This window comes from Kitasatospora sp. NPDC088548, assembly GCF_044753005.1.
Lineage (GTDB): Bacteria > Actinomycetota > Actinomycetes > Streptomycetales > Streptomycetaceae > Kitasatospora.
Window position 1 is genome coordinate 1 of the sequence record NZ_JBIVMI010000011.1, and the last position, 55,800, is coordinate 55,800.

Annotated in this window: 57 protein-coding genes and 5 pseudogenes (1 of these 62 only partly in view); 38 read left to right on the forward strand and 24 right to left on the reverse strand. The window is 69.9% G+C overall.

Annotated elements, in window-relative coordinates; genetic code table 11:
* A pseudogene (locus ACIP82_RS15965) lies at positions 1-257 on the forward strand (MarR family transcriptional regulator); the annotation flags it as partial.
* Positions 258-332: 75 nt separating this feature from the next.
* Complete coding sequence (locus tag ACIP82_RS15970) at positions 333-875, forward strand: GNAT family N-acetyltransferase (RefSeq protein ID WP_363611907.1); 543 nt, start codon at positions 333-335, stop codon at positions 873-875.
* Positions 876-1,233: 358 nt separating this feature from the next.
* Here the strand turns inward: ACIP82_RS15970 and ACIP82_RS15975 are convergent, their stop codons facing one another.
* The 3 genes from ACIP82_RS15975 to ACIP82_RS15985 all read right to left on the reverse strand — a co-directional run bounded on the left by ACIP82_RS15975 (position 1,234) and on the right by ACIP82_RS15985 (position 2,788).
* The gene (locus ACIP82_RS15975) at positions 1,234-1,443 is read right to left on the reverse strand and encodes a DUF397 domain-containing protein (RefSeq protein WP_400653772.1); all 210 of its coding nucleotides are present in this window, start codon (positions 1,441-1,443) and stop codon (positions 1,234-1,236) included.
* 308 nt (positions 1,444-1,751) lie between these two features.
* Positions 1,752-1,964 (reverse strand): DUF397 domain-containing protein, encoded by a 213-nt coding sequence (locus tag ACIP82_RS15980; RefSeq protein WP_400653773.1) that lies wholly within the window; start codon positions 1,962-1,964, stop codon positions 1,752-1,754.
* Positions 1,961-2,788, reverse strand: a complete 828-nt coding sequence (locus ACIP82_RS15985; protein ID WP_400653774.1) for a Scr1 family TA system antitoxin-like transcriptional regulator — start codon at positions 2,786-2,788, stop codon at positions 1,961-1,963. Before ACIP82_RS15985 ends, ACIP82_RS15980 begins: the two co-directional genes overlap by 4 nt.
* A 116-nt stretch (positions 2,789-2,904) precedes the next feature.
* Between ACIP82_RS15985 and ACIP82_RS15990 the strand changes: the two genes are divergently transcribed.
* The 4 genes from ACIP82_RS15990 to ACIP82_RS16005 all read left to right on the forward strand — a co-directional run bounded on the left by ACIP82_RS15990 (position 2,905) and on the right by ACIP82_RS16005 (position 4,798).
* Positions 2,905-3,429 (forward strand): hypothetical protein, encoded by a 525-nt coding sequence (locus ACIP82_RS15990; RefSeq protein WP_400653775.1) that lies wholly within the window; start codon positions 2,905-2,907, stop codon positions 3,427-3,429.
* Positions 3,430-3,446: 17 nt separating this feature from the next.
* The gene (locus tag ACIP82_RS15995) at positions 3,447-3,698 is read left to right on the forward strand and encodes a hypothetical protein (RefSeq protein WP_363611923.1); all 252 of its coding nucleotides are present in this window, start codon (positions 3,447-3,449) and stop codon (positions 3,696-3,698) included.
* Between the two features lie 316 nt (positions 3,699-4,014).
* Entirely contained in the window at positions 4,015-4,380 is a 366-nt protein-coding gene (locus ACIP82_RS16000) for a hypothetical protein (protein ID WP_400653776.1), read from the forward strand.
* Entirely contained in the window at positions 4,367-4,798 is a 432-nt protein-coding gene (locus ACIP82_RS16005; RefSeq protein ID WP_363611925.1) for a hypothetical protein, read from the forward strand. The genes ACIP82_RS16000 and ACIP82_RS16005 overlap by 14 nt, the downstream gene beginning before the upstream one ends.
* A 94-nt stretch (positions 4,799-4,892) precedes the next feature.
* Here ACIP82_RS16005 and msrB read toward each other — a convergent pair whose 3' ends face one another.
* From msrB to ACIP82_RS16025, 4 genes are all read right to left on the reverse strand, one after another.
* Positions 4,893-5,300, reverse strand: a complete 408-nt coding sequence (gene msrB / locus ACIP82_RS16010; protein WP_363611927.1) for a peptide-methionine (R)-S-oxide reductase MsrB — start codon at positions 5,298-5,300, stop codon at positions 4,893-4,895.
* 27 nt (positions 5,301-5,327) lie between these two features.
* Positions 5,328-6,758, reverse strand: a complete 1,431-nt coding sequence (gene murC, locus ACIP82_RS16015; RefSeq protein ID WP_400653777.1) for a UDP-N-acetylmuramate--L-alanine ligase — start codon at positions 6,756-6,758, stop codon at positions 5,328-5,330.
* Positions 6,759-6,921: 163 nt separating this feature from the next.
* The gene (locus ACIP82_RS16020) at positions 6,922-7,383 is read right to left on the reverse strand and encodes an indole-3-glycerol phosphate synthase (RefSeq protein WP_400653778.1); all 462 of its coding nucleotides are present in this window, start codon (positions 7,381-7,383) and stop codon (positions 6,922-6,924) included.
* Between the two features lie 141 nt (positions 7,384-7,524).
* Positions 7,525-8,292 carry a pyrimidine reductase family protein gene (locus ACIP82_RS16025; protein WP_400653779.1) on the reverse strand — a complete coding sequence of 256 codons (768 nt, stop codon included), beginning with the start codon at positions 8,290-8,292 and terminating at the stop codon, positions 7,525-7,527.
* 138 nt (positions 8,293-8,430) lie between these two features.
* Here ACIP82_RS16025 and zapE point away from each other — a divergent pair, with 138 nt between their 5' ends.
* From zapE to ACIP82_RS16045, 4 genes are all read left to right on the forward strand, one after another.
* Entirely contained in the window at positions 8,431-9,486 is a 1,056-nt protein-coding gene (gene zapE / locus ACIP82_RS16030) for a cell division protein ZapE (RefSeq protein ID WP_363612022.1), read from the forward strand.
* Between the two features lie 36 nt (positions 9,487-9,522).
* Positions 9,523-11,616 carry an excinuclease ABC subunit UvrB gene (uvrB, locus tag ACIP82_RS16035; protein ID WP_363611935.1) on the forward strand — a complete coding sequence of 698 codons (2,094 nt, stop codon included), beginning with the start codon at positions 9,523-9,525 and terminating at the stop codon, positions 11,614-11,616.
* 270 nt (positions 11,617-11,886) lie between these two features.
* Positions 11,887-12,468: a TerD family protein gene (locus tag ACIP82_RS16040; protein ID WP_363611937.1), complete on the forward strand. Its 582-nt coding sequence runs from the start codon at positions 11,887-11,889 to the stop codon at positions 12,466-12,468.
* Between the two features lie 240 nt (positions 12,469-12,708).
* Positions 12,709-13,689 carry a TerC family protein gene (locus ACIP82_RS16045; RefSeq protein WP_363611939.1) on the forward strand — a complete coding sequence of 327 codons (981 nt, stop codon included), beginning with the start codon at positions 12,709-12,711 and terminating at the stop codon, positions 13,687-13,689.
* A gap of 99 nt (positions 13,690-13,788) precedes the next feature.
* Here the strand turns inward: ACIP82_RS16045 and ACIP82_RS16050 are convergent, their stop codons facing one another.
* Both ACIP82_RS16050 and ACIP82_RS16055 read right to left on the reverse strand, forming a co-directional pair.
* On the reverse strand, positions 13,789-14,442 hold the full coding sequence (locus ACIP82_RS16050) for an MBL fold metallo-hydrolase (protein WP_363611941.1): 654 nt from the start codon (positions 14,440-14,442) through the stop codon (positions 13,789-13,791).
* A gap of 89 nt (positions 14,443-14,531) precedes the next feature.
* On the reverse strand, positions 14,532-15,335 hold the full coding sequence (locus ACIP82_RS16055; RefSeq protein WP_400653780.1) for a maleylpyruvate isomerase family mycothiol-dependent enzyme: 804 nt from the start codon (positions 15,333-15,335) through the stop codon (positions 14,532-14,534).
* 270 nt (positions 15,336-15,605) lie between these two features.
* Here ACIP82_RS16055 and uvrA point away from each other — a divergent pair, with 270 nt between their 5' ends.
* From uvrA to ACIP82_RS16110, 11 genes are all read left to right on the forward strand, one after another.
* Positions 15,606-18,515 carry an excinuclease ABC subunit UvrA gene (gene uvrA, locus ACIP82_RS16060; protein WP_400653781.1) on the forward strand — a complete coding sequence of 970 codons (2,910 nt, stop codon included), beginning with the start codon at positions 15,606-15,608 and terminating at the stop codon, positions 18,513-18,515.
* Positions 18,516-18,620: 105 nt separating this feature from the next.
* Positions 18,621-19,058, forward strand: a complete 438-nt coding sequence (locus ACIP82_RS16065; RefSeq protein ID WP_400653782.1) for a Rieske (2Fe-2S) protein — start codon at positions 18,621-18,623, stop codon at positions 19,056-19,058.
* Between the two features lie 51 nt (positions 19,059-19,109).
* Positions 19,110-21,212, forward strand: a complete 2,103-nt coding sequence (uvrC, locus tag ACIP82_RS16070) for an excinuclease ABC subunit UvrC (RefSeq protein ID WP_400653783.1) — start codon at positions 19,110-19,112, stop codon at positions 21,210-21,212.
* Between the two features lie 124 nt (positions 21,213-21,336).
* Positions 21,337-22,242, forward strand: coding sequence for an RNase adapter RapZ (gene rapZ / locus ACIP82_RS16075; RefSeq protein WP_363611951.1), 906 nt, complete (start codon positions 21,337-21,339; stop codon positions 22,240-22,242).
* Positions 22,243-22,432: 190 nt separating this feature from the next.
* A complete protein-coding gene (gene yvcK, locus ACIP82_RS16080; protein WP_400654037.1) occupies positions 22,433-23,404 on the forward strand; it encodes a uridine diphosphate-N-acetylglucosamine-binding protein YvcK in 972 nt (323 codons plus the stop codon).
* The gene (gene whiA / locus ACIP82_RS16085; protein ID WP_148642545.1) at positions 23,395-24,375 is read left to right on the forward strand and encodes a DNA-binding protein WhiA; all 981 of its coding nucleotides are present in this window, start codon (positions 23,395-23,397) and stop codon (positions 24,373-24,375) included. The genes yvcK and whiA overlap by 10 nt, the downstream gene beginning before the upstream one ends.
* Positions 24,376-24,683: 308 nt before the next feature.
* On the forward strand, positions 24,684-25,688 hold the full coding sequence (gene gap, locus ACIP82_RS16090) for a type I glyceraldehyde-3-phosphate dehydrogenase (RefSeq protein ID WP_400653786.1): 1,005 nt from the start codon (positions 24,684-24,686) through the stop codon (positions 25,686-25,688).
* A 147-nt stretch (positions 25,689-25,835) separates the two neighbouring features.
* The gene (locus ACIP82_RS16095; RefSeq protein WP_363611958.1) at positions 25,836-27,041 is read left to right on the forward strand and encodes a phosphoglycerate kinase; all 1,206 of its coding nucleotides are present in this window, start codon (positions 25,836-25,838) and stop codon (positions 27,039-27,041) included.
* Between the two features lie 4 nt (positions 27,042-27,045).
* The gene (gene tpiA, locus ACIP82_RS16100; RefSeq protein ID WP_363611960.1) at positions 27,046-27,831 is read left to right on the forward strand and encodes a triose-phosphate isomerase; all 786 of its coding nucleotides are present in this window, start codon (positions 27,046-27,048) and stop codon (positions 27,829-27,831) included.
* Between the two features lie 87 nt (positions 27,832-27,918).
* Complete coding sequence (gene secG, locus ACIP82_RS16105; RefSeq protein WP_363611962.1) at positions 27,919-28,155, forward strand: preprotein translocase subunit SecG; 237 nt, start codon at positions 27,919-27,921, stop codon at positions 28,153-28,155.
* A gap of 204 nt (positions 28,156-28,359) precedes the next feature.
* A complete protein-coding gene (locus ACIP82_RS16110) occupies positions 28,360-28,647 on the forward strand; it encodes an RNA polymerase-binding protein RbpA (protein ID WP_030308030.1) in 288 nt (95 codons plus the stop codon).
* Between the two features lie 80 nt (positions 28,648-28,727).
* Here the strand turns inward: ACIP82_RS16110 and pgl are convergent, their stop codons facing one another.
* From pgl to tkt, 5 genes are all read right to left on the reverse strand, one after another.
* Entirely contained in the window at positions 28,728-29,516 is a 789-nt protein-coding gene (pgl, locus tag ACIP82_RS16115; protein WP_363611964.1) for a 6-phosphogluconolactonase, read from the reverse strand.
* Positions 29,513-30,673: a glucose-6-phosphate dehydrogenase assembly protein OpcA gene (gene opcA / locus ACIP82_RS16120; RefSeq protein ID WP_400653790.1), complete on the reverse strand. Its 1,161-nt coding sequence runs from the start codon at positions 30,671-30,673 to the stop codon at positions 29,513-29,515. Before opcA ends, pgl begins: the two co-directional genes overlap by 4 nt.
* Positions 30,670-32,259 (reverse strand): glucose-6-phosphate dehydrogenase, encoded by a 1,590-nt coding sequence (gene zwf, locus ACIP82_RS16125; RefSeq protein WP_400654040.1) that lies wholly within the window; start codon positions 32,257-32,259, stop codon positions 30,670-30,672. The genes opcA and zwf overlap by 4 nt, the downstream gene beginning before the upstream one ends.
* 61 nt (positions 32,260-32,320) lie before the next feature.
* A complete protein-coding gene (gene tal, locus ACIP82_RS16130) occupies positions 32,321-33,460 on the reverse strand; it encodes a transaldolase (protein WP_363611968.1) in 1,140 nt (379 codons plus the stop codon).
* 99 nt (positions 33,461-33,559) lie between these two features.
* Complete coding sequence (gene tkt, locus ACIP82_RS16135) at positions 33,560-35,659, reverse strand: transketolase (RefSeq protein ID WP_400653792.1); 2,100 nt, start codon at positions 35,657-35,659, stop codon at positions 33,560-33,562.
* Between the two features lie 476 nt (positions 35,660-36,135).
* Between tkt and ACIP82_RS16140 the strand changes: the two genes are divergently transcribed.
* The gene (locus ACIP82_RS16140; protein WP_363611972.1) at positions 36,136-37,077 is read left to right on the forward strand and encodes a heme o synthase; all 942 of its coding nucleotides are present in this window, start codon (positions 36,136-36,138) and stop codon (positions 37,075-37,077) included.
* Between the two features lie 79 nt (positions 37,078-37,156).
* On the opposite strand, the gene ACIP82_RS16145 is transcribed toward ACIP82_RS16140, so the two are convergent.
* The gene (locus ACIP82_RS16145; RefSeq protein ID WP_363611974.1) at positions 37,157-37,798 is read right to left on the reverse strand and encodes a DUF2461 domain-containing protein; all 642 of its coding nucleotides are present in this window, start codon (positions 37,796-37,798) and stop codon (positions 37,157-37,159) included.
* A 72-nt stretch (positions 37,799-37,870) separates the two neighbouring features.
* Between ACIP82_RS16145 and ACIP82_RS16150 the strand changes: the two genes are divergently transcribed.
* Positions 37,871-38,206, forward strand: coding sequence for a hypothetical protein (locus tag ACIP82_RS16150; protein ID WP_400653795.1), 336 nt, complete (start codon positions 37,871-37,873; stop codon positions 38,204-38,206).
* A gap of 120 nt (positions 38,207-38,326) precedes the next feature.
* Here the strand turns inward: ACIP82_RS16150 and ACIP82_RS16155 are convergent, their stop codons facing one another.
* Positions 38,327-39,316, reverse strand: a complete 990-nt coding sequence (locus ACIP82_RS16155) for a heme A synthase (protein ID WP_400654042.1) — start codon at positions 39,314-39,316, stop codon at positions 38,327-38,329.
* A 221-nt stretch (positions 39,317-39,537) separates the two neighbouring features.
* Between ACIP82_RS16155 and ACIP82_RS16160 the strand changes: the two genes are divergently transcribed.
* The gene (locus tag ACIP82_RS16160; protein WP_400653797.1) at positions 39,538-40,872 is read left to right on the forward strand and encodes a choice-of-anchor A family protein; all 1,335 of its coding nucleotides are present in this window, start codon (positions 39,538-39,540) and stop codon (positions 40,870-40,872) included.
* Between the two features lie 301 nt (positions 40,873-41,173).
* Positions 41,174-41,869: an LAETG motif-containing sortase-dependent surface protein gene (locus tag ACIP82_RS16165; RefSeq protein WP_400653799.1), complete on the forward strand. Its 696-nt coding sequence runs from the start codon at positions 41,174-41,176 to the stop codon at positions 41,867-41,869.
* 200 nt (positions 41,870-42,069) lie between these two features.
* Here the strand turns inward: ACIP82_RS16165 and ACIP82_RS16170 are convergent, their stop codons facing one another.
* On the reverse strand, positions 42,070-42,330 hold the full coding sequence (locus tag ACIP82_RS16170; RefSeq protein ID WP_400653801.1) for an RICIN domain-containing protein: 261 nt from the start codon (positions 42,328-42,330) through the stop codon (positions 42,070-42,072).
* 25 nt (positions 42,331-42,355) lie between these two features.
* Between ACIP82_RS16170 and ACIP82_RS16175 the strand changes: the two are divergent.
* Positions 42,356-42,496, forward strand: a pseudogene (locus tag ACIP82_RS16175) (IS5/IS1182 family transposase); the annotation flags it as partial.
* 11 nt (positions 42,497-42,507) lie between these two features.
* Here ACIP82_RS16175 and ACIP82_RS16180 read toward each other — a convergent pair.
* Positions 42,508-43,677, reverse strand: coding sequence for a damage-control phosphatase ARMT1 family protein (locus tag ACIP82_RS16180; protein ID WP_400653803.1), 1,170 nt, complete (start codon positions 43,675-43,677; stop codon positions 42,508-42,510).
* 191 nt (positions 43,678-43,868) lie between these two features.
* Between ACIP82_RS16180 and ACIP82_RS16185 the strand changes: the two genes are divergently transcribed.
* From ACIP82_RS16185 to ACIP82_RS16200, 4 genes are all read left to right on the forward strand, one after another.
* A complete protein-coding gene (locus ACIP82_RS16185) occupies positions 43,869-44,405 on the forward strand; it encodes a hypothetical protein (RefSeq protein ID WP_400653805.1) in 537 nt (178 codons plus the stop codon).
* A 35-nt stretch (positions 44,406-44,440) separates the two neighbouring features.
* A complete protein-coding gene (locus tag ACIP82_RS16190; protein ID WP_400653807.1) occupies positions 44,441-44,836 on the forward strand; it encodes a hypothetical protein in 396 nt (131 codons plus the stop codon).
* A gap of 258 nt (positions 44,837-45,094) precedes the next feature.
* A complete protein-coding gene (locus ACIP82_RS16195) occupies positions 45,095-45,598 on the forward strand; it encodes a hypothetical protein (protein WP_363611990.1) in 504 nt (167 codons plus the stop codon).
* Between the two features lie 136 nt (positions 45,599-45,734).
* Positions 45,735-46,265: an SgcJ/EcaC family oxidoreductase gene (locus tag ACIP82_RS16200; RefSeq protein ID WP_363611992.1), complete on the forward strand. Its 531-nt coding sequence runs from the start codon at positions 45,735-45,737 to the stop codon at positions 46,263-46,265.
* A gap of 273 nt (positions 46,266-46,538) precedes the next feature.
* Here the strand turns inward: ACIP82_RS16200 and ACIP82_RS16205 are convergent, their stop codons facing one another.
* Together ACIP82_RS16205 and ACIP82_RS16210 are read right to left on the reverse strand one after the other, a co-directional pair.
* Positions 46,539-46,862, reverse strand: a complete 324-nt coding sequence (locus ACIP82_RS16205) for a hypothetical protein (protein ID WP_363611994.1) — start codon at positions 46,860-46,862, stop codon at positions 46,539-46,541.
* A gap of 9 nt (positions 46,863-46,871) precedes the next feature.
* On the reverse strand, positions 46,872-47,381 hold the full coding sequence (locus ACIP82_RS16210) for a helix-turn-helix domain-containing protein (RefSeq protein WP_400653810.1): 510 nt from the start codon (positions 47,379-47,381) through the stop codon (positions 46,872-46,874).
* A 280-nt stretch (positions 47,382-47,661) separates the two neighbouring features.
* Between ACIP82_RS16210 and ACIP82_RS16215 the strand changes: the two genes are divergently transcribed.
* Both ACIP82_RS16215 and ACIP82_RS16220 read left to right on the forward strand, forming a co-directional pair.
* The gene (locus tag ACIP82_RS16215; protein ID WP_400653812.1) at positions 47,662-48,231 is read left to right on the forward strand and encodes a DUF3291 domain-containing protein; all 570 of its coding nucleotides are present in this window, start codon (positions 47,662-47,664) and stop codon (positions 48,229-48,231) included.
* A 47-nt stretch (positions 48,232-48,278) separates the two neighbouring features.
* On the forward strand, positions 48,279-48,446 hold the full coding sequence (locus ACIP82_RS16220) for a hypothetical protein (protein WP_400653814.1): 168 nt from the start codon (positions 48,279-48,281) through the stop codon (positions 48,444-48,446).
* An 84-nt stretch (positions 48,447-48,530) separates the two neighbouring features.
* On the opposite strand, the pseudogene ACIP82_RS16225 reads toward ACIP82_RS16220, so the two are convergent.
* Both ACIP82_RS16225 and ACIP82_RS16230 read right to left on the reverse strand, forming a co-directional pair.
* A pseudogene (locus ACIP82_RS16225) lies at positions 48,531-48,725 on the reverse strand (hypothetical protein); the annotation flags it as partial.
* 52 nt (positions 48,726-48,777) lie between these two features.
* Positions 48,778-48,879: pseudogene (locus ACIP82_RS16230) on the reverse strand (hypothetical protein); the annotation flags it as partial.
* Between the two features lie 350 nt (positions 48,880-49,229).
* On the opposite strand from ACIP82_RS16230, the gene ACIP82_RS16235 reads away from it, so the two are divergent.
* The 6 genes and pseudogenes from ACIP82_RS16235 (at position 49,230) to ACIP82_RS16260 (ending at position 54,054) form a co-directional block, all read left to right on the forward strand.
* Positions 49,230-50,402: an ice-binding family protein gene (locus tag ACIP82_RS16235; protein ID WP_400653816.1), complete on the forward strand. Its 1,173-nt coding sequence runs from the start codon at positions 49,230-49,232 to the stop codon at positions 50,400-50,402.
* A gap of 260 nt (positions 50,403-50,662) precedes the next feature.
* On the forward strand, positions 50,663-51,391 hold the full coding sequence (locus ACIP82_RS16240) for a DUF5819 family protein (protein ID WP_400653818.1): 729 nt from the start codon (positions 50,663-50,665) through the stop codon (positions 51,389-51,391).
* Positions 51,381-52,514, forward strand: a complete 1,134-nt coding sequence (locus ACIP82_RS16245; RefSeq protein ID WP_400653820.1) for an HTTM domain-containing protein — start codon at positions 51,381-51,383, stop codon at positions 52,512-52,514. The genes ACIP82_RS16240 and ACIP82_RS16245 overlap by 11 nt, the downstream gene beginning before the upstream one ends.
* Before the next feature lie 30 nt (positions 52,515-52,544).
* A complete protein-coding gene (locus tag ACIP82_RS16250) occupies positions 52,545-52,952 on the forward strand; it encodes a thiol-disulfide oxidoreductase DCC family protein (RefSeq protein ID WP_400653822.1) in 408 nt (135 codons plus the stop codon).
* A 350-nt stretch (positions 52,953-53,302) separates the two neighbouring features.
* Positions 53,303-53,581: pseudogene (locus ACIP82_RS16255) on the forward strand (DUF6879 family protein); the annotation flags it as partial.
* A gap of 197 nt (positions 53,582-53,778) precedes the next feature.
* On the forward strand, positions 53,779-54,054 hold the full coding sequence (locus ACIP82_RS16260) for a hypothetical protein (RefSeq protein ID WP_400653824.1): 276 nt from the start codon (positions 53,779-53,781) through the stop codon (positions 54,052-54,054).
* Between the two features lie 196 nt (positions 54,055-54,250).
* Here ACIP82_RS16260 and ACIP82_RS16265 read toward each other — a convergent pair whose 3' ends face one another.
* On the reverse strand, positions 54,251-55,060 hold the full coding sequence (locus tag ACIP82_RS16265) for a hypothetical protein (protein ID WP_400653826.1): 810 nt from the start codon (positions 55,058-55,060) through the stop codon (positions 54,251-54,253).
* Positions 55,061-55,630: 570 nt separating this feature from the next.
* Positions 55,631-55,800: the 3' portion of a DUF397 domain-containing protein gene (locus ACIP82_RS16270; protein WP_400653828.1), read on the reverse strand. The gene runs 34 nt beyond the window's last position; only the last 170 of its 204 coding nucleotides appear in the window; its start codon lies beyond the right edge, outside the window — the gene reads right to left on this strand; its stop codon occupies positions 55,631-55,633.

Genomic DNA, 55,800 nt, shown 5'->3' on the forward strand with positions numbered 1-55,800 from the left:
GCGGCTGGACCCGGGACGCGCTGACGGGCATCCTGTCCGCCCCGCTCCCGGAGAAGATCACCCGAAGTGTCGGCGCCGTCCTGGCGGCACGGCTGACGAAGGTGCCCCCGTTCCCATCCGCCCACCGGCCGGCACCGTCCGAGGCTGCTCCGGCGCCTCGCCAGGCGTCTCCCGAGTGCCAGGGCGACGACGGCCTGTGCCGTCGGCCGGTCCCGAGCGCGGACCGACTGTGCTCGGAGTGCCGGGACCAACTGTGAGGACGCCACTAGGGCGTGTATCGAAAGTGCCTAGTGAAGAGGGCGGAGAGCCCAATTGTGATCCAGAATGATTGGATGGTCACGCTTGAGACTCCCCGTTTGATCCTGCGTCGTTGGCGCGAGGAAGACGTTGCGCCCATGGCCGCCGTCAACGCCGACCCCGAGGTCATGCGGTGGATCCGCGACGGCAGCGTCCTTGACGAACAGCAGACACGCAGCCGGGTCCAGGCATGGGAGAGCGAGTGGGAGTCACAGGGCTTCGGCCTGTTCGCCGTGGAGATCCGGTCCACTGGCGAGCTGGCCGGGTTCACCGGCCTTTCGGTGCCCGACTTCTTGCCGGAGGTACTCCCGGCGGTTGAGGTCGGCTGGCGGCTGGGACGTTCACACTGGGGGCAGGGCTTGGCCACCGAGGCTGCTGCGGCCGCTGTACGGTTCGGGTTCGAAGAGCGAGGGCTGGAGCGGATCGTCAGCATCACGCAAGTGGGCAACGACGCCTCCGAACGGATCATGACCAAACTGGGGATGCATCCGGTCCGTGAGACCGTCAATCCCACCGGCGGTCGGCGAGTACGGGTGTTTGAGGTGTCGTCGGATCAGTACGTCACAACCACTCGTTGATGGCTGCGACGAGGGCGGTCGCCTCGTAGCGGACCGCGAGTTTGTCGTACCGTGTGGCTACAGCGCGGTGTCTTTTGAGCCGATTGATGCCGCATTCGACCGCGTGCCTTGCCTTGTAGTCTTCGGGGTCGAACTTCAGCGGACGACCGCCGCGTGAGCCGAGCTTCTTGCGGTTGCGGGCCTGGTCGGCCTTGTCCGGGATGGTGCAGCGGCTTCCTCTTCAGCAGTTGCCGGCGGTTGGCGAGGTACGCGACTCGCTCGGGGTGCCGGGACTGAAGGGTGCTGGAGACAGGGAGAGACCCCACCACATCGGGGAGAGGCGGTGGGGTCTCGGGTGGGGCGCGCTCAGGGCGCAGCATCAGATGGTGCCGAAGTCGCCCGACTTGACGCCCGCGACGAACGCGGCGAACGCGTCGGCGGGGAAGACGAGCGCGGGGCCTTCGGGGTCCTTGGAGTCACGGACGGGGACGACGCCGGAGAAGTGGGGGGCCACCTCGACGCAGTTGCCGCCGTTGTTGCTGTGCCGCGACTTCACCCACCGAGCGTCGGTCAGATCGATGTGTGTCATTCAAGTCCCTTTCTCACCGCGCGGATCATGGTGAGTGAGGCCACCTTCGACAGTGACTCCACCTGTAGTTGGTCGTAGTCTCTCTTCCACGCTGCGACCGCTCAAGATGGCCCCTGCCTGGGATTCGGCGTATCCGACGACCGTGTGGATGGCCGGTGGCGGCTTCCTCTTCAGCAGTTGCCGGCGGTTGGCGAGGTACGCGACTCGCTCGGGGTGCCGGGACCGAAGGGTGCTGGAGACAGTGAGAGACCCCACCACATCGGGGAGAGGCGGTGGGGTCCCGGGTGGGGCGCGCTCAGGGCGCAGCATCAGATGGTGCCGAAGTCGCCCGACTTGACGCCCACGACGAACGCGGCGAACGCGGCGGCGGGGAAGACGAGCGCGGGGCCTTCGGGGTCCTTGGAGTCACGGACGGGGACGACGCCGGAGAAGTGGGGGGCCACCTCGACGCAGTTGCCGCCGTTCTGACTGTGCGAGGACTTGAACCACTGGGCGTTTGGCAGCTTTACGGGATCGGTCATGTCAGGTCCTTCCAAGCAGCGCGGATCATGTCGAGGGACGCCACGTCGGACCGGGCTCCCACCTGTAGCCGATCGTAGTCCCTCGCCCAATTCCTCACGGTGTCTGTTTCCCGCGTCAGAAAGCCGCGTTCCTGGGATTCCGTGTACCCGACCATGGCCCGGTCTTGCATGGTCAGCAGGACGACCGGCAGCGCAAAGGGCCGCCGCTCACCCATGGAGAACGGCGCAACCTGGACAAGCATCCTTCCGGCGGCGGTGAGCTGCGCCAGGTGGTCGAGCTGTTCGCTCATGACCTGCGTACCCCCCACGAAACGACGTAGGCAGCTCTCGTCAAGTACGGCGTACACCAGCGGTGCCGTCGGCTTGCTGAGTCGCTGTTGCCGTGTCAGCAGATAGGACACCCGTTCCTCGGCCTGGGTGTCCGTGATCGTCCCGCGCTTCACATCAGCAGCGGCCAGGGCCTCGGCGTAGGCCTTGGTCTGGAACAGGCCCGGAATGACACCAAGCTCGAACATGCGTAGCTCGGCCGCTTTGGCCTCGTACGCCGCGTACTCGGGGAACCCCTCAAGTAGTGAGCTGTGCTTGAGATTCCACCACATCAGTTCAAGCGTTCCCCCAGTCGCCAGCTTCTCATCTGCACGGACCGCAAAGTCGAATGTAGGAGTGCGCATCGCCCGTTCGATGCACGAAACGAAGGAGTTGGAGAATCGAATCCGCTCGCCGAGCTCAGCCTGCGTGAGCCCGTGCGCCTCCCTTGACCTGCGAAGTTGGACGCCGAAAGCCGCGAGAGGAGATGCCGTTGGGTCAAGTGTCGTACGGCGCATGTCGATCAGGCTTTCGGTTCCGAGTCCTACACGGACCAAGTGTCGAGTCCAACAGCTTCCGATCGTAGCGCCGAATGCCGATCCTGGTAACGGAGCGACTACGGAAAGGAACGGCCATGGGCGCAACCGGATCGGGCGACTCCCTGCTCTCCCGCATGGTTGGGAAGCAGCGAAGAGCGGCCCGCAAGGCGTGTGCGGAGATGCGCGAGGCCACGGAAGAAGCCGGATGTCGGCTTCCATCACTGGGCCTTGACGCCCCGTCGGGCATCACCGGTGAAGTGCTGGTGGACATGGGGCGGGCTGCCCCGGACGTCATCACGCGCCTCGCGGAGGTCATCCGGGTGGGCGCGGCGGCCCTCGCCGCCGAGGCGCCAGACGACCCCGACAGCCCCGACAGCCCCGAGGGAACGGTGACGCACCTCTGGGTGCCGCGTGTCGGTGACCTGGTGGTGGACATCTCGGCCGGGCTGGTCGGTGAGTTCTGCGGCGAGGACGGCGACCGGTGGCGACTCGCCCCGCTGGCCGGCGGGGACGAGTGGACGGCCGATCCCGTCACCGTGCGGTTCACGACCCCGGCGGACCGCGCACGGGGCGGCCCGATCCCCTACGCGGCCACCTGTAACCAGCCGAGGGCGGGATAGTGGCCAGATCCGCCAAGGTGACTCGCTTCGGCGACTGGCTACTGCGCGAGGACACCGGACCCGACATCGACCCGCCGGCCTACCTCATGGTGTGCAAGTCCGAGGGCGAGGACGGCGCCCCGTGCGGGAAAGACTCCGGTGAGGTCAACTCCGTTGCCGAGTCCGCCGAGTGGACTCGCAAGCATGGGTGGGCGCACCCCGACCACCGGTCCTTCCGCCTGCTGGCCGACGTGCCGATGGTGATCGTTCCCGAGGTGGAGCCGCTCTGATAGGGCGGCCCCCGTTTCTCCCGTCCCGGGCGTTCTTCCGTTCCGCCCGGGACGGGGCACCGATCCCGGCACGCGGTGGCGCGCCGGGCAGCTCCGGGGCTTGATCACGCCCCGTGAGCCCCGCCCCGGTCGTTTCGCGCCGACCGGGGCGGGAACCCAAGACCCCCGCCCCGGTGCTGTCATGGCCGACTTCCCCGGGGCGGGCACCAGCCGCCGGCCGCCTGTGCAGGGCCGGGCGGAGCACAACCCCCGCCCCGGTGGCGTGACTTCGGATCCACGGACGACCGGGGCGGGGGCTTCTACGAGGAAAGGCGCCATGGCAAACGGGCCCGACACGAGTCCGGTTCAGTCGCAGATCATCGCGGCCACCGCGGACATGATCCTCGGCTCGTCCGACGACGATCTGCTTCCGGGCGCCGGGGGATGTCACTGCCTCCACCGGGCCGCCGGGGGCTGTGTCACGGACCTGCGTCCGGTGCTCCACACCATCCTGACCGTCTTCGGACGCACGGGTCTGGTGATCAGGATCAGACGGATCTACGACCCCGTGTCCCAGGTCCTCCGTCGCACGGAAATCCGTCTCCGAGGGGTTGCCCCGGACACCGGACGGCCGACCGAATGGATCGCCGAGTGCGCCCGCACGGCGCGGGCCGAAGGGGGGTCGCAACGTGCCGTTCGCTGAACTGGAATGGAGCCTGCCCGGCGGGGAGCGGTTCCCCGTGGCGTTCCGGATACCGGGCGAGCCGGCCCCGACCACGGCGCCCCGCCACTACCACCTGTTCCACAGCCATGCGGAGGAGCCCGTCGCCGGAGGGTACCGACTGGTCAGGGCGGCGGCATGGCGGTTGGACACCACCGTGCGGACCGCAGAACGGGCCGTCGAGTGGCTGGTGGCTGCCTGGGTGCGGGCCGGACGGCCGCACCCGGTACCGCCGATACCTTCGGCCGTGCGCACGCACCGCGCGCTGGTGTCCCTGGCAGCCGGCGTCGACATCGAGTGGGCCGGGTGGGTGCCCGGCGACCGGGGGCCCTACGTCCGGCTGGTGGCCGCGTGCTGTAGCCGTACGGGAATCCACCCCCCGGCACCGCCCCCGTTCTGATCCCGAGCCCCGGATCGGCGGCGCCGTGCGACCGCCGATCCGGGTGGCTCCGGGAGCACGCACCTGGCGGTGTCAGCCCGGGGCTCTGTACTGCTCAGCCCTCGGCGGGCTTGAGCGTCAGGGAGATGCTGTTGATGCAGTAGCGCTGGTCGGTCGGCGTGCCGTAGCCCTCGCCCTCGAAGACATGGCCCAGGTGGCCGCCGCAGCGGGCGCAGCGGACCTCCACCCGGCGCATGCCCAGCGAGGTGTCCTGGATGTACTGGACCCGGTCCTCGGCGAGCGGAGCGTAGTAGGACGGCCAGCCGCAGTGGCTGTCGAACTTGGTCTCGGAACTGAACAGCTCGGCGCCGCAGGCGCGGCAGCTGTAGACGCCCACCGTCTTGGTGTCGGTGTACTCACCGGTGAACGGGCGCTCGGTGCCGGCCTCGCGGAGCACGTGGTACTCCTCGGGGCTGAGCTGGGCGCGCCAGTCGGCGTCGGTCTTCTCGATCTCGTAGCTCATGTCGGCGGACTCCCGGTCGGGGCGGACTCAGACGTTGGTGGCAACGCTCGCGAGGTGCTCAAGGCCCTTCTCCAATTGTTCCAGGACGGCCGGCCCCAGGTTGGTGACATCGCCCGCGCCCATGGTGAGCAGCAGGTCGCCCGGGCGGGCCAGGCCGGCCAGCAGCGCGGGGGCGGCGTCGAAGGAGTGCTCGGCGGTGACCTCGGCACCGGCGCGGCGGGCCGCGTCGATGATCAGCTCACTGGTGACGCCGGGGACCGGGTCCTCGCGGGCCGGGTAGATGTCGAGCACCACCGAGGCGTCGGCGAGGGCGAGCGCCTGGCCCATCTCCTCGGAGAGCTGCTGGGTGCGGCTGAACAGGTGCGGCTGGAACACCACCAGGACCCGGCCGGCCCCGTCCAGGCCCTCGCGGATCGCCTCCAGGTCGGCGGTCATCTCGGTCGGGTGGTGGGCGTAGGAGTCGATCACCTGGACCCCGCCCGCCTCGCCCTTGAGCTGGAGCCGGCGGCGCACCCCGGTGTAGGCGCCGAGCGCCTTGGCGAGGTCGGTGGCCGGGACGCCGAGCGCGACCCCGGCGGCCAGCGCGGAGACCGCGTTGTGGGCGTAGTGCCGGCCGGGCACCGAGACGGTGAAGGCCAGCTCCGCGCCGTCCAGCAGCACGGTGACCTCGCTGGTCATGCCCCGGGCGACCACCGACAGGACCCGCACGTCGGCGTCCTCGGCGGCACCGACGGTGACCACGTTCAGGCCCTCGCGGCCGGCCACCCGGGAGGTCAGCTCGCGGGCGCCGTCGTGGTCGGCGGAGACCACCAGCGTCCCGCCGGGGGTGATCCGGCCGACGAAGGTCTCGAAGGACTCGTAGATCTCTTCGATCGAGGCGTAGTTGGCGTGGTGGTCCAGCTCCACGTTGAGCACGATCGCCACCTCGGGCGCGTACTTGTGGAAGCTGCGGTCGCTCTCGTCGGCCTCGGCGACGAAGATCTCGCCGCCGCCGTGGTGGGCGTTGGAGCCCGGCGCGTCGAGGTCGCCGCCGATCGCGTAGGACGGGTCCAGACCGACCTCGCCGAGGGCGACGGCGAGCATGCTGGTGGTGGTGGTCTTGCCGTGGGTGCCGGCCACGGCCAGCGCCCGGCGGCCGCCCATCAGCGCGGCGAGGGCGTCGGAGCGGTGCACCACCGGGATGCCGCGCTCGCGGGCCACGGCCAGCTCCGGGTTGTCGGCGCGGATGGCGCTGGAGACGACGACACTGCTGGTGCCGGCCGGCACGTGCTCGGCGGCGTGGCCGATCCGCACGGTGGCACCGAGGGCGCGCAGCGCGTGGACGGTCTCCGACTCCTTGGAGTCGCTGCCGGAGACGCTGGCGCCGCGGACCGCGAGGATCTTCGCCAGGCCGGACATCCCGGCGCCGCCGATACCGATGAAGTGCGGGGCGTGCAGATCGTGCGCGGCGTCGTTCAAGGCGGGACTCCGTACGGGCGGGGGCGGGACGGTGGAGGTGCGGACGATGTGCGAATCGTCCTCGCGGACGGGCCGCAAGGACGATTCTGCACCACCGGCGACGGGCTCCTCGCCCGCCTCCGGCCGGGAGCCACCCCGCCCGGGGGCGGGCGGGGAGCGACGGTCAGGAGTCGCTGGCGAACAGCCGCAGGACCGGGACACCCACCTTGTGCCGGGCCTGGGAGGCCCAGTCACGGTGGAAGAACTCCTCCACGAAGTGCGGCGAGGTGAGCACCACGACCTCGTCGGCCCGGTGCTCCTCGACCACCGCCCGCAGCCGCTCCAGCGGCTTCTCCTCGACCAGCTCGCCGACCGCCTCGGCACCGGCCCGGCGCAGGTGGCGCAGGCTGTGTTCGAGCGACTCGCCGGCCACCGTCGGCCCGCTCTCGGACTCGTCGTGCTCGTGTGCCAGCTTGTCGAGGTGGCCGAGGGCGACGTCGTCCAGCGCCCGCAGCAGCTCGTCCTGCTTGCCGCGGGGCTGCATCAGCACCACGAAGGACACCTTCTCCTCGCTGTGGAGCGTGGTGACCAGCTCCACATCGGCGTCCGAGAGCGCCTTTTCGATCATCAGTACCGTCTTGAACACGTGAGTCCCTTCCCATGGCCGGCCCCCGGGCTCCGGCGTCGCATCCCATACTGCCCGGCGGAAGCTTTCCGCACGCTGCTCACCCGGCACACGGGCCACGCGGGCGGAAACGCCGATGGGAGCAGGATCACCATCCGGAGGTCACGGGGTCGGCGGACGCAGGTAGCGAGTGAAGAGGAATCCTTTCTGCTCGATCAGTGAGACCAGCCTCATCCGCTGCACGTCAGGCATCCGCGCATGGTGGATGATGCGCGGCGCGTCGCCGGCCGTGATCAGCGGCGCCAGCGACAGGCACAGCTCGTCCAGCAGGCCGGCGGCGGCCAGCTGTCCCAGCAGCCGGGGGCCGCCCTCGCTCAGCAGCCGGGTCCAGCCCCGGTCGGCCAGCGCCGCCACCGCCGCCCGCAGGTCCACCGAGCCCTTCCCGGCCACCACCACGTCCGCCACCCCGGCGACCGCGCGCAGGTCCGCCGCCGGCGCGTCCTCGGTGGTGATCACCACCGTCCGCACCAGCGGCTCGGTGAACAGCGGTGCCGTCAGGTCCAGCGCCAGCGAGCGGCTGACGATCGCGATCGCCGGCGCCGGGGCCTGCCCGGCCGCCCGGCGCGCCGCGGCGAAGTCGGCGCGGGCCCGGGCCGGCCGGTACCCCTCGGCGCGGACCGTCTCGGCGCCCACCAGCACCACGTCCGACAGCGCCCGCAGCACCCCGAAGATCCGCTTGTCGGCGTCCCCGGAGAGCCCCTCGGAGAGCCCGTCCAGCCGGGCCCCGCCGTCGAGACCGGCCACCATGTTGGCGCGCAGCCACGGGCGGCCCCGGTTCACCTGGTCGGGGTACGCGTACACGGCGGCGAGCGACTCCAGCGAGGCCGGGTCGGCGAACGGCTCGCTCAGCGGGCTGATCAACTGTTGCATGTCAACCAGTCTCGTTGCATGTCAACCCGGGTTCCACCCCCGGCCGGCACCGAAGGTCCCGCCCTGACCGCTCCACGACCAGGCGTACCCTCTACTAACGTGCCCGCAGCCCCACACCCCGACGCCGCGACCGAGTCCATAGCGACCGTGAGCGCGGCCGGCGCCCCCGTCGCGCTCACCGACCGCCGCCCCGTCGTCCCCGCCGAGCGCCTGGTCGCCGAGATGGTCCCCCCGCCGCGCTTCTCCGACGTCAGCTTCGGGACGTACCTCCCGGACCCGAACCAGCCCAGCCAGTACGAGGCCGTCCAGGTCCTGGAGCAGTTCGCCGGCGCGCTCAACAGCGGAAACGGTTCCGCCCCGAAACGCGGCTGGTTCCGCCGCACCGCCCCCGCGCCCACCGGCCCGGCCGGCGTCTACCTGGACGGCGGCTACGGCGTCGGCAAGACCCACCTGCTCGCCTCGCTCTGGCACGCCGCCCCCGGCCCCAAGGCCTTCGGCACCTTCGTCGAGCTGACCAACCTGGTCGGCGCCCTCGGCTTCCAGCAGGCCGTGCAGACCCTCTCCGGCCACCGGCTGCTCTGCATCGACGAGTTCGAGCTGGACGACCCGGGCGACACCGTCCTGGTCTCCACCCTGCTCGGCCGCCTGGTGGCGAACGGCGTCAAGCTCTGCGCCACCTCCAACACCCTGCCCGAGAAGCTCGGCGAGGGCCGCTTCGCCGCCGCCGACTTCCTGCGCGAGATCCAGGGCCTGTCCGCGCACTTCCGCCCGATGCGGATCGACGGCCAGGACTACCGCCACCGCGGTCTGCCGGACGCCCCGCCGCCCTACCCGGACGAGACCGTGGACGCCGTCGCCGCCCGCACCCCGGGTGCCTCCCTGGACGACTTCGGCGCCCTGCTCGGCCACCTCTCCGCCGTCCACCCCAGCCGCTACGGCGCGCTGCTGGACGACGTGAGGGCGGTCTGCCTGCGCGGTGTCCGGCAGGTCGACGACCAGTCCACCGCGCTGCGCCTGGTCGTCCTCGCCGACCGGATGTACGACCGCGAGCTGCCCATCACCGCCTCCGGCATCCCCTTCGACCAGGTGTTCCCCGAGGAGATGCTGCGCGGCGGCTACCGGAAGAAGTACCTGCGGGCGATCTCCCGCCTGGTCGCCCTCGCCCGGGACAGCGCCCGGGGCGGGACGGAGTAGTCCCCGCTTGTCACTGGTGGGTCGTACGGTGGACCCGTGCGACCCATCACGAGCATTGAGCGGTCAGAGGCGCCCTTCGAGGTCGTCAGTCCCTACCAGCCCAGCGGTGACCAGCCCGCGGCGATCGCCGAGCTGGAGCGCCGGGTCAGGGGCGGGGAGAAGGACGTCGTCCTGCTCGGCGCCACCGGCACCGGCAAGTCGGCCACCACGGCCTGGATGATCGAGAAGCTGCAGCGCCCCACCCTGGTGATGGCGCCGAACAAGACCCTGGCCGCCCAGCTGGCCAACGAGTTCCGCGAGCTGCTGCCGAACAACGCGGTCGAGTACTTCGTCTCGTACTACGACTACTACCAGCCCGAGGCGTACGTCCCGCAGACGGACACCTACATCGAGAAGGACTCCTCGATCAACGAGGAGGTCGAGCGGCTGCGCCACTCCGCGACCAACTCGCTGCTCACCCGCCGGGACGTGATCGTGGTCGCCTCCGTCTCCTGCATCTACGGCCTCGGCACCCCGCAGGAGTACGTCGACCGGATGGTCCGGCTGAAGGTCGGCGAGGAGATCGACCGCGACGTCCTGCTCCGCCGCTTCGTCGACATCCAGTACACCCGCAACGACCTCGCCTTCACCCGCGGCACCTTCCGGGTCCGCGGCGACACCATCGAGATCTTCCCGGTCTACGAGGAACTCGCCGTCCGGATCGAGATGTTCGGCGACGAGATCGAGGCGCTGTACACCCTGCACCCGCTCACCGGCGAGATCATCAGCCAGGACGACTCCGTCCACGTCTTCCCCGCCTCGCACTACGTGGCCGGCCCGGAGCGGATGGAGCGGGCGGTCAACGGCATCGAGCGGGAACTGGCCGGGACGCTGGCCAGGCTGGAGAAGCAGGGCAAGCTGCTGGAGGCCCAGCGGCTGCGCATGCGCACCACCTACGACATCGAGATGCTCCGCCAGATCGGCACCTGCTCCGGCGTGGAGAACTACTCGATGCACTTCGACGGCCGTGAGCCCGGCTCGCCGCCGAACACCCTGCTCGACTACTTCCCGGAGGACTTCCTCCTGGTCATCGACGAGTCGCACGTCACCGTCCCGCAGATCGGCGCGATGTACGAGGGCGACGCCTCGCGCAAGCGCACCCTGGTCGAGCACGGCTTCCGGCTGCCCTCCGCGATGGACAACCGCCCGCTGAAGTGGGAGGAGTTCCTGGAGCGGATCGACCAGACGGTCTACCTCTCGGCGACCCCGGGCCCGTACGAGCTGTCCCGCGGCGACGGCCAGGTCGAGCAGATCATCCGCCCGACCGGCCTGATCGACCCCGAGGTGATCGTCAAGCCGACCGAGGGCCAGATCGACGACCTGGTGCACGAGGTCCGCAAGCGGGTCGAGCGGGACGAGCGCGTCCTGGTCACCACCCTCACCAAGAAGATGGCCGAGGACCTCACCGACTACATGCTCGGCCTGGACATCCGGGTCCGGTACCTGCACAGCGACGTCGACACGCTGCGCCGGGTGGAGCTGCTGCGCGAGCTGCGGGCCGGGCGGTACGACGTGCTGGTCGGCATCAACCTGCTCCGCGAGGGCCTGGACCTGCCCGAGGTCTCCCTGGTGGCGATCCTGGACGCGGACAAGGAGGGCTTCCTGCGCTCCGGCACCTCGCTGATCCAGACCATCGGGCGCGCCGCCCGTAACGTCTCCGGCCAGGTCCACATGTACGCGGACCGGATCACCCCCTCGATGGAGAAGGCCATCGACGAGACCAACCGCCGCCGGGCCGTGCAGCAGGCGTACAACACCGAGCACGGGATCGACCCGCAGCCGCTGCGGAAGAAGATCGGCGACATCCTGGACACCCTCTCCCGCGAGGACGTGGACACCGAGGAGCTGCTCTCCACCGGTTACCGGGGATCGGGCGGCAAGGGCAAGGCCCCGGTGCCGGCGCTGGGCGCGGACCGCAAGCCGGCCAAGAGCATGCCGGCCGCCGAGCTGGCCGAGCTGATCCAGTCGATGACCGACCGGATGCACACCGCCGCCGCGGACCTCCAGTTCGAGGTCGCGGCCCGGCTGCGGGACGAGGTCAAGGAGCTGAAGAAGGAGCTGCGGCAGATGCGCGAGGCGGGTATCGCGTAGGGGCTGCCCGGGCACGTCCGCGGCGCTCACCCCGGGCCGGCCGGGATCCGTCACCGGTCAAGCCCGGAGGTGTCTCAGCCCTGCCACAAAGGGGTAGACGTTGACCGATGCGCCCGGGGGGCGGCACCGCAGGCCCTAGGCTGGCCTGCGGTGCCGCCCCGGGCGGGCGGTGCGCATCAGGGGGCCTCAGCCGGGGGACGGCAACGGGGTGTTCCACCGTGGAGCCGGCGCGGCGAGCGGCCGCGTGGCTCGGGCAGAGAGGACAACGCCGTGTCGGTGAACCTTGCCAAGGGGCAGCAGGTCAGCCTGCAGAAGGGCGCGGGCGAGTCGCTGACGGTCGTCCGGATGGGGCTGGGGTGGCAGGCCGCACCCAAGCGCGGCCTGTTCGGCAGCCGGACCAGGCAGATCGACCTGGACGCCTCGGCCCTGCTGTACGCCGAGCGGACCCCGTCCGACGTGGTCTTCTTCCAGCACCTGGAGAGCACCGACGGCTCGGTGCGGCACACCGGGGACAATCTGGCCGGCGGGGCCGGCGCGGGGGGCGACGACGAGTCCATCCTGGTCGACCTGGCGCATGTACCGGCGCACATCACCCAGGTGGTGTTCACGGTCAGCTCGTACACCGGGCAGACCTTCGCCGAGGTGCGGAACGCGCACTGCCGGCTGGTGGACGACTCCACCGGGGTGGAGCTGGCCCGGTACGAGCTGGCCGGCGGCGGCCCGCACACCGGGCAGATCATGGCGAAGGTGTTCCGCGAACCGGCCGGCGGCTGGGGGATGCTGGCGATCGGCGCACCGGCCCGCGGCCGGACCTTCCAGGACCTGCTGCCGGCGATCGAGCCCTTCCTGTAGGCCCCGGTCTGTAGGCCCCGACCGAGAGGGTTCTTTACCTTCTTTACCTTCCTTTGGCCTTCCTGTTACTCTCGATGGCAGCGGAGGGGAGTATTCCCCCGCAGCTGTCCCGTCATCACGGGTGCCCCGAGCGGCGCCCCGGGGCGCTGGTCCGTGCGGCGCCCCGGAGCGGGCCCGGCGGGCGGAAGAGACCTCCGGCAGTGACGATGTCTGTCTCGCCTACCTGCCGGAGGAGCAGTAGTGGACGTTTCCGTAGCCATGTGGGTCTCAACGATCGGTGTGTTGATCGCACTGATCGTGGCCGACTTCTTCATCGGAGGGCGCAAGCCGCACGAGGTCTCCATCAAGGAGGCCGGTATCTGGACCGCGGTCTGGGTCGTGCTGGCGCTGATCTTCGGCGGGTTCCTCTGGTGGCACTCCGGCTCGACGCCGGCCGGTGAGTTCTTCGCCGGTTACATCACCGAGAAGTCGCTCAGTGTCGACAACCTCTTCGTGTTCATCCTGATCATGGGCAAGTTCGCGGTGCCCAAGATCTACCAGCAGCGTGTGCTGATGTTCGGTGTGATCATCGCGCTGGTGCTGCGCGCGGGCTTCATCGCCGGCGGCGCCGCCCTGGTCTCCACCTTCTCCTGGGTCTTCTACTTCTTCGGCGCGTTCCTGGTCTGGACGGCCTGGAAGCTCATCAAGGAGGCCCGCGCCGAGGAGGCCGACGAGGAGTTCGAGGAGAACCGCCTGCTCAAGTCCATCGAGCGGCGCTTCCCGTCGACCGACGTCTACCACGGCACCAAGCTGTTCATCCAGGAGAACGGCCGTCGGCTGATGACGCCGATGCTGATCGTCATGCTGGCGATCGGCACCACCGACGTCCTGTTCGCGCTGGACTCGATCCCCGCGATCTTCGGTCTCACCCAGGACCCGTACATCGTCTTCACCGCCAACGCCTTCGCCCTGATGGGCCTGCGGCAGCTGTACTTCCTGATCGGCGGGCTGCTGAAGAAGCTGGTCCACCTCTCGTACGGGCTGTCGGTGATCCTCGGCTTCATCGGCGTGAAGCTGGTGCTGCACGCGCTGCACGAGAGCGGTGTGCACGTGCCGGAGATCAGCATCCCGGTCTCGCTGGGCGTCATCGTGGTGGTGCTGGCCGTCACGACCGTGACCAGCCTGATCGCCGCGAAGAAGCAGGACCGCAGCGGCGACCACCCGGAGAAGATCGACGCCTGATCCACCGGCCCCGGCCGGACGAGCACGGCGGACCCGCGACCGAGCAGTGGTCGCGGGTCCGCCGCCTTTCCGCTTCCGGGAGCCCGTCGGGCCGGGGGGCTACCAGCCGCGCTCGCGCCACTCCTGGAGGTGCGGGCGCTCGGCGCCGAGGGTGGTGTCGTTGCCGTGGCCGGGGTAGACCCAGGCCTCGTCGGGCAGGACGTCGAAGATCTTCTCGTTGACGTCCCGGAACAGGCTCTCGAAGGCCGCCGCGTCGCCCCAGGTGTTGCCGACGCCGCCCGGGAAGAGGCAGTCTCCGGTGAACACGTGCGGGTGGCCCTGCGGGTCGTCGTAGACCAGCACGATCGCGCCGGGGGTGTGGCCGACCAGGTGCCGGACGGTCAGCTCGACCTGGCCGACCCGGACCGTCCCGCCGTCCTCCAGCAGCACTTGGGTCGGCACGTCGATGCCCTCGGCGTCGTACCGCCCGGCGGCGGTCCGGGCGCCGGTGGCCGCGACCACCTCGGCCAGCGCGCCCCAGTGGTCGTGGTGCCGGTGCGTGGTGACGACGGTGGCCAGGCTCTCGCCCACCGACTCCAGCAGCACCGGCGCCTCGGCGGCCGCGTCGATCAGCAACTGCTCGTCGGTGGCCCGGCAGCGCAGCAGGTAGGCGTTGTTGTCGTACGGGCCGACGGCCACCTTGGTGATGATCAGATGGGCCAGCTCGCGCACGTCCGGCGGTCCGCCGACCTTCACCGCTCCGTGGTACGTCATCCGTCCGCTCCTCGTCGTGTCGGGTCCGCCGGGCACCTCGCCCGGCCGAGTCGTCCCTGCTGCCAGCATGGTCGGCCGACCGCCCGGTGTCAGCCCAGGGGTGGGAGCGACGGCAGCGCGGTGCGGGCGTCGGCGAGCTGGACGCCGCCCCGGTGGACCTGGAGGCCGTCGCCGTCCGAGCGGCCGGCGAGCCAGGCGGCCAGCGCCCGCACCGGGCCCTCGGCGGTCAGCCCGGGGGTGTCCGGGGCCGCGCCGATCCGGGCCCGGTCCGCGGTGTCGTCGGCGATCAGCTCGACCGGGGGCAGTTCCGCGCTGTCGGCCAGCCGTGCGGCCAGGCGATGGAATTCGGCCACCGCGAAGGACTCCGGCCAGTGCGCGGGGGTGTGACCGGCGTCCAGGTCGACGTGGTGGTACTCGAGCTCCATCAGCCGCTTCCAGGGGATCTCCGTGGCCTCGAAGGTGTAGCCGGCCCGGTGGCGCACCTCGGCCGACCAGGTTTCGGCGGGCAGCTCCGCGGCCGCGGCGGCGAACCGCTCGGCGGACTCGCGCAGGTCGGCGAGCTGCGCGTCCAGCGGGCGCGGCGCGCCCTCCTCGATGCCCTGGTCGCGGGCCTCGGCGCTGGCGTACTGGGGGATGTCGGTGCCGGTCCGGGCGCCGTTCAGCAGGTTGACCAGGGAGTCGGCGTTGCGGGCGAGGTGGGCCAGCACATGCCCCCTGGTCCAGCCGGGCAGGGCCGAGGGCTCGGCGACCGCCTCGGGCTTCAGGCCGGCCACGGTGTGCAGCAGCCGCCCGGTGCTCTCGGCGGCCAGACGCAGCCGCTCGGCGGCCGTGGCTGCGGGGGTGGTGGCGGTGGCGGCTGCGGAGCCGGCGGTGTCGGTCTGCGGGTCGGTCATCGGTCGGGCCCTCCGATCGGCTGGTTCTCGGCGTTGCCCGCGCGGGGCTCCGCTCGTTGACCAGCCGACGCTACCGCTGATCCCGGCCCTGAGCAGGAGCTTTTTCGGACTGGGTGCGGACGCGCCAGGTCACGACCGCACTCGTTCGGGTGAACTCCACTGGACATGGTCGAGAATCGAACGCATGAGCTATAGGCTGGCTGCCGCATCCTGGAAGAAGTACACATCTCACCGCAAGCCATCTCGCCCCGGAGAAAGGCGCCAGAAGCAGTGGCCGACCGCCTCATCGTCCGCGGTGCTCGCGAGCACAATCTGAAGAACGTCTCGCTCGACCTGCCCCGCGACTCCCTCATCGTCTTCACGGGCCTCTCCGGCTCCGGCAAGTCCTCGCTCGCCTTCGACACGATCTTCGCCGAGGGCCAGCGCCGCTACGTGGAGTCGTTGTCCTCCTACGCCCGTCAGTTCCTCGGGCAGATGGACAAGCCCGACGTCGACTTCATCGAAGGCCTCTCCCCGGCCGTCTCGATCGACCAGAAGTCCACCAACCGCAACCCCCGTTCCACCGTCGGCACCATCACCGAGGTGTACGACTACCTGCGCCTGCTGTTCGCCCGGATCGGCAAGCCGCACTGCCCGCACTGCGCCCGCCCGATCGCCAAGCAGTCCCCGCAGGCCATCGTCGACAAGGTGCTGGAGCTCACCGAGGGCACCCGGTTCCAGGTGCTCAGCCCGGTGGTCCGCGAGCGCAAGGGCGAGTTCGTCGACCTGTTCGCCGACCTCCAGTCCAAGGGCTACGCCCGCGCCCGGGTGGACGGCGCGACGATCCAGCTCGCCGAGCCGCCCAAGCTCAAGAAGCAGGAGAAGCACACCGTCGAGGTGGTCATCGACCGCCTCACCGTCAAGGAGAGCGCCAAGCGCCGGCTCACCGACTCGGTGGAGACGGCCCTGCGGCTCTCCGGCGGCATGGTCGTGCTCGACTTCGTCGACCTCCCGGAGGACGACCCCGAGCGCGAGCGGATGTACTCCGAGCACCTCTACTGCCCGTACGACGACGTGTCGTTCGAGGAGCTGGAGCCGCGCTCGTTCTCCTTCAACTCGCCGTTCGGCGCCTGCCCGGACTGTTCGGGTCTGGGCAACCGGATGGAGGTCGACCCGGAGCTGGTCGTCCCCGACGACGAGAAGTCGCTGGACGAGGGCGCCATCCACCCCTGGTCCGGCGGCCACACCAAGGAGTACTTCCAGCGCCTGATCGACGCGCTCGCCGGCGAGCTGGGCTTCCGCACCGACATCCCCTGGGCCGGGCTGCCGGCCCGCGCCAAGAAGGCGCTGCTGTACGGGCACAAGCACCAGGTCGAGGTGCGCTACCGCAACCGCTACGGGCGCGACCGGTCCTACACCACGGGCTTCGAGGGCGCGGTCCCGTTCATCCAGCGCCGGCACACCGAGGCGGAGAGCGACAGCAGCCGCGAGCGCTTCGAGGGCTACATGCGCGAGGTGCCCTGCCCGACCTGCGAGGGCACCCGGCTCAAGCCGGTGGTGCTGGCCGTCACCGTCGAGGGCCGCTCCATCGCGGACGTCTCGGCGATGTCGATCAGCGACTGCTCGGACTTCCTCGGCGCGATGAAGCTCAACGCCCGGGACAAGCAGATCGCCGAGCGCGTCCTCAAGGAGGTCAACGAGCGGCTGCGGTTCCTGGTCGACGTCGGCCTGGACTACCTCTCGCTCAACCGGGCGGCCGGCACCCTCTCCGGCGGCGAGGCCCAGCGCATCCGGCTCGCCACCCAGATCGGCTCCGGCCTGGTCGGGGTGCTCTACGTGCTGGACGAGCCGTCCATCGGCCTGCACCAGCGCGACAACCACCGCCTGATCGAGACCCTGGTCCGGCTGCGGGACATCGGCAACACCCTGATCGTCGTCGAGCACGACGAGGACACCATCAAGATGGCCGACTGGGTGGTCGACATCGGCCCGGGCGCCGGCGAGCACGGCGGCAAGGTGGTGCACTCCGGCTCGCTGAAGCAGCTGCTCACCAACAAGGAGTCGCTGACCGGCCAGTACCTCGCCGGCAAGCGCTCCATCCCGATCCCGGCCGGCCGCCGCGAGCGGGACAGGAAGCGCCAGCTGACGGTGCACGGCGCCCGCGAGCACAACCTCAAGGACGTCACGGTCGGTTTCCCGCTCGGGACGTTCACCGCGATCACCGGGGTCTCCGGCTCGGGCAAGTCCACCCTGGTCAACGACATCCTCTACACCCACCTCGCCCGGGAGCTGAACGGCGCCCGCAGCGTGCCGGGGCGGCACACCCGGATCACCGGCACCGACCTGGTGGACAAGGTGGTGCACGTCGACCAGTCGCCGATCGGCCGGACGCCGCGCTCCAACCCGGCCACCTACACCGGCGTGTTCGACCACGTCCGGCGGCTCTTCGCGGAGACCCAGGAGGCCAAGGTCCGCGGCTACCTGCCCGGCCGGTTCTCCTTCAACGTCAAGGGCGGCCGCTGCGAGAACTGCTCGGGCGACGGCACCATCAAGATCGAGATGAACTTCCTGCCGGACGTCTACGTGCCGTGCGAGGTCTGCCACGGTGCCCGGTACAACCGGGAGACGCTGGAGGTCCACTACAAGGGCAAGTCCATCGCCGAGGTGCTGGACATGCCGATCGAGGAGGCGCTGCACTTCTTCGAGGCCGTCCCGGCGATCGCCCGGCACCTGAGGACGCTCAACGACGTCGGCCTCGGCTACGTCCGGCTCGGCCAGTCCGCGCCGACGCTCTCCGGCGGTGAGGCGCAGCGCGTCAAGCTCGCCTCCGAGCTGCAGAAGCGCTCCACCGGGCGGACGGTCTACGTGCTCGACGAGCCCACCACCGGCCTGCACTTCGAGGACATCAGCAAGCTGATCAAGGTGCTCTCCGGGCTGGTGGAGAAGGGCAACACGGTGATCGTCATCGAGCACAACCTCGATGTGATCAAGACCGCCGACTGGGTCGTCGACATGGGCCCCGAGGGCGGTTCCGGCGGCGGCACCGTGGTTGCCGAGGGCACCCCGGAGCAGATCGCGGCGGTCTCGGAGAGCCACACCGGCAAGTTCCTCCGGGACATCCTCCCGGGCGAGTTCACCGACGCCCCGGTCGCTCCGGTCAAGGCGAGGGCCCCGCGCAAGCGGGCCGCCGCCAAGAAGTAGCGCGCGACATCCCGCCCGGCCGCCCCCGTCGACGGAGGCGGCCGGGTAAGCGCCGCATAGACTTCCGCCGACGCGCGCAGCAGCCGATCCCAGGAGTGAACCACGATGTCAGAGGCCCCCGAGAGCCCCGCCACCTCCCGCCGCACCCTGCTCTGCGGGGCGGCGGCCGTCCTCGCGGCCGGCGGCGGCGCCCTGGCGGTCTCCGGCTGCTCCTCGTCCTCCTCCGACTCCTCCGGTGGCGCCAAGTCCCCGGTGGACGTCGGTCCGGCGGCCGGTGTGCCGGTCGGCGGCGGCACCGTCTACCGCGACAAGAAGATCGTGGTGACCCAGCCGACGGCGGGGGAGTACAAGGCGTTCAGCGCCAAGTGCACCCACGCCGGCTGCATCGTCGACCAGGTCAAGAACCAGCAGATCCAGTGCCCCTGTCACGCCAGCCGGTTCAGCATCACCGACGGCGCGGTGCAGGACGGTCCGGCCCCCACTCCGCTGCCCGCCTACACCGTCGTGGTCGAGGGCGGCAACCTCAAGGTGACCCCGAGCTGAAGCAGTTGATCTCCCCTCCGCAGCCCCGGCCCGACTCGGTACGGTGGACCCATGGCTGACCCGTCCACCTACCGCCCGGCACCGGGTGCGATCCCGACCTCACCGGGTGTCTACAAGTTCCGCGACGCCCACGGGCGGGTCATCTACGTCGGCAAGGCCAAGAGCCTGCGGCCGCGGCTGTCGTCCTACTTCCAGGACCTCGCCGGGCTGCACCCGCGCACCGCGACGATGGTCACCACCGCCGCCTCGGTGGAGTGGACGGTGGTCTCCACCGAGGTCGAGGCGCTCCAGCTGGAGTACTCCTGGATCAAGGAGTTCGACCCCCGGTTCAACGTCAAGTACCGCGACGACAAGAGCTACCCGGAGCTGGCGGTCACCCTCGGCGAGGAGTACCCGCGGGTCCAGGTGATGCGCGGGGCGCACAAGAAGGGCGTGCGCTACTTCGGTCCGTACGGGCACGCCTGGGCGATCCGCGAGACGGTCGACCTGCTGCTGCGCGTCTTCCCCGTCCGGACCTGCTCCAACGGCGTCTTCAAGCGCGCCGGCCAGGTCGGCCGGCCCTGCCTGCTCGGCTACATCGGCAAGTGCGCCGCGCCCTGCGTCGGCAAGGTCTCGGCGGACGAACACCGGGCGCTGGCCGAGGACTTCTGCGACTTCATGGCCGGGCGCACCGGCAACTACCTGCGCCGGCTGGAAGAGCAGATGCGGGAGGCCGCCGAGGATCTGGAGTACGAGAAGGCCGCCCGGCTGCGCGACGACATCGGGGCGCTCAAGCGCGCGATGGAGAAGAACGCGATCGTGCTCGCCGACGCCACCGACGCGGACCTGCTCGCCGTCGCCGAGGACGAACTGGAAGCCGCCGTCCAGATCTTCCACGTCCGCGGCGGCCGGGTCCGCGGCCAGCGCGGCTGGGTCACCGACAAGGTCGAGGACGTGGACACCGCGGGGCTGGTCGAGCACGCCCTCCAGCAGCTCTACGGCGGCGGCAACGAGGCGGTGCCGCGCGAGGTGCTGGTGCCCGCGCTGCCCGAGCCGGCCGAACCGGTCCGGGAGTGGCTGGCCGGTCTGCGGGCCGGCCAGGCGGGCAAGGCGGGCCAGGTGGACCTGCGGGTGCCGCAGCGCGGCGACAAGAAGGACCTGATGGCCACCGTGCAGCGCAACGCCCAGCAGGCGCTGGCGCTGCACAAGACCAAGCGCGCCTCCGACCTCACCACCCGCAGCCGCGCCCTCCAGGAGATCGCCGACGCGCTGGAGCTGGACTCCGTCCCGCTGCGCATCGAGTGCTTCGACATCTCCCACCTCCAGGGCGAGGACGTGGTCGCCTCGATGGTGGTCTTCGAGGACGGCCTGGCCCGCAAGAGCGAGTACCGCCGCTTCCAGATCAAGGGCTTCGAGGGCCAGGACGACGTCCGCTCGATGCACGAGGTGATCAGCCGCCGCTTCCGCCGCTACCTCCAGGAGCGCGAGCAGACCGGCGAGTGGGCCGTCCCCGAGGCCGACGACCCCGGTGCCGAGGCCGGTGCCGTCGACCGGGCGGCCCCGGGCCAGGAGGCCCCCGCAGGACCGGTCGACCCGGAGACCGGCCGCCCGCGCCGCTTCGCCTACCCGCCGCAGCTGCTGGTGGTGGACGGCGGCCAGCCGCAGGTCGCCGCCGCCAGACGCGCCCTGGACGAGCTCGGCATCGACGACATCGCCCTCTGCGGCCTGGCCAAGCGGCTGGAGGAGGTCTGGCTGCCCGGCGAGGACGACCCGGTGGTGCTGCCCCGCAGCAGCGAGGGCCTCTACCTGCTCCAGCGGGTCCGCGACGAGGCGCACCGGTTCGCGATCGGCTACCAGCGCACCAAGCGTTCCAGGCGACTCACCGCCGGAGAACTGGACTCCGTCCCCGGCCTCGGCGAGACTCGCCGCCGGGCGCTGCTCAAGCACTTCGGTTCGCTGAAGAAGCTCCGGGCGGCCACCGTCGACGAACTCTGCGCCGTCCCTGGCATCGGGCGGCGGACCGCGGAGACTGTTGCGGCAGCGTTGTCCTCCCGTACACCGGCGGCACCGGCCGTGAACACCGCGACCGGCGAGATCATCGATGACAGTGCCGACGAGGCCGCCGAGCCGGCGCCCGCCGCAGCCCAGACCGCACCATCCCGGGAGACGCCATGACGGCCGACGCCGACCGTCAGCCCGCGCGCCCCGCGTTCACTCGCCCGAGTGAGCCGGGGAAGCGCGGCCGCGCCACGCGCGTTCTCCTCAGCAGAACCACCGAGAGCGGGGAACCGAAGTGACGATGTCCGACGATGGGGGTACCCCCCGGCCGCCGGCCGCGGGGGAGAACACCCCGGAGCTAGTGATCATCTCAGGTATGTCCGGAGCCGGCCGCTCCACCGCGGCCAAGTGCCTGGAGGATCTGGGCTGGTTCGTGGTCGACAACCTGCCGCCCGCCCTGATCCCGACCATGGTCGACCTCGGCGCCCGTTCCCAGGGCAACGTCGCCCGGATCGGCGCCGTGGTGGACGTCCGTGGCCGCCAGTTCTTCGACGACCTGCTCACCTCGCTGGACGAGCTGGAGAAGCGCGGCGTCCGGCTCAGCGTGGTCTTCCTGGACTCCTCCGACGACGCGCTGGTCCGCCGGTTCGAGAGCGTGCGCCGCCCGCACCCGCTCCAGGCCGACGGCCGGATCGTCGACGGCATCGCCCAGGAGCGGGACCTCCTGCGCGAGCTGCGTGGCGAGGCCGATCTGGTGATCGACACCTCCAACCTCAACGTGCACCAGCTGCGCGCCAAGCTCGACGCCCAGTTCGCCGACCACGACGAGCCCGAACTGCGCGCCACCGTGATGTCCTTCGGCTTCAAGTACGGCCTGCCGGTCGACGCCGACCTGGTGGTGGACTGCCGCTTCCTGCCCAACCCGCACTGGGTGCCCGAGCTGCGGGCCCGGACGGGCACCGACGCGGACGTCGCCGACTACGTCTTCCAGCAGCCCGGCGCCAACGAATTCCTCAACGGCTACGCCGAACTGCTGAGGATCGTCACCGAGGGGTACCGACGCGAGGGGAAGCGCTACATGACCCTTGCCGTAGGCTGCACCGGTGGCAAGCACCGCAGCGTCGCGATGTCCGAGCGCCTGACGAAGCGTCTCATCGCCGATGGTGTCGAGACGGTGCTCGTCCACCGTGACATGGGACGGGAGTAGCCGCCGCGCCCCTGCCGGCCCGCCGGCGGAGACCGGCGGCGGGCGAGAGGAACGCGAGGTAGGTGTGACGGGATACGTGCCCGGGCGGCAGTTTCAGAACAAGACCGCCGACCGGACGGGGGGCCCGTCGCGCACCACGGCGCCCAGTCGGCCGCGGACCAGCCCGGCCCGCACCAACCCGGCACCCAGGATCGCCGCCCTCGGCGGCGGCCAGGGCCTGTCCGCCTCGCTCTCCGCGCTGCGCCGGCTCACCACCGACCTCACCGCCGTGGTCACCGTCGCCGACGACGGCGGCTCCAGCGGGCGGCTGCGCGAGGAGCTCGGGGTGCTGCCCCCGGGGGACCTCCGCAAGGCGCTGGCCGCGCTCTGCGGGGACGACGACTGGGGCCGCACCTGGTCCGAGGTGATCCAGCAGCGCTTCACCGGCACCGGCGAGCTGGGCGGCCACGCCGTCGGCAACCTGCTGATCGTCGCGCTCTGGGAGAAGCTCGGGGACCCAGTGGCCGCCCTGGACTGGGTCGCCCGGCTGCTGAACGTCCAGGGCCGGGTGCTGCCGATGTCGGCGGTGCCACTGGACATCGAGGCGGTCGTCCGGGGCCACGACCCGGCGCGCCCGGGCGAGCTGTCCGCCGTGCGCGGCCAGGCCAGCGTCGCGGTGACGCCGGGCACGGTGCAGTCGATCCGGCTGCTGCCGGACGGGCCGCCGGCCGTCCCGGAGGCCGTCACCGCCGTCCGGGAGGCGGACTGGGTGGTGCTCGGCCCCGGCTCCTGGTTCACCAGCGTGCTGCCGCACCTGCTGGTGCCCGAGCTGGCCAAGGCGCTCACCGAGACCCGCGCCCGCCGGCTGCTCACCCTGAACCTGGCCCCGCAGCCCGGCGAGACCGAGGGCTTCACCCCGCAGCGCCACCTGGAGGTCATCGCCGACCACGCCCCCGCCCTCGCGGTGGATGCGATCCTGGTGGACGAGCGCGCCGTCAGCGGGGGCGCCTTCGGTCAGGCGGACCTGGCCGGCCTGGAGAAGGCCGCCGAGCGGATGGGCGCGGCCCTGGTGCTCGACCGGGTCGCCCGCGCCGACGGCACGCCGCGACACGACCCGGAGCTCTTGGCAGCCGCGTACGACCGGATTTTCCGGACACATGGAAGGATCGGGCCATGGCGATGACTCCAGCGGTGAAGGACGAAATCAGCCGGCTCCCGGTCACGAGGGCCTGCTGCCGCAAGGCGGAGGTGTCGGCGATCCTGCGATTCGCGGGCGGGCTCCACATCGTGAGCGGCCGCATCGTGATCGAGGCGGAGCTCGACACCGGCGCGGCGGCACGGCGACTGCGCAAGGACCTGCTGGAGATCTTCGGACACTCCTCGGACCTGGTGGTGATGGCACCCGGCGGCCTGCGGCGCGGCAGCCGCTACGTGGTCCGGGTGGTCAAGGACGGCGAGCTGCTGGCGCGGCAGACCGGCCTGGTGGACGGCCGAGGCCGCCCCATCCGGGGCCTGCCCCCGGCGGTCGTCTCCGGCGCGACCTGTGACGCCGAGGCGGCCTGGCGCGGGGCCTTCCTGGCGCACGGCTCGCTCACCGAGCCGGGCCGGTCCTCCTCGCTGGAGATCACCTGCCCCGGCTCCGAGGCGGCCCTGGCCCTGGTCGGCGCGGCCCGCCGGCTGGGCATCCCGGCCAAGGCCCGCGAGGTGCGCGGGGTGGACCGGGTGGTGATCCGCGACGGTGACGCCATCGGCGCGCTGCTGACCCGCCTGGGCGCCCATGAGTCGGTGCTGGCCTGGGAGGAGCGCCGGATGCGGCGCGAGGTGCGGGCCACCGCCAACCGTCTGGCCAACTTCGACGACGCCAACCTGCGCCGCTCGGCCCGCGCCGCCGTCGCGGCCGGCGCCCGGGTGCAGCGCGCGCTGGAGATCCTGGGCGAGGAGGTCCCCGAGCACCTGGCCGCCGCAGGCCAGCTGAGGATGCAGCACAAGCAGGCCTCGCTGGAGGAGCTGGGCGCCCTGGCCGACCCGCCGCTGACCAAGGACGCGGTGGCCGGCCGGATCCGCCGGCTGCTGGCGATGGCGGACAAGCGCGCCTCCGAGCTCGGCCTGCCCAGCACCGAGGCCAACCTGACCGACGAGATGGCGCTGAACTAGGCCTGGCCGGCCCTGATCCGGCCGGTGAAACCGACGACCGGTGCCCCTGACAGGGGGCACCGGTCGTTTCGCGTTCGAACCGAGGGGACCAAGGGCCCGGCGGGCCTCCGGAGGGCGGGACCAACTGCCCGCAAGGCCAAGGACGGAAGCCCTGACCGCGCCCTCTTGACACGCCACGCCAAGGGCTCCGGCCCGGCCTGATGTGCCCTCCCAGGCCTTGGAGAGGTAGGGTCATGGGTGGTCGGGGACATCCCAAATTTCACCCCCGTCGGCATAGCTCCGGCGTACCTAACGAGGAGATCGGTTTCGTGACGATCCGGGTAGGCATCAACGGATTCGGCCGCATTGGCCGCAACTTCTTCCGTGCGGTTCAGGCCCAGGGCGCGGACATCGAGATCGTCGGTGTCAACGACCTGACCGACACCAAGACCCTGGCGCACCTGCTCAAGTACGACTCCATCCTGGGCACCTTCCCCGGCGAGGTCTCGCACACCGAGAACAGCATCACCGTCAACGGCAAGACCTTCAAGGTCATCGCCGAGCGTGACCCGGCCAACCTGCCCTGGGGCGAGCTGGGCGTCGACATCGTCATCGAGTCGACCGGTATCTTCACCAAGGCCGAGGCTGCGAAGAAGCACGTCACCGCCGGTGCGAAGAAGGTCATCATCTCGGCGCCCGCCACCGACGAGGACGTCACCATCGTCATGGGCGTCAACGACGAGAAGTACGACGCCGCGAAGCACACCGTCATCTCCAACGCCTCCTGCACCACCAACTGCGTGGCGCCGCTGGCCAAGGTGCTGAACGAGAACTTCGGCATCGTCAAGGGTCTGATGACCACGGTGCACGCGTACACCAACGACCAGGTCACGCTGGACTTCCCGCACAAGGACCTGCGTCGCGCCCGCGCCGCCGCCCTGAACATCATCCCGACCTCCACCGGTGCCGCCAAGGCCACCGCGCTGGTGCTGCCGGAGCTGAAGGGCAAGCTGGACGGCACCTCGCTGCGCGTCCCGGTCCCGACCGGTTCGATCACCGACCTGGTCGTCACCCTGGAGCGCGAGGTCACCGTCGCGGAGGTCAACGAGGCCTTCCAGAAGGCCTCCGAGGGCTCCCTCAAGGGCATCCTGCAGTACACCGAGGACCCGATCGTCTCCTCCGACATCGTGAACTCGCCGTTCTCCACGATCTTCGACTCGCTGATGACCATGGTCCAGGGCAACCAGGTCAAGGTCTTCGGCTGGTACGACAACGAGTGGGGCTACTCGAACCGTCTCGTCAACCTGACCACCCTCGTCGGCGGCCAGCTCTGACGCAGCGGGAGCTGACGTGATGTAGGGGTGAGGGCCCGGACGGCGTGTGCGGCCATCCGGGCCCTCGCTCTGCGCTCCCTCACCCCTCGGCGGCCCGGTGCAGTGCCGCCCCTCTGCACCACATCTCCCCAGGAGACCCGGAGACCTGTGAAGACCATCGAAGACCTCGACGTCGTCGGCAAGCGCGTGTTCGTCCGTGCGGACCTGAACGTCCCGCTGTCCGACGGCACGATCACCGACGACGGCCGGATCCGCGCCGTCGCCCCGACCATCGCCAAGCTCGTCGAGCGCGGTGCGAAGGTCGTCGTCGCCTCCCACCTCGGCCGCCCCAAGGGCGAGCCGGACCCGCAGTTCTCCCTCGCACCGGTGGCCGTCCGCCTTGGTGAGATCCTCGGCCGGTCGGTGTCCTTCGCGACCGACACCGTGGGCGAGAGCGCGAAGGCCACCGTCGCCGCCCTGGCCGACGGCGAGGTCACGCTGCTCGAGAACCTGCGCTTCAACGCCGGTGAGACCAGCAAGGACGACGCCGAGCGCGGCGCCTTCGCCGACCGGCTGGCCGAGCTGGCCGACCTGTACGTCGGCGACGGCTTCGGCGCGGTGCACCGCAAGCACGCCTCGGTGTACGACCTGCCGGCCCGCCTGCCGCACGCCGTCGGCGACCTGATCGCCACCGAGGTGGGCGTGCTCAAGCGCCTCACCGAGGAGGTCGAGCGCCCGTACGTGGTCGTGCTCGGCGGCTCCAAGGTGTCCGACAAGGTCGGCGTGATCGACAACCTGCTCGGCAAGGCCGACCGCATCCTGATCGGCGGCGGCATGGCGTACACCTTCCTCGCGGCCCAGGGCCACGAGGTCGGCATCTCGCTGCTGCAGAAGGACCAGATCCCGACGGTCCTGGACTACCTGAAGCGCGGCGAGGAGAACGGCGTCGAGTTCGTGGTGCCGGTGGACGTCGCCATCTCCGGGAGCTTCCCGGACACCAGGACGCACGCCCCGGTCGAGGACTTCGAGATCGTCGACGCGGACAAGATCCCCGCCGACAAGGAGGGCCTGGACATCGGCCCGAAGACCCGCGAGCTGTTCGCGGCGAAGCTGGCCGACGCCCGGACGGTGTTCTGGAACGGTCCGGTGGGCGTCTTCGAGCACCCGGCCTTCGCCGAGGGCACCAAGGCCGTCGCGCAGGCCCTGCTCGACAGCGACGCGTTCACCGTGGTCGGTGGCGGCGACTCCGCCGCGGCCGTCCGCATCCTGGGCTTCGACGAAACGAAGTTCGGGCACATCTCGACCGGCGGTGGCGCCAGCCTTGAGTACCTGGAGGGCAAGACCCTTCCCGGTCTCGCCGCCCTGGAAGGCTGAGGCAATGACTGAGCGTCTCCCGCTGATGGCGGGCAACTGGAAGATGAACCTCAACCACCTTGAGGCCATCCAGCACACCCAGAAGCTGGCCTTCGCGCTGGCCGACAAGGACTACCAGGCCGTCGAGGTCGCCGTCCTGGTGCCGTTCACCGATCTGCGCTCGGTGCAGACCCTGGTCGACGGCGACAAGCTGAAGATCAAGTACGGCTCGCAGGACATCTCGAAGCACGACTCCGGTGCGTACACCGGTGAGGTCTCGGGCCCGATGCTGTCCAAGCTGAAGTGCACCTACGCGGTGATCGGCCACTCGGAGCGCCGGCAGTACCACGGCGAGAACGAGGAGATCGTCAACGCCAAGGTCAAGGCCGCCTACCGCAGCGGGATCACCCCGATCCTGTGCATCGGCGAGCCGCTGGAGATCCGCAAGGCCGGCACCCACGTCGAGTACACCCTGGCCCAGCTCGACGGCGGCCTGCAGGACGTCCCGGCCGACCAGGCCGAGTCGATCGTGGTCGCCTACGAGCCGGTCTGGGCGATCGGCACCGGCGAGGTGGCCACCCCGGAGGACGCCCAGGAGGTCTGCGCGGCCATCCGTCGGCGGATCGCCGAGCTGTACAGCGCCGAGCTGGCCGACAAGGTCCGTGTGCTGTACGGCGGTTCGGTCAAGTCCTCCAGTGCGGCCGGCCTGATGGCCAAGCCGGACATCGACGGCGGCCTGATCGGCGGTGCCTCCCTGGACGCCGACGAGTTCGTCAAGATCGTGCGCTACCGTGACCAGGCAGTAGGCTAACGCCGCCGCAGCAACGTAGGCTTTGGGGCCGGACCGCCGTACGCGGCCCGGCCCCTTCGCCGAAGATACGAGAGAGTTGGTCCCGTCGTGGTTATCGGGTTCTCGATTGCCCTGATCATCTTCAGCCTGCTGATGATCCTCCTGGTGCTGCTGCACAAGGGGAAGGGCGGCGGCCTGTCCGACATGTTCGGTGGCGGCGCGATGTCCACCGGTGGCGGTTCGGCGGTGGCCGAGCGCAACCTCGACCGCATCACGATCATCGTCGGCGGCGCCTGGTTCGCCTGCATCATCGTGCTCGGCCTGGTGCTGAAGTACAAGAGCTGAGGTATTCCTGACGCCCCGTCGCCCCAGCGCCTATCCTGGGAGCGGCCGGGGCGGATGCGGTGGTGGTGGAACCTTAACTGCTGCTTACACTAGGACGACTTCGCCACCGACGCGCACCGCGGCGGGTCGGCGCACCAGCACGCAGGGAGTCAGACCGTGGCAAGTGGCAATGCCATCCGTGGCAGCAGGGTCGGAGCCGGCCCGATGGGCGAGGCGGAGCGCGGCGAGTCCGCCCCGCGCAACCGGATCTCCTTCTGGTGTGCCAACAAGCACGAGACCCGCCCGAGCTTCGCCGCCGAGGCCGTCATCCCGGACACCTGGGACTGCCCGCGCTGTGGCTTTCCGGCCGGTCAGGACGAGCACAACCCACCGGCTCCCTCGCGCAACGAGCCGTACAAGACCCACCTCGCCTACGTCCGCGAGCGGCGCACCGACGCCGACGGCGAGGCGATCCTCGCCGAGGCGCTGGCCAAGCTGCGCGGCGAGATCTGAGCCCGGGGCCGGTACCCGGTCCAACGCCGAAGGGCGTCACCGTCGAACGGTGACGCCCTTCGGCGTTTCCTGCCCGGCCGTCAGGCCGAGGCGGGCGGGTACAGCTGCGGCGGGATCTGCGCCGCCGCGGCGCGGTCGAGCAGCCACAGGGTGCGGCCCCGCCCGTACGCGCCGGAGGCGGGCGCCTGGATCTCGCCGGGGCCGGACAGCGCCACCGCGACGGCGTCGGCCTTGTCCTCGCCCGCCGCCAGCAGCCAGACCTCGCGGGCCTCCCGGATGGCCGGGAGGCTGAGCGAGATCCGGGTCGGCGGGGGCTTGGGCGCACCGCGGACGCCGATCACCGTCAGCTCGGTCTCCCGTACGCCCGGGTGCTCGGGGAACAGCGAGGCGACATGGGTGTCCGGGCCGACGCCGAGCAGCAGCACGTCGAAGCAGGGCACGCCGAGCCGGTCGCCCGGCCCGGCGGCCTTCGCCAGCTCCTCGGCGTAGCGGGCCGCGGCGGCCTCCACGTCCGAGCCGTCCACGCCGTCCGAAGCGGGCATCTCGTGCACCCGCGCCGGGTCGAGCGGAACGGCGTCCAGCAGCTCCGCGCGGGCCTGGACGGCGTTGCGCTCGGGGTCCTGGGAGGGCACGAAACGCTCGTCGCCCCACCAGAGGTCCAGCCGGGCCCAGTCGACCGCGTCCCGGGCCGGGGAGGCGGCGATGGCGGCCAGCAGGGCGTTCCCGTTGCGCCCGCCGGTGAGCACCACCGAGGCGGTGCCGCGGGCGGCCTGGGCGTCCACGATCCGGGTGATCAGCCGGGCCGCGGCCGCCTGCGCCATCAGCTCCTTGTCCCGGTGGACGACCAGCTGCGGGGTGGCGGCGGTCACGAGTCGCTCCGCTTGGTGGTGCGCTTGGCCGCCTTGGCGGGGGCCTTCTTCGCCGCCGCAGGCTCCGCGGCCGGGGCCGCGCTCTCCGCAAACGCTTCCTCCGCAGCCGCCTTCTCCGCGGTGAGCACCGCGGCCGTCACCCGGGCCGGGTTGGCGACGGTGGCCTCGGCGACGGTGGCCTCGGCGATCGCGTGGGCGACCTTCTCGGCCGCCGCCGTCTCGGCGTTGGCCGGCTCGCGCAGCCGCTCCACGGGGGTGCGTACGGCCGTGGCGTAGATGTCGTCCGGGTCGAGCCGGCGCAGCTCCTCGGCGATCAGCTCGGACGTCTCACGACGCTTGAGCGCCACCTGGCGGTCCGGGGAGCCGGGCATCGAGAGGGTGCCCATCAGGCCGTCCGGGCGGTCCAGGGTGATGTCCCCGTCCGCGGTGCGCAGGTGCACCGCGGTGATGCCGGGGCCGCCGGTGACGACCCGCTCGACCGGCACGTGCAGCCGGTTGTGCAGCCAGAGGCCGAGCAGTTCCACGCTGGGGTTGTAGGACTCGCCCTCGACCACCGCGGAGGTGATCCTGGCGGGCCGCTGGTCCAGCGCGGCGGCCAGCATCGAGCGCCAGCCGGTGATCCTGGTCCAGGCCAGGTCGGTGTCGCCCGGGGTGTAGCTCTGGGCCCGCTGGGCGAGCTGGCCGACCGGGGACTCGGCGGTGACGGCGTCGGTGATCCGGCGCTGGGCGATCGAGCCCAGCGGGTCCTGCGCGGGGTGCGCGGGGGAGTTCTCGGGCCACCAGACCACCACCGGGGCGTCCGGCAGCAGCAGCGGCAGGACGACCGACTGGGCGTGCGCGACGAGCTCGCCGTGCATGCGCAGGATGACCGTCTCGCCGGAGCCGGCGTCCGAGCCAGCCAGGATCTCGGCGTCCAGACGGGTCTCGGCGCGGGCCCGGGGCGAACGCCCGGCGCGCTTGATGACCGCCAGGGTGCGCGAGGGGTGCTCGCGGGAGGCGTCGTTGGCGGCCTTGAGGGCGTCGTACGCGCTGCCCTCGTCGGTCACGATCACCAGGGTGAGCACCATGCCGGCGGCGGTGGAGCCGCTGATCCGGCGCGCCTCCATCAGGGCTGCGTTGATCTTGCTGGACGTGGTGTCCGTGAGGTCGATCTTCATGGCCGGCGCCAGCTCCTGCCGTCTCGTGCGAGCATCTCGTCCGCCTCGGCGGGGCCCCAGGTCCCGGCCGGGTACTGGGCGGGCCTGCCGTGGGTGTCCCAGTACCGCTCGATCGGGTCGAGGATCTGCCAGGAGAGCTCGACCTCCTGGTGGCGCGGGAACAGGTTGGCGTCGCCGAGCAGCACGTCGAGGATGAGCCGCTCGTACGCCTCCGGGCTGGACTCGGTGAAGGACTCGCCGTAGGCGAAGTCCATCGTGACGTCGCGGACCTCGAAGGAGGTGCCCGGCACCTTGGAGCCGAACCGCACCGTCACGCCCTCGTCCGGCTGGACCCGGATGACCAGGGCGTTCTGCCCCAGCTCCTCGGTCGCGTAGGAGTCGAACGGCAGGTACGGGGCGCGCTGGAAGACCACCGCGATCTCGGTGACCCGGCGGCCGAGCCGCTTGCCGGTGCGCAGGTAGAACGGCACACCCGCCCAGCGGCGGTTGTTGATCTCCAGCTTGATGGCCGCGTAGGTGTCGGTCTTGGAGTCCGGGTCGATGCCGTCCTCGTCGAGGTAGCCGCCGACCTCCTCGCCGCCCTGCCAGCCGGCCGCGTACTGGCCGCGCACGGTGTGCCGGCCGAGGTCGGTCGGGAGCTTGACGGCGCTGAGCACCTTGAGCTTCTCGGCCACCAGCGCCTTGGGGTGGAAGGACGCGGGCTCCTCGATGGCGGTGAGCGCCATCAGCTGCAGCAGGTGGTTCTGGATGACGTCCCGGGCCGAGCCGATGCCGTCGTAGTAGCCGGCGCGGCCGCCGATGCCGATGTCCTCGGCCATCGTGATCTGGACGTGGTCGACGTACGACCGGTTCCAGATCGGCTCGAACATCTGGTTGGCGAAGCGCAGCGCCAGGATGTTCTGGACGGTCTCCTTGCCCAGGTAGTGGTCGATCCGGAAGACCTCGTCCCGGGGGAAGACCTCGTGGACGATCCGGTTCAGCTCCTGGGCGCTCTCCAGGTCGTGGCCGAAGGGCTTCTCGATGACGGCGCGCCGCCAGGAAGCCCTGCTGGGCCCCTCCTGCCCGTTGGCGGGCGAGGAGGGCGGATCGGCCAGACCGTGCTTCTTCAGCTGCTGGACGACGGTCGGGAAGAACTTCGGCGGGACGGAGAGGTAGAAGGCGAAGTTGCCGCCGGTGCCCTGCGCCTTGTCCAGCTCCTCGATGGTCTCGCGGAGCTTGTCGAAGGCGTCGTCGTCGTCGAAGGTGCCGTGGACGAAGCGCATGCCCTTGGCGAGCTGCTGCCAGACCTCTTCGCGGAACGGGGTCCGGGCGTGGTCCCGGACGGCGTCGTGGACCTCCTTGGCGAAGTCCTCGTCGTCCCACTCGCGCCGGGCGAAGCCGACGAGCGAGAAGCCCGGCGGCAGCAGACCGCGGTTGGCCAGGTCGTAGATGGCCGGCATCAGCTTCTTGCGGGACAGGTCGCCGGTGACTCCGAAGATGACCAGACCGGACGGCCCCGCGATGCGCGGGAGCCGTCGGTCGGCGGGGTCACGAAGCGGGTTGACGGGGGCCGGCGGACCATCGCCGGCGTCCGATTCGGACGTCAACTCGGGGTAGTCAGTGCTCACTGAAGGGGCTCCGCTTTCGTGCGCTGGCTGTGAGCGGGGGTCACTTCTCGTCGGCGAAGGAGGCGAGCGAGGCGGTGACGGTGTCGAGCAGCTCGTTCCAGGACTGCTCGAACTTCTCGACGCCCTCGTCCTCCAGCACCTGGACCACGTCGTCGTAGTCCACGCCGGCGGCGGCGATGGCGTCCATCACGGCCTTGGCGTCGGCGTAGTTGGGGACGATGGTGCCGCCGGTGATCACGCCGTGGTCGCCGGTGGCGTTCAGGGTGGCCTCGGGCATGGTGTTGACGGTGCCCGGGGCGACCAGCTCGGTGACGTACAGGGTGTCCGGCAGGGCCGGGTCCTTGACGCCGGTGGAGGCCCAGAGCGGGCGCTGCGGCTTGGCGCCGGCGGCCTCCAGGGCCGTCCAGCGGTCGCTGCCGGCGGTCTTGCCGTCGACGCTGCCGAAGACCTCCTCGTACGCCTGGTATGCGAGGCGGGCGTTGGCCAGGGCGGCCTTGGAACGCAGCTGCCGGGCCTCGCCGCCGATCTTGTCGAGGCGCTTGTCGATCTCGGTGTCCACGCGGGAGACGAAGAAGGAGGCGACCGACTCGATCTGGGAGAGGTCCAGGCCCTTGGCCTTGGCGGCCTCCAGGCCGGTCAGGTAGGCGTCGATGACCGCGCGGTAGCGCTCCAGCGAGAAGATCAGCGTGACGTTGACGCTGATGCCCTTGCCGATGACCTCGGCGATCGCGGGCAGACCGGCCTTGGTGGCGGGGATCTTGATGAACACGTTCGGGCGGTCGACCAGCCACCACAGCTGCTTGGCCTCGGCGATGGTGGCGGCGGTCTCGTGGGCCAGCCGCGGGTCGACCTCGATGGAGACCCGGCCGTCGCGGCCGTTGGAGGCGTCGTAGACCGGGCGCAGCACGTCGGCGGCGTCGCGCACGTCCGAGGTGGTGATCATGCGGACGGCCTCGTCGGTGGTGACCTTGCGGACGGCGAGGTCGCGCAGCTGGCCGTCGTAGGAGCTGTCGCCGCCGCCGATGGCCTTCTGGAAGATGGTGGGGTTGGTCGTGACACCCACCACGTGCTTGTTCTGCACCAGCTCGGCGAGGTTGCCGGTGTTCAGCCGCTTGCGGCTGAGGTCGTCCAGCCAGATCGCCACGCCTTCGTCGCTGAGGCGCTTCAGTGCGTCAGTCATGGTGCTTCAGTCCTTACTTCTCTTTGTCTGTCTGTCTGTGGGGTCGTCAGACCGGCCGGGGGGCCCGATGTGCGGTCGGGCACCCCCGGCCAAGGGCCGTCAGCGGTTGACGGCCTCGAGCGAGCGCAGCGCGTTGTGCGCCTCGGCCACCACGGCCTCGGCGGTCAGGCCGAACTCCTGGAACAGCACCTTGTAGTCGGCGGAGGCGCCGAAGCGCTCCAGCGAGACGATCCGGCCGTGGTCGCCGACCAGCTCGCGCCAGCCCTGGGCGATGCCGGCCTCGACCGACACCCGGGCCTTGACGGTGGGCGGCAGCACGCTGTCGCGGTAGGCCTGGTCCTGCTCCTGGAACCACTCGAAGGACGGCACCGAGACCACGCGGGTCGCGATGCCCTCCGCCTCCAGGACCTCGCGGGCCTTGACGGCCAGCTGGACCTCGGAACCGGTGCCGAGCAGGATCACCTGCGGGACGCCGTTGGAGGCCTCGGCCAGGATGTAGCCGCCCTTCGCGGTGCCCTCGGCGGAGGCGAACACCTCGCGGTCGAAGGTCGGGACGTTCTGGCGGGTGAGCGCCAGGCCGACCGGGCCGGGGTGGCTGGTCTGCCGCTCGATGACGGTGCGCCAGGCGACGGCCGTCTCGTTGGCGTCGGCCGGGCGGACGATGGACAGGCCCGGGATGGCGCGCAGCGAGGCCAGGTGCTCCACCGGCTGGTGGGTCGGGCCGTCCTCGCCGAGGCCGATCGAGTCGTGCGTCCAGACGTAGGTGACCGGCAGCTTCATCAGCGCGGCCAGGCGGACGGCCGGGCGCATGTAGTCGGCGAAGACCAGGAAGGTGCCGCCGAACACGCGGGTCCGGCCGTGCAGCGCGATGCCGTTCATGGTCGAGCCCATGGCGTGCTCGCGGATGCCGAAGTGGATCGTCCGGCCGTACGGGCTGGCGCTCTTCAGCGGGTTGCCCTCGGGGAGGAAGGAGCTCTCCTCGTCGATGGTGGTGAGGTTGGACTCCGCGAGGTCGGCCGAGCCGCCCCACAGCTCCGGGATCACCGCGCCGAGCGCCTTGAGGGTCTCGCCACTGGCCTTGCGGGTGGCGACCTCCTTGCCGGACTCGAAGACCGGGACGGACTTCTTCCAGCTCTCGGGCAGCTCGCCGGCCTGGATGCGGTCGAACTCGGCGGCGCGCTGCGGGTGGGCGGCGCGCCAGGCGTTGAACGACTGCTCCCACTCGCCGCGGGCGGCCTTGCCGCGCTTGATCACCAGGCGGGCGTGCTCGATGACCTTGTCGCTGACCTCGAAGGTCTTCTCCGGGTCGAAGCCCAGGACCTTCTTGGTGGCGGCGATCTCGGCGGCACCGAGCGCGGAGCCGTGCGCCTTGGCGGTGTTCTGCGCGTCCGGGGCGGGCCAGGCGATGATGGTGCGCATCGCGATGATCGACGGGCGGGAGGTCTCGGCCCTGGCCGCGTCCAGCGCCTCGGCGAGGGCGGCCACGTCGATGTCGCCGTTGGACCTCGGGGTGACCCGCTGAACGTGCCAGCCGTACGCCTCGTAGCGCTTGAGGACGTCCTCGGAGAAGGCCGTCTCGGTGTCGCCCTCGATCGAGATGTGGTTGTCGTCGTAGAGCGCGACCAGGTTGCCGAGCTTCTGGTGGCCGGCGAGCGAGGAGGCCTCGGCGGAGATGCCCTCCTCCAGGTCGCCGTCGGAGACGATGGCCCAGATGGTGTGGTCGAAGGGGGACTCGCCGGCCGGGGCGTCCGGGTCGAACAGACCGCGCTCGAAACGGGCGGCCATCGCCATGCCCACGGCGTTGGCGATGCCCTGGCCGAGCGGGCCGGTGGTGGTCTCGACGCCCGCGGTGTGGCCGTGCTCGGGGTGGCCCGGGGTGCGGCTGCCGGCGACCCGGAAGGCCTTGAGGTCGTCCAGCTCCAGGCCGTAGCCGGAGAAGTAGAGCTGGGTGTAGAGGGTCAGGCTGGTGTGCCCGGGGGAGAGGACGAAGCGGTCGCGCCCCACCCAGGCCGGGTCGGTCGGGTCGTGGCGCAGGAAGCGCTGGAAGATCAGGTACGCCGCGGGGGCCAGCGACATGGCCGTCCCGGGGTGTCCGTTGCCGACCTTCTGGACCGCGTCCATGGCCAGCACACGGGCAGTGTCCACCGTCCGCTCGTCCAGCTCGGACCACTCGAATGCATTCGTCGGCGTCGTGCTCACCCTGTCTCAGGGCTCCTTCCGTTGTGAAGAGTGACCCCGTGAAGGGGACCGGGTCGGCCACGTCGCTGTGGCCCGACGCTTGGGTGGTGCCGGTCACGGAGGGTAGATCCCGCTTCTTCGTGCGAGCCTACCGTCCGGGCCGGGGCTCACCCTCCGTGGTTGCACAACCCACGTGTCCGGGCCACCATTCCCCGTCCGGGTGGACAGAGTCTTTGTCCAGCCTCGCCCAGGTTCGGGCGGTTTGCCTCCCCGGCGCGCGGACGGGGGAGTTCCGGCCTCCGGAGGGCCGCGGAGGCATCCGTCCAGGCCACCGCGGCGGGGTTCACCCGGGGGTGTGCGATCCGCCCCGCCGGGGGACCCCGGAGCCGGTGGGGAGATATGGAGCGTCTAAGGTGGCGTGGTACGCGCAGGGCGGACGATTCGGGAACTTTGTTCCGGTGGACGCCTGCGAAGGTTCATCTTCAGTTGGGGTGTTAGTGACCGCCGTCGAATCCCGTCCCGCCGGGGTCACCGGGGCGACGCCTGCGCACCGGCCGTTCGGGGCCCGTGTCGGCGCATTCGTCGCTCTGACCAAGCCTCGGATCATCGAACTGCTGCTGATCACCACCGTGCCGGTGATGTTCCTGGCGCAGCGCGGTGTTCCGGATCCGCTGCTGGTGCTGGAGGTCGTCATCGGCGGCTACCTCTCGGCGGGCGGTGCCAACGCGCTGAACATGTACATCGACCGCGACATCGACGCGGTGATGTCGCGGACCGAGCGGCGGCCGCTGGTCACCGGCATGGTGTCGCCGCGCGAGGCGCTGGTCTTCGGCATCGCGCTGGCGATCGGCTCCACGGTCTGGCTGGCCTACTTCGTCAATGCGCTGTCGTCGCTGCTGGCGCTGTCGGCGCTGCTGTTCTACGTCTTCGTCTACACGCTCGGCCTGAAGCGGCGCACCGCGCAGAACATCGTCTGGGGCGGGATCGCCGGCTGCATGCCGGTGTTCGTCGGCTGGGCGGCGGTCACCAACTCGGTGTCCTGGTCGGCGCTGGTGCTCTTCCTGGTCATCTTCTTCTGGACGCCGCCGCACTACTGGCCGCTGTCGATGAAGGTGCGCGAGGACTACGAGCGGGCCGGCGTGCCGATGCTGCCGGTGATCAAGGGCAACCTGGCGGTCGCCAAGCAGATCGTCATCTACTCCTGGGTCATGGTCGCCGTCTCGCTGGCGCTGTGGCCGCTGGCGGAGACCAGCTGGCTGTACCCCGTCTCGGCGGTGCTGCTGGGCGCGGCCTGGCTGAAGGAGGCGCACGGGCTGTACGCCCGCGCCAAGGCCGGGGTGGTGGGCGCCAAGCTGAAGGAGATGCGCCTGTTCCACTGGTCGATCACCTATCTGACGCTGCTGTTCGTGGTGATCGCGGTGGATCCGTTCGTGAAGTAGAAGTAGGAGCCGCACCCGAAGGGCCCCGGTCGTCGACCGGGGCCCTTCGGCGTTCTTGTGCGGCCGTTCGGCGGCCCGTTCAGCGGCGCGGCAGACCACTCGGCCCGACGTGGCCGTCCAGCCAGTCCTTGAGGGGCTGGGAGGCGCGCAGGAAGCCGGTGATCCGGCGGTGGGCGGCCCGGGTGCCGAGCCACTCGGCGGGCGGCCACTCCTGCCAGGCGATCAGCCCCTTGTGGCGCAGCAGCTCGATCCTGGGGTGGTCCCTGGGGTAGCCGCGCGGGGCGGACTTCAGGCTGTCCCGGCCGACGACCTGGGGGCCGGCCGCGCGGACCCGGGCGATCACCCGCTCCAGCTCGGCGCCGCCGACGTCCTCGGCGACGGCCGCCCGGTAGCGCTCCAACTGGTCGGCCGCCAGCTGGTAGAGGCCGTTGCCGCAGGCCAGGCCGTCGGCGGAGAGCTGGATGTAGCCGCCGGCCGCCAGATGGGCGCCGATGTGGGTCTTGTACGGGGACTTGTCGGCGCTGAACCGGACGTCGCGGTTGGGCCGGAAGATCTTTCCCGGTCCGAACTCGGGTTCCAGCTCGGCCAGCAGCCGCTCCATCGGCTCGCGGACGGCCTGCTCGTACCGGGCCTTGTGGGACTGCCAGAAGGTCTTGGAGTTGTCGGCCTCCAGGTGCTCGTAGAAGTCGAGCGCCTCGGCCGGCCAGCCTTGGAAGGTCACCGTTCCAGTATGTGGCCCGGTGCACAGTCCGCTCCCGTCGCCAGCTCCGCTACCGATGGGTAGCATGCGGGCATGAGCAGCGCAGAGACCGCCACCACCGCCGCGCCGGACGCCCGCGCCAAGCGCCGCGCCAAGCGCATCGCCAAGCACCTCAGCAGCTTCGCCCGGCAGCACGGCGGCAGCGCCGACGGCGTCGTCGAGTACATGGGCTCCATCGGCACCCGGATCGTGGTGGTCGGCGCGGACGGCGCCTGGGGCGACCAGGTCGCCCCGAGCTACGCCGTCGGGCGCCGGGCCGCCGAACTGGCCGGGGTGACCCTGCACGACAGCTTCGAGGGCGAGCTGGGCCTCCGGGTGAAGACCGGCCCGTACGAGTGGAAGCGGATGGCCGGCATCCAGCTCGGCTGATCCCGCGTACGGCGACTGATCCCGCGTACGGCGACGGCCCGGCCCCCCGCTTCGGGGGGACCGGGCCGTACTGCCGTTCCGGCCGCTCGCCGTCCGCCTGTCGTCCGCCTGTCGTCCGCCTCAGACCGTGGCGGCCTGCGGGGCCTGGGTCTGGGTCTGGGCCGGCAGCGGGGTGGCGGGCGCGTCCTCGCGGACCCGCAGCGCCAGCGGGATGCGCAGCGCGGCGATCCAGGTCAGCGTGGCGCCCAGCATGTGCAGGCCGACCAGGATCTCCGGCACGTCGGTGAAGTACTGGACGAAGCCGAGCACGCCCTGGACCAGCAGCACCGCGAACAGCTCGCGGGCCCGGGCGCGGGCGGCCGGCGGGGCCTTCACGGCGGCGAAGACGAAGATCACCGCGATCGCCAGGCCGACCGAGACGAACGCCAGGTCGGCGTGGACCTGGGTGAGCCGGTCGTAGTCGATCGGGATCCGGGGGACGAGCTTGTTGTCCTTGGGCGTCCCCGGGTGGTGGCCTGCGCCGGTCACCAGCGTCCCGGCCGCCACCAGCAGGCCGATCACGGTGACCAGGACGTGCGACAGCTGGACGATCGGGCGGGCCACCGCCGGCCGCGGCGGGCCGTCGCCCTCCTTCGTCCGCTCCCACATCAGCAGCGCGACCCAGACCAGGCCCATCGCGGCGATCAGGTGCAGCGCCACCGTGTACGGGTTGAGGCCGGTCAGCACGGTGATGCCGCCGAGCACGGCGTTGCTCATCACCAGCCAGAACTGCGCCCAGCCCAGCTTGGTCAGGCTGCGCCGCCAGGGCCGGTGACAGCGGGCGGCCAGGATCGCCCAGCCGACCGCGGCGCTCAGCACATAGGTGAGCATCCGGTTGGTGAACTCGACGATGCCGTGGAAGCCCATCTCGGGCGTCGGCGTCAGGCTCTCGTCGGTACAGCGGGGCCAGGTGGTGCAGCCGAGGCCGGAGGCGGTGAGCCGGACGGCGCCGCCGGTCACGACGATCACCACGCTCATCACCAGCGCGGTGAACGCGGCGCGCCGGACCATGGCGGCGGACGGCTGCCAGCGTTCGGCGAGCAGGGAGAAGGGGGTACGCACGGGGTCAATCGTAGGCGGCCTTACAGGCGATCTTGGGGCGGGGCGGTGCCGCGCGGCCGGTTCTTTCCGGGTTTGCCTTCGAGGCAAGGCCGGTGGGCGCAAACGGGACTGTTCGGACATGGTGGTCATTGGTCTTGACCAATCACCCGTTTGGCCGAAAGAGTGCGGTTTGGTCCATACCTTTTTAGGGACCACTCCCACCCCCCGCACCTCAAGCGGAGATCCTGCACATGCGCATACACATACCCGCCGCTGCGCTCGCACTCGGCGGATCCCTTGCCCTGGCCGGTCTCATCGCCCCGGCCGCCCACGCCACCGGCTCCGGCGAGCAGTGCCAGAGCCTCGGAGTGGCCAATCTCTACGGGGAGTTCATCGAGGGCGACGACACCCATACCCCCGACGCCGAAGGCGCGGTGGCGGTCGGCGGCAACGCCAACTTCACCGGCGGCTTCTCGGTCGGTCAGGAGCTCACCCCCGGCCAGATCGCGGCCCTGCCCGGCGGCAACGCGCTGGTCGTCGCCGGCAGCATCACCGGTCACAACACGCAGGTCATGAAGGGGAACGGCGTCTTCGGCTCGAAGGCCAACGCTGCCGTCATCGACGCGCACCAGGGCAAAATCAGCCAAGGTGCCTCCCCGATCGACTTCAAGGCCGAGTTCGCCAAGCTGCGCTCCGCCTCCTCCTCGCTCGCCGCCGCGCCGCAGACCGCCGGTGCCAAGGTCGAGGCGAAGGGTGCGGACCTCTACCTGAGCAGCGGCGACGCCAAGCTGAACAGCTTCACCGTCAGTGCCGGCACGCTCCAGGGCGCCACCAACGTCTTCATCAAGGTGCCGGCCGGTTCGGTCACGGTGATCAACGTGACCGGTGACGCGTACGACATGGCCGCTGCCAAGACCACCGGCTTCCACCTGTGGGACGCGGCCAAGGAGTCCTACGTCCTGGACGACAAGCTCCAGAGCGCCTCCGGCGGGGCCGTCCGGGCCAAGCTGCTCTGGAACTTCCCGACCGCCACCAAGGTGGTCAAGAACAGCCAGGCCGCCTGGGCCGGCACCGTGCTGGCGCCGAACGCCGCGTTCGACCTCGGCAGCGCCGGACCGGTCAACGGTTCGGTGATCGCCAAGTCGCTGACCGGCAAGGGCGGTGCCGAGACGCACCACTACCCGTTCACCGGCTGCCTGCCGACCGTCGTCCCGCCGCCGACCACCGTGCCCACCGTTCCGCCGGTGGTGCCGAGCGGTACGCCGTCGGCGACCACCACCCCGAGCACGCCCGGCACCCCGGGTACGCCGGAGGCCTCGGCGACCCCGGGGGCCTCCGGCAGCCCGTCCGCCCCGGCGAGCGGCCAGCCCAGCCCGGGTGCCTCGGCCAGCCCGTCGGCCTCCGTCTCGGCGGTGGCGAGTGCCGGAGCCTCGGCCAGCCCGTCCGCGGAGGCGAACGCCGGCGGCGGTCTGGCGCACACCGGCTCCGGGCCGGTCGTTCCGCTGGCGATCGGCGGGGCGGTCGTGATCGCCGCCGGTGGCGCGATCGTGGTGGCCACACGTCGCCGGGCGGCCAAGAAGGCCTGACCGCATGCCGATTGATCGTTCATGTTGCCCTCGGTGGTCGAATCGGACCGCCGGGGGCAACACTTTTTGGCCGGTGTGACGGAATCCATTCAAGTTTGCCGAATCGGTGTTGTGCGAGGTGACGGGTGTGATGGGCTGGCCATGCACATCCGGGGGCGGACGGACAGACGAAATCCGGCCGTACGACGGGGTGTGGTGAGGTGCGGGGGTGCCGGTAGAGTCCCCCCGGACAGCCGTAGCGGGCCACCGCCTGACCACTCAACAAGCCTGCTGCACAAGACCGTTCGGAGGGGACAACGAAATGGCGCGACAGCAGCGGCAGCTCGGCATCAGGAGCGCGGCACTCGCGGGAACGGCGGCGGCCGCCGTCCTCCTGCCCGTGGCCCTGGCGACCAACGCCTCGGCGCACATTCCCACGTGGACGACGAGCTGCGACAAGGTCGTGATCGACCTGACCAATTACAGCGACACGAACGGTGTGAAGAACACCGTCAGCCTCACCATCGACGGCGAAAAGGTGCTCGACCAGAAGGAGTTCGGCAAGGAGTACCACGGTGCCTTCCCGGTGAAGGACCACTCCGCGCCGGTCACCGCGACCTTTGTGGTCACGACCACCGAGGACCCGAAGAACAGCGACTGGAACAAGACGGAGACCAGGACGATCGAGGTCTGCCACACCCCGACTCCGACCCCGACCCCGACTCCGACTCCGACCCCCACGCCGACGCCGACGCCTACGCCCACCAAGACCCCCACGCCCACACCGACACTCACCCCGACCCCCACGCCCACGCCCACCCGGACCCCGACGCCCACGGCGACGCCCACGCCCAGCCGGACGCCCACCCCGGTGCCCACCACCCCCGGCCCGGTGCTCGCCCAGACCGGTAGCAGCGACGCCACCCCCGCCATCGCGGCGGCCGGCGGCGGTGTCCTCCTCCTCGGCGGCGCCCTCGTCCTGATCACCCGCAAGCGGCGCGGCGGCAACCACAACTGACGTCACGTCGTAACAGGGTGGCCCCTCGCTCGGATGAGCGAGGGGCCACCGGCGGAACTCCGCGACGCCGCGCGCCCCGGGTCTCGTCATGACCCATGGTGCGCGCCTTCGCACCCAGGGCATCTCGGGGCCGTACCGGTCCGCGGCCACGTCCGCGCCGAGGATCCACGCTGCGGGAGCCGGCCGGGCACTGACGAAGATCAGCGCGCGATCGCCGACCACTTCTGGTTGGCGCCGCCGGTGGACGCCCACTGATCGGCGGTGGCACCGTTGTTGGTGGCCCAGCCGCCCATCTCCAGCACGAGAACGCGGTGGCCGTTGGTGATTCGCCAGCCCCCGCTGGGGCTGTTGCGCTCCCAGCTCCAACTCTGCTTCATACCGCGGGTGCAGTCCCACTGGCGGACCGGTGCGCCGTTGTCGGTCCGCCAGTCCGCGACCTCCAGGCACTTTCCGCTGTGCACGTTTACCGAACCGGATGACCATGGCCTCGGGCGGTCGCGCGGCGGGCTGACCACCAAGCTGCACCTGGCTGTGGAACGGGGGCAGAAGCCACTGTCGCTGCGCGTCACCGCCGGCCAGCGCCATGACAGCCCGCAGTTCCAGCCGGTCCCGGAGGGCATCCGGGTGCCCCGCACGGGTCACGCCTGGGCGTGGACCTGGATGATGCCGTACTTGCCGCTGGTCCGCCACGGCTCCCCCGTGGCCTCCAGCCCGGCGACCACCGGTCCGTCCAGACCGACGATGACGTCCGACTTCAACGTGCGGAGCGCTGCCACAGGGGAGGGGAAGTGGCCGACCCGCTCGGCGAACGGGACCGTGGCGTCCCAGAGCTGGTCCCCGACGAGGCGGCGGTAGTTGAGGTCGCCCTTGGTGATCGTCAGCGTGGCGCCGGAGAGCTCGCTGCTGAGATCGGCGGGCATGTCGTGGAACGGCAGCGGCGCGCAGAAGAACTGGTGCGTGCGGACCGTGAGGGTGCCGCTGTTCATCGCCTGCCAGAGCCGGCGGCCAATCAGTTCCGCTTCCCGGCCCGGGCCGCTGCGGAGTCGGTCGACGGTCGCGAGGACGTCCGCGGTGGTCGCGTCCGACACGTAGTAGGGGAAAGGCTTGACGTACAGGACGACCTCGGCGGCGATCCCGCTCGCGAGGAGGTGGTCGATCAGGACGAGGTCGGGCAGCAGCTCCCGGCCGGCGTTGTCCGCGACGACGCAGACCCTCGGGTCGCGCGCGGCCGCGAGCATGGACCACAGGAGCGGGCCGTCGTCGGCGATCAGCGCGGGCAGCAGGGCGTCGTCGGCCGAGGCGGTGATCTGGAAACCGAGGTCGGCCCGGTTGCCCCAGAGCGCCGACGCGAGCAGCACCTCGCCCCGCTTCTCGGTGGCCAGAGAGGGCAGGCCGCTGAGGGCCGCCAGCTCGGCGTCGACGGCCGGGCCGGCGAGTTCGGCGTGCTTGAACGGTGCGAACGGGTCGATGCCCTGCCAAGTCCCGGGCCGGAAGAAGCCGGTGGCTTCGAGCAGCCTGCGGTAGAAGTAGCTCTCGGCCCACAGGAACGGCGCCTCGCTCCACGGCCGTCCGAACACGCCCTCGCCGCCCCACTCCAGCCACTGCTGGTGATCGTGGGCACTCTCGTCGAGCGGCTCCAGCACACCGCTGGTGCTCTCGGCGAGGAGTTCTTCGATCGCGGTTCGCTCGAACGGCCCGTAAGGCAGTGCGTCGAGCACCTGCTGGATGAGCTTCGGGTGCCGCTCGTGGAAGACGCCCCGGGCGAACGAACCGGGGGTGCCGCTCAGGATCACGGGTGCGGTGGGCATGTTCGGACTCCGGGTCGTGGGGATGGACATCTCGGCGGTCATCCTCGCGGAGGCGGAGGGCCCCGCCGTGAACCCCGGCTCCGAGGAGCCCGGAGTCGCATGCCGGGGTACCGTTGTTCGTTTCCGTCGTCGTCGCGACCGACGCAGGCGAGCCGGCGACCGCGCCCCGAGTTTCGCGAGATGGAGTCACCGTGTCCTCGAACGTCTTCCGCAGCGGCATCGGACGGCTGCTCTTCGACCGGGGGCCCGATGAGCTGAGGGTCTGGAGTGTGGCACAGGTGCCGAGGAGCACACTGTACGGTGCCCCCGTCGAGGCCAACATTCTGCTCGAAGGTACCGACGACATCGACCAGGCCGATCTTCTCCTGGTCGGCGAGGTACTCGGCAGGCTCGACCACTACCTTGAGACGGGGCTCCGCTTCGTGCGCGAGGCGTTGGAGGCCGACCCGGCTTTCTTCGGTCTCACCGAAGCGGAGTCGGAGTCCTACCGCGGCCTGCCTGTCGCAGACTTTCCTCTGGATTCCCCGCAGCTCAACTTCTACATCGACGAGTGGCACCTGCGTTTCGCCGAGGGGCGTATGCCCATCTGCGACCCCTACGGTCTCGTGATCGTGTTCAACGGGCAACGGCCGTTGAAAGTGGAGGACTTGAGCGACGCCACTGCCGTCGACGCCGATGGCACCGACGGCACCGACGGCACCGACGGCTCGGGGCGACAGGATTCCTGAACCACCGGCAGGTTCTTCACGGAGTGCGACTCCGCATGATGTGGCCCGATGCCCTGGTCGAGACGGCGAAGCAGATCACCGTCCCGATCGAGTTCGCCATGCCGTGGGACAACGAGCGCATCCCGCGCGAGGCCGGCCTCGCGCTGTTCGACGCCTTCGCCTCGAAGGAGAGGACGTCGCACGCCAACGCGGGCCAGCACTTCGACATGCCCAGGTTCGGGGCCGACAGCGCGGTCCGGTTCCTCGCCCGGCACCTTGGCCGGACGGTCACCTCACCGGCCCGAGGTGAGCGGCAGCGGCGTCCGGTCCGCCGACCGGGCGCCGCGACCGCGGCCCGGGAGTCCTTCGGCCAGGTGGTGTCCTGGTCGTCTCGGCCAACAGCGACACGGACAAGCGCGGGTTGGACCAGCTCTGGGCCAGTACTCCGGTGACCGGGCGACCGGCCCGCGAGGGCGTCACCCCTTCAGGTCGAGGAAGTCGGCCTGAAGGGGGCGCCGACGGCGAAGCGGCGTGCTCAGCGGGCGCCTGGGGCGTCCGGCAACCGCACGACGGCGGTACCGGCCTGGGACTCGCCGAACCGCCGGCTCCGCACCCCACAGCTCCATCTGATCCGACGTCACCACGCGACGATCATTGCGGGCAGGATGACCCACGCGGCGAGTGTCGCCGCGACACCACGGGAGACCCGCATGGCTGACTACTTTCCGTACCGCATCGTGACCAGGAGAGGGGACCTGACGCTGATCTGGCGGCCCGGCGAGGGCGATGCACCCGATGAGCTCCTCGTTGACGACCTCGGAGGACTCCTCGCGTTCCAAGACCTCAAGACGCTGCGGGAATACTGTGAGCGCAACGACCGGGAGCTCATCTGGGAGGGCGAAGGCACTCTCGATCTGGCCGTCGTACGGCGATGGGTCGAGCACCCCGACCTTGACTCGGTGTCGGCAGGACTGCTGTTGGAGGCGTGGAACTTCTTCGAAGACCTCTCCCGCAGCCTGAAGGCCGGCCCGCCCCTTCCCTCCCAGGGATCAATCCACGACAGCGCCTACGAAAAGATATTCGGCGGTGACGCTCTCGAACCGACCGCCGGCGAGGGAGCCTGGACGGACGAGGAGACCGCAGCCGTGCGCGAACTCCTCCGAGCCGGGCTGGACCTCTGGGAGCATGCCGTGCGTGGGTCCGGCACCGGCTGATCGAATCTCCGGGTCTTTCCGCGCACCCAGCTCAAGTGCCGCTGGACACCAGTCCTGTCGGCATGCGAGATCGACTGCGCTGGGCGAGGCTGGGTGAAGCCGTCCGTTCGACCACCGATGACCCAGGAGGTGCTGAATGAGACGCACGCACTATGCCGCGATCGCGGTCACCGCCGCTGTGCTGTTCACGGGAACCGGAGCGACGTACGCGGCCGGAAGCGACGTACGGCCTGCCGTGACGCACAGTACTCTGGCAGGCACCGCGCAGCCCGCCACCGTCACGCCGCCCACTCCAGGGCAGATCGCCGCCCTGTTCGACGGCTGGAACGCGGCACTGGCCACCGGCGACCCGAACCGTGTCGCGGATCTCTACGCCCCGGGCGCCGTGCTGCTGCCCACCGTCGCAAGCATCCGCACCACCCGCGCCGGGATCGTCGATTACTTCACGAAATTTCTGGAGAGCAAGCCCGTCGGAAAGATCCAGGAGCGGTACATCAACATCCTGAACGATACGAGCGCCATCGACACGGGCCTCTACCAGTTCACGCTGACCGACAAGGACGGCAGCAAGAGTACGATCAACGCCCGCTACACCTACGTGTACGAGTTGCGTGGCGGCCACTGGCTGATCATCAACCACCACTCCTCGAAGGTGCCTACGGGCTGAGATCCGTCTCCTGGCCTCCGCCCCTTGTTCCATGCGGGTGCTGCGAGGCTCGCCCCCACAGCCTCGCAGCACCCGACGTCGAAAATGTCCGTTTCGGTGGTCATCACCACGATCGTCAAGCCGCAGCAGCGTGTCTCAGCGCGCATTCACCCGCGCGGCCCCGGCCATCGGTCGGTACACAAACGGAGCCGGACGCGGCCGCTGCGTGCCGTTGACGCAGCCAGGGATGAGCGGCTATCCGCAGGGCGGAGACCGGTGGCCGCTGCGGCCTGACTACAGCGACGCCCGCGAGGCTGCCCCCGCGAAGGCGACATGCAGGTCGATGACGACCTCCTCGCCCTCCCAGCGGCCGCGCTCCGAGATCTCAAGGCCGATCAGTGCCAGATCACCAGCCTGGCCCCGCAGCTCGTACTGCTCATGGGTCTCCTCACCGAGGTCACCCAACTCGTCACGCTCCCAAGCGGCCACCGCGGCCTCGGCCACAGCCCTGGGCAGTCGCACCGTGACACGGCCGACCTGGGCGTCGACATGCTCCCCGATCGCTGCCAGCACCTTCGAGTCTTCCCGATACCGGACGTACTCCTCTTGATCCACCACAGGGCGAGGCTACTCGGACTGCTGGACCGGTCCCGACTGAATCAACCCGGCGTCTATGCGGTCAGAGCACTGGCCCTCAGCGGGCCGGGTCTCCCGGGTGATCCACTCAAGGTACGGCAGCGGCCCGGACAGGATCGGCAGTGCGATTACCTCCGGGATGAAGATCCAGGAGCGGTGCTGCCAGGGTTTGAGCGCGTCCTGGGCGAGCCGGCGGCGCACGGTCGACGCCGACATGAACGGGGCGATGCCCCGCCGGGCGGCCTCGCGGGCCAGTTCCGGGCACGACCAGCGTGAGAGCGGTACTTCACTCTCGGCAGGCAGCCGGCAGGTCGGCGCCCTGACCTCAGCGGCCTGCAGCGGTGTGAACGAGGCGGGACGGCCGCAGCGTTGACGGTCTTCGAGCCCGGGCAGGCCCGCCTGGGCGAACCGGCCACGCCAGCGGCGCACGGTGTCCAAATGCAGCCCCGTCTCCCGGGCGATGCATGCGTTGGAGCGTCCACGCGCGGCGTGCAGCACCACTGTGCCCGCACCCGCAGCCTGCCCCGCCCGTCACCGCCCCAGCCCCCGTAATGACCGGTGCAAGAGGCCACTTGGGCAGGAAAAACGCAACTTCGACATGGGCCGCAGAGGCAGCTATCTTCACCTGGTCTTCGGCGATCGCCCACGGCCGCACAGGAGTTCCTTCAGGCCGAGCCACCCGCGACGGGACGAGTCGGTCACGCCCCACGAATCCTCGCCCCCATGCCCAAGCCACCGAACCAGGTCCACACCAGGCACCCCCCCAACCAGGGAGAGACGCATGCCCCGTCTTGCGCTGTACACATTCGGCGTCCTGCAGTCACCTCTCGCCGATCCCGCACCTCTCACACGCGAACTCCACGACAGCGGCGAGGCCATCTACCGGAAGATCAGCCGGCACCCCGGATACCTCGCTCATGCCGAAGCGGCGGACGGCGGCCAGGGCACACACTTCGACCTGGACTGGGGTGCGTGGGGAGAGTTCGTCGTACCGACCTGGTACGGCAAGGGCCACACGGTGGAAACCATCGCCCTGGCCGCGACACTCTCACTCTGGGCCGACCTGCGCCCCGCCTTCGACGCCATCTACACCGGTCTGCACCGTGAGGCGCTGAACAGGCGTTACGACTGGTTCGAGAGGACAGGACACCCGGCTTACGTGTTCTGGTGGGTCTCCGACGGCGTGACACCCACCTGGCAGGACGGGGTTTCCAGGCTGGAACACCTCCACGACCACGGCTCCGCGCCGCACGCCTTCACCTTCCACCACTCGTTCGCCCCGGACGGAACTCCGACCAGGATCGAAGGCATCGGGCCGAAGAGCGACCGGTTCGCTGACAAGGAAGCCTGAACGACTGGGTTCGCTGTCAAACGCCTCGATTGAATGACGGCGAACAGATGCGTCTGCGCTACGGCGGATCCGCCAGTACCTGGGGCTTCGCCCTCTACCTCGCGAGCACCGACGAGCACCAAGACGCCATCCTGCCCACCAGCGGCTTCGCCGGCACCCCCGAAGACGCCCTCGACTGCGCCTGCGGCCTCTACCTCACCGACCCCAGCATCTGACCCCGCACCACACACAACACAGGCTCCACAGTCAACCCCCGAAGGATTTACGGAGCCGACCACTAGGCGCGTATTTGATTGTGATCAAGAGGCGGTCCGGGTGAGGTCTTTGATCCAGATCATCGAGGCGTGGAGGTGGAGGCCTGCGAGGTAGCTTTCCGGGGTCTTGTCATATCGGGTGGCGATGCCTCGCCAGGTCTTCAGCTTGTTGATCAGGCGCTCGACGGTGTTCCGGTCCTTGTAGAGCTCGGCGTCGTGGCCGACGGGCCGGCCGCCCTTGCCGCATCTCCCGCCACTGCCCGCCCGTCCGGAATCGCCAGATCACGCCCTCGAACTGCTGCCGCAGCCGCTCCGGGTACGGGCCGTACTCGCCGATCAGCAGGTACGGCTCGATGAACTCCCACTCCGCATCCGTCAGTTGCACTCGCGTCACACAAAACGATCTACCAGACCAGGGCCCGCCACGAGGGTGAATCCCGCAGATTGATTACAATCAAATACGCACCCTAGGCCGTTGTCGACTCGGTGTAACTGGGTGGAGGGCGATCGCCAAGCATATCTATTTGATTATGTGACCATGAGTGGCAATTCATTCGGAAATCACCCGTATGGATCGCGTGCAGATCTTCGGTGTCGGCTAATATAAAGTCGAACCTCTTCCCTGGGCGAATGAGGGATGGGTCGTCGAAATCTACGATGCCTGCCGACGGGAAGGGAGTGTCAGGTCGTCGGAGATCGATGATCGCGAACCTGCCATATTTCCCCACAGAAATAGGCTTTTAGATGACACTGAACATCTCTGGCGCGCTTAACTGGCGCGCAATTTCGACTTGGGTCGCGACGGTCGTGTTCATCGTCGCTGCCGCAATCACGACATCGCTGCTGCCGGCTCATGCCATTGCCACGGCCGTTCCCCTGGGGACGGCGAGCAGCTTCGCGGTTCTGGGTGGCCAGTCCGTCACCAACACCGGTCCCTCCGCCATCACCGGAGACCTCGGAGTGAGCCCGGGTTCGTCAATCACCGGGTTTCCGCCTGGTTTGGTGAGCGGGGCCATTCACCAGGCGGATGCGGTCGCGCTTCAGGCCCAGACCGATCTGACCACGGCGTACAACAACGCCGCGAGCCAGGCCACGAATGTCACCCTCACCTCCCCTGGAGACCTCGGTGGCCTGACGCTTGTTCCGGGTGTCTACACCGCCTCTTCTTCCATCGACCTCACGGGCACCCTCACGCTTGACGCGCAGGGTAACCCCAACGCGGTCTGGGTCTTCCAGGTCGGATCGACCCTGACGACGGCATCCGCCAGCCGTGTGCTCCTGATCAACGGTGCTGCGCCGTGCAACGTCTACTGGCAGATCGGAAGTTCTGCCACGCTCGGCACCAACACCACCTTCGTAGGCAACATCCTGGCACTGACCTCGATCGGACTTAACACCAGCGCGAGCATCGATGGCCGAGCGCTGGCTCGCAACGGCTCCGTGACGCTGGACACCAACCGGATCACCCTGCCCAGCTGCCCAACGACCACCACTGGCGGTACAACTGCCGGTACTACCACTGCCGGTACCACTGCCGGTACCACCACTGCCGGTACCACTGCCGGTACCACCACTGCTGGTACCACTGGCAGTACCACAGGCGGTCTCCTCGGCGGTGTGCTCGGCGGTGTGCTTACCACGGGTGGCACGACAAGCGGTCTCCTGGGCGGCGCGGTCGCCGGCAACACCACTGGTAGTACCACGGCGGGTGGCATCACCGGCGCTTCCGCGATCGGTGGCATCACCGGCGCTACCACAGGCGGTAACCACGGCGAGCACGGTGACCACGGAGGGCATGGTGACCACGGAGAGCACGGAGAGCACGGAGAGCACGGCGAGCATGGTGACCACGGAGAGCACGGCGAGCAGGGGTGTTCTCCGTGCGACGACAAGTGGGGCGAGCCCGTGAACTCGTAGCTGATTCGGGAAGTCAGGTGGGCACCACGACAGGCGGGCCATGAGCAGAGGCCCTCGTGCGTGAATGCGGCTCCGGAGTGCGGCCCTCGGGGGCTGCGTCCGAGGTGGCAGCCTGCTTGACAGACGCAAAAACTGGTGGCGCGCGGCGGATCGTCATGGACCCTGTCGCGCGCCCCAAGACGCTCAAGGCAAGCAGAGTCTAGGGAGCAGTCACAGTGGTAAGGACGGGGCCCAGTCGTGCGATGGGCGGCACAGAGTCCGTGAAGACGAAGGAAGCGGGCCGCCAACCGGCCGACGACGGCATCCCCGCCGACGTGGTGCAGGGCACGCAGCCGTCCGTCACCGAGTCCGGCGAGCAGCTTGCCGGCCTGTCAGGACTGTCGCGCCCGTTGGGGGCGGCCGCAGTCGTCGCTGTGGCTCTGTGCCTGGCAACATCCCTCGTCCACGTGCTGCTGGTATTTCTGTATGTAGCTCCCTCGAACCAACTGTCCCAGTACTACGGCAGGCAGCTCAATGCGTGGATCTTCCCGTTGTTCGAGCAGAACTGGCGGCTGTTCGCTCCGGACCCGGAGTCCGTGACTCGGCAGATTTCCGTGAGAACCGAGCGGACCTCAGCGGATGGTAACCGCGAGGTCAGTGACTGGTTCGACCTGACCGCCGTCGACGACTCCGACGTCGAGCACAACGTCTTCCCGAGCCATACAACGCAGAACATGCTGCGTCGATCCTGGATCGCTTATCTCGAAGCGTATGGAAGCGACGACCAGCCGCACTCCGAGCGGGCTGTGATGTTGCGGAGATACCTTCGCAACATTGCGGTGGAGCGACTCGCCGTCCATCAGAACGTTACGTATGAGGCCATCCAGTTGCGGGTGATTACTCGGCCCATCGCGGCGCCCACCACGCCGGGCGGTCCGCGCCCGACCGCACCAGCCTCGGTCGACACCAGGTACCTGCCCTGGTGGAAGGTGGCATCCAATGGAAACTGAGCAGACTCCAGTTCCGGCGCTCTCTCCGCGCCACACGGCCCTGCGGAACGGTGACGCCGGCAGCCAACGGATGCCCCGCCGAATCGGCGCGCTGGGCAGCGCCGTGACCGATCGACCGATGTCCCTGTACGCGGCGGCAGTGCTGCGCATCGGGTACGGCCTGCTCTACCTGGCCTTCCTGCTGAGGGAGTTCCCGCACCGCGACGAGATCTGGGGTCCTGGTTCGCCGTGGACGCCCGCCCTGGCGAGGCAACTGTTCGATCAGACCGGCTGGTTCAGCATTCTTACCCTGTCTGACAGTCAGGCGTACTTCGAGATCTGCTATGCGACGGCTGTCGTCACGTCCGTACTGTTCGTCCTGGGTTGGCGGACCAGGATGGTGTCGCTCCTGTTCGCGGTCGTGGTGACCTCGTTCCATGCGCGGGCCATCTTCATGACGGACGGGGGAGACAACCTCATCCTCCTCATGGCCGTGTACCTCTCCTTGACTGCCTGCGGCCGACGCTGGTCCCTCGACGCGCGGAGGACACGCCTCGTAGCCTCGGGCGATGCAGAGCACTCGGTGTCAGGTCCGAGAGCGCCTGGCTTCTGGTATCAACTCGGCGTCACACGCAAGCTGTTGAGCACGGTGCTGCACAACTGCGCCATGGTCGTCATCGCGGCTCAGGTCTGCATCGTCTACGGATCCGCAGGCTTCTACAAGGTGCAGGGCGGCTCCTGGGGAAACGGGACTGCCCTCCACTACGTCATGAACCTCGACCTGTTCCGGCCCTGGCCGGCGTTGTCACTCATGGTGGACAGCCACCCCATCCTGATCGCCGTCGCCACCTACATGACGGTGCTGTTGCAGGTGGCCTTCCCGTTCGTGCTGTTCGGCAGGCTGAAGTACATCGTCCTGACAATGCTGCTCGGGATGCACGTGGGCATCGCCGTTCTGATGGGTCTTCCGCTCTTCTCCGGAGCCATGATCGTCGCGGATGCCGTATTCCTGCCGGACCGCTTCTACGCATTCCTGGGACAACTGTGGCGGCGCACCTTTCAACGGGCAGTTGCCGTGGGAGCAGGGGAACCATCCCAGAGGGAGAGCCCAGTCGTACCGGCGCAGCCCGGATCGGCCGGCTGAGGCCAAGATGTGCGAGGAACTGTTCCAGCCGTGGACGGAGACGAGATGAGCGGCGCGGCCGCCAGCACAGAACCAGTGCTGGCGTACGACGGGGACTGCGGCTTCTGCCAAGTCACGATCGATCGGATCCGCCGGCTGGCCGGTCCGCAGATCGAAGCCGTACCGTGGCAGGTTCTGCCGGAGCAGCTCACCTCCCCACACCTGGCGCGGCTGGACCGGGAGGTGCTCCTCTTCCACAACGGCGCGGTCCGCGCGGGCGGGGCAGACGCGTTGGCTCGATTCGTCGGATCCTCATCGGCCCGCCGGTACCAACTGGCAGCCGCCGCGGCCGGCCTGCCCGGCGTACGAACCTGCGCCCGTCAGGTCTACGCCCTGGTGGCGAAGAACAGGCGGCACATGCGCGGCAGTACGGCCTCCTGCGCCCTGCCCCGGCCCTGAGTCACCCCAGCACGAACACATTGGCCCTTCGCGGGGAGTGCGTTGAGGTCGCTGTCCTCGGACCGGGCTGGGTCACCGGCTTGATCGAGGAACTCCGGGAGATGGCGGTGAGCTTCTCAGAGTCCCTCGCCAAGGACCGGGCATCCGTCTACAACATCATCACCCGCCGCGCCGCCTGAGCCCATCACCTGCGACACCGTATCCGGCGTCGGCGCAGGCTCCGGCTGAAGGCCGCCCTGCTCGGACGCTCCAGGGGCGGGCAGACCAGCAAGGTTCATTGCGCCGGTGACCGGAGGTGCCGCCCGCCGGCGTTCGTCCTGACCGAGGGGCAGACCGCGGACAGCCCGCAGTTCATCCCCTACGAGTACGGCGGAACCGTTGTCAACCTCGCGTCCGGGGAACAGGTCCGGTGGTTGCCGAGGCGTCAGGCGTCGGACCTGGCACTTCCGGGAAACGACTTCTGGGTCTTCGACGGGGGGACGGTTGTCTTCAACCACTTCACCGGTGACGGGGACTGGGCTGAACCTCCGAAGGAGCTCCGGACCGAACCGGCTGTGGCGAAGCTGTGCGTGGACGCCTTCGAATCGGTCTGGGAGCGGGCCACCCCGCACGACCGGTACAACGTCTGACCCTCGCCGCAGCAGCTACGAACACCGGACAGCCGGCTCATGCCGTCAGCTTCCCCGTCATCCAGCGCTCAAGCCGCACGGAAGGCACTCACTTCAAGCGGTTCCGGCTCAACTTCTGTGGCGGGCTCACCAGCCGTGATGTCGGTGGCAGGTGGTGGGATGGCCGCACCCTGAAGGACGCCTGGTGGGAGATTCCGATGCCCGTGTACCCGTCGCTTACCCGTGCTCTGGCGGAGGCGTTGATCGATGTTCTCTGGTTCATCGAGGGCTGCGAAGACGAGCAGATGGATCCGGACGACGCTGTCAAAGTCCTGGAGGGCGTTGCCCACCTTGTGAGCCGGTTGTCGAGTGATCAGCGCAGCGAGTTCATCCACCTACTCGGGACGATGGCTGAAGAAGAGGCCAATCCTTCGCGCCGCGAGTTCCTGGAGGGCTTCCCAGAAGGTTGCGGGCTTGTGGAGGATGCGGGGTGACCTGGGCTCTATGAGCGGAGCAGCACCCGCTTGCGGAGGAGGTCGAAGCCAGCGCGGCCAACCATCCGGCGACGGCCCGGGGTGAGGGCGGTCGCGCGGTGGTGCATCGGAGGATGCATTTCACCTGAGTTGGTCAATATTTAGGAGTGTGCGGTCCAAGGCCTGCGGTCGACGACAGTCGATCCGACCAACTGGCTCACCAATCGGCGCTGATCTGATCAGCGACCGAGAAGTCGGTCTCGCAGTCAGGGCAGGTTGCGTTTCCGAAGACGTAGGTCAGCGTCTGCGCGACCTCGCGTTGCCCGTCCGCGAGCGCGATGTCATGGAGTCGTTGGCCGATGCTGTCCAGCTCTGCGGGAGCCGCTGGTCGTAGGGCTCTTGTCTCGATGTCGCCGTCCGAGAGTGCATAGTCGTCGCTGGTGGAGAAGAAGCCACGCTCGCCGAGGACGATGAACAAGCTCGCGTCGCAGCCTGGGCATGAGATCTCGTATTCCTCGTTCCCGAGCCCCCAGGCCAGGTCTTCACTCCAGCCCACGACACCTTCGAAGCCCAGCATGGCTTCCATGAGGTGGATGTACTCGGTGCGGTCCGAAGCGGTTCGACGGTACTGATTCACAGTTCTCAGCAGTGCCGCGATCTCCGCCGCATGCTCTGAGAGGATGTCGCCGGCCCCGTGCAGCTGACCGGCGCCGGCCGTGATCGCACCCGCCAGGACGAGGGCGTTGACCGCCTGTTCCCGGTTCCTGCTCTCCGCCGTGCCGGCCAGCCAGGGCAGTGCTGCGAAGCTGGCCGAGTAGACGCTGCCCTGGTGACACAAGGCCGACCACAGGTCGTGCCAGAGCTCGGCGCTCGGCTCTGCTGCGATCCGGTCCAGCAGGGGCGGTATGTCCTCGGCGGCACCGTAGGCATGGCTGAGTTGCGACCAATCCGTCATGCCGAGATCCAACCAGGCCGATGGGCTCCTTGCCGAAGCGGGATGGCGCTCGCCGGCTTCGAAGAAGTCCAACTCGGACGCCGGTAACGCAGCATGTCCGCAGGCTGCCACAGCTGTCCGTCCGGAGTCGCGCCGATATCCGCCCGAGGCCCCTGATACCCGGAGCCTCGGACGCGCGACTCAACCAGCGGTTACGGGACAACCTTAGCGATCGACGTCCGTCGGGCTCGCGCTGATCACTCAGCGCGAGCCCCAGTTGGACTCGGCCGCGAACAGGCGACACCTGAACACGCGAGCCCACCAGTCCCGGGGGCCGAACCGGCCTGCGATCGCTCCCCGGTTGTCCTGAGTCTCCGTGTGAATGTGCGGGAAGCGCACTCTCACCCTTCGAGTGCGGAGACTGCCCGGCGTCAGCGAGGTCGCCGATCCCGCGCCGATTGTTGTTCACCTCGGCTCGTGCGAGGCCTGGGCCGAGCAGTGTGGTGTGCCGCTTCGGGAGACCGTTGTCCGTGCGGGCGAGATCGTTGCTGATGTCATCGAGGCACGGGGGTCGTTCGGGATGACCTGCCTCGGCGGGATTCTGGTCTGCGGGGCGTAGTTGTCGGTGGCCCCTTGCGAGGCGCAAGGGGCCACCGAAACGATTCACTGCGCGCCGCCGCCGAAGTGGTCGAACTCGCCGGCCTTGATGCCTTGGAGGAACTTGGCGAACTTGGTGGGGGTGGTGCGGACGATGATGTCGCCGGTGTCGGACTCGCGCAGTTCGACCAGCCCGTTGGCGGTACGTACCTTGACACACGTGTCGTTCGCGGCGG

Coding starts and splice junctions, on each gene's coding strand:
- opcA (WP_400653790.1), bottom strand. CDS start 30,673: ATGAAGATCGACCTCACGGACACCACGTCCAGCAAGATCAACGCAGCC.
- ACIP82_RS16260 (WP_400653824.1), top strand. CDS start 53,779: ATGCCCGTGTACCCGTCGCTTACCCGTGCTCTGGCGGAGGCGTTGATC.
- ACIP82_RS16050 (WP_363611941.1), bottom strand. CDS start 14,442: ATGACGTACCACGGAGCGGTGAAGGTCGGCGGACCGCCGGACGTGCGC.
- uvrC (WP_400653783.1), top strand. CDS start 19,110: ATGGCTGACCCGTCCACCTACCGCCCGGCACCGGGTGCGATCCCGACC.
- ACIP82_RS15985 (WP_400653774.1), bottom strand. CDS start 2,788: ATGCGCCGTACGACACTTGACCCAACGGCATCTCCTCTCGCGGCTTTC.
- ACIP82_RS16235 (WP_400653816.1), top strand. CDS start 49,230: ATGACACTGAACATCTCTGGCGCGCTTAACTGGCGCGCAATTTCGACT.
- ACIP82_RS16055 (WP_400653780.1), bottom strand. CDS start 15,335: ATGACCGACCCGCAGACCGACACCGCCGGCTCCGCAGCCGCCACCGCC.
- ACIP82_RS16200 (WP_363611992.1), top strand. CDS start 45,735: ATGAGACGCACGCACTATGCCGCGATCGCGGTCACCGCCGCTGTGCTG.
- ACIP82_RS16165 (WP_400653799.1), top strand. CDS start 41,174: ATGGCGCGACAGCAGCGGCAGCTCGGCATCAGGAGCGCGGCACTCGCG.
- ACIP82_RS16195 (WP_363611990.1), top strand. CDS start 45,095: ATGGCTGACTACTTTCCGTACCGCATCGTGACCAGGAGAGGGGACCTG.
- ACIP82_RS16220 (WP_400653814.1), top strand. CDS start 48,279: ATGCGTCTGCGCTACGGCGGATCCGCCAGTACCTGGGGCTTCGCCCTC.
- ACIP82_RS16110 (WP_030308030.1), top strand. CDS start 28,360: ATGGGCGAGGCGGAGCGCGGCGAGTCCGCCCCGCGCAACCGGATCTCC.
- ACIP82_RS15970 (WP_363611907.1), top strand. CDS start 333: ATGGTCACGCTTGAGACTCCCCGTTTGATCCTGCGTCGTTGGCGCGAG.
- ACIP82_RS15980 (WP_400653773.1), bottom strand. CDS start 1,964: ATGACCGATCCCGTAAAGCTGCCAAACGCCCAGTGGTTCAAGTCCTCG.
- ACIP82_RS16000 (WP_400653776.1), top strand. CDS start 4,015: ATGGCAAACGGGCCCGACACGAGTCCGGTTCAGTCGCAGATCATCGCG.
- tal (WP_363611968.1), bottom strand. CDS start 33,460: ATGACTGACGCACTGAAGCGCCTCAGCGACGAAGGCGTGGCGATCTGG.
- tpiA (WP_363611960.1), top strand. CDS start 27,046: ATGACTGAGCGTCTCCCGCTGATGGCGGGCAACTGGAAGATGAACCTC.
- whiA (WP_148642545.1), top strand. CDS start 23,395: ATGGCGATGACTCCAGCGGTGAAGGACGAAATCAGCCGGCTCCCGGTC.
- ACIP82_RS16215 (WP_400653812.1), top strand. CDS start 47,662: ATGCCCCGTCTTGCGCTGTACACATTCGGCGTCCTGCAGTCACCTCTC.
- ACIP82_RS16180 (WP_400653803.1), bottom strand. CDS start 43,677: ATGCCCACCGCACCCGTGATCCTGAGCGGCACCCCCGGTTCGTTCGCC.
- ACIP82_RS15990 (WP_400653775.1), top strand. CDS start 2,905: ATGGGCGCAACCGGATCGGGCGACTCCCTGCTCTCCCGCATGGTTGGG.
- rapZ (WP_363611951.1), top strand. CDS start 21,337: ATGTCCGACGATGGGGGTACCCCCCGGCCGCCGGCCGCGGGGGAGAAC.
- ACIP82_RS16065 (WP_400653782.1), top strand. CDS start 18,621: ATGTCAGAGGCCCCCGAGAGCCCCGCCACCTCCCGCCGCACCCTGCTC.
- msrB (WP_363611927.1), bottom strand. CDS start 5,300: ATGAGCTACGAGATCGAGAAGACCGACGCCGACTGGCGCGCCCAGCTC.
- ACIP82_RS16245 (WP_400653820.1), top strand. CDS start 51,381: ATGGAAACTGAGCAGACTCCAGTTCCGGCGCTCTCTCCGCGCCACACG.
- ACIP82_RS16150 (WP_400653795.1), top strand. CDS start 37,871: ATGAGCAGCGCAGAGACCGCCACCACCGCCGCGCCGGACGCCCGCGCC.
- ACIP82_RS15975 (WP_400653772.1), bottom strand. CDS start 1,443: ATGACACACATCGATCTGACCGACGCTCGGTGGGTGAAGTCGCGGCAC.
- ACIP82_RS16190 (WP_400653807.1), top strand. CDS start 44,441: ATGATGTGGCCCGATGCCCTGGTCGAGACGGCGAAGCAGATCACCGTC.
- ACIP82_RS16025 (WP_400653779.1), bottom strand. CDS start 8,292: ATGCAACAGTTGATCAGCCCGCTGAGCGAGCCGTTCGCCGACCCGGCC.
- ACIP82_RS16160 (WP_400653797.1), top strand. CDS start 39,538: ATGCGCATACACATACCCGCCGCTGCGCTCGCACTCGGCGGATCCCTT.